Source organism: Brevibacillus fluminis, from assembly GCF_003710825.1.
In the GTDB taxonomy this organism is placed as follows: domain Bacteria; phylum Bacillota; class Bacilli; order Brevibacillales; family Brevibacillaceae; genus Brevibacillus_D; species Brevibacillus_D fluminis.
Genome location: NZ_RHHQ01000030.1, coordinates 1 through 55915, shown reverse-complemented (window position 1 = coordinate 55915; position 55915 = coordinate 1). Strand labels below are relative to the sequence as shown.

At 48.8% G+C, this 55915-nt stretch carries 70 protein-coding genes and 1 other annotated feature (1 of these 71 cut by a window edge); of the genes, 2 read left to right on the top strand and 68 right to left on the bottom strand.

Going from position 1 to position 55915, the window contains the following annotated elements; genetic code table 11:
- From truA to rpsJ, 34 genes are all read right to left on the bottom strand, one after another.
- Positions 1-289 carry the 5' end (the start) of a tRNA pseudouridine(38-40) synthase TruA gene (gene truA, locus EDM56_RS30175; RefSeq protein WP_122921637.1) on the bottom strand. 449 nt of this gene lie to the left of the window's left edge, so the window shows 289 of its 738 coding nt (coding positions 1-289); the start codon lies at positions 287-289; the stop codon falls past the left edge of the window.
- Positions 286-1083: an energy-coupling factor transporter transmembrane component T family protein gene (locus EDM56_RS30170; RefSeq protein WP_122921648.1), complete on the bottom strand. Its 798-nt coding sequence runs from the start codon at positions 1081-1083 to the stop codon at positions 286-288. The genes truA and EDM56_RS30170 overlap by 4 nt, the downstream gene beginning before the upstream one ends.
- 6 nt (positions 1084-1089) lie before the next feature.
- The gene (locus tag EDM56_RS30165) at positions 1090-1968 is read right to left on the bottom strand and encodes an energy-coupling factor transporter ATPase (protein ID WP_122921635.1); all 879 of its coding nucleotides are present in this window, start codon (positions 1966-1968) and stop codon (positions 1090-1092) included.
- Positions 1944-2795, bottom strand: coding sequence for an energy-coupling factor transporter ATPase (locus EDM56_RS30160; RefSeq protein WP_122921633.1), 852 nt, complete (start codon positions 2793-2795; stop codon positions 1944-1946). Before EDM56_RS30160 ends, EDM56_RS30165 begins: the two co-directional genes overlap by 25 nt.
- 124 nt (positions 2796-2919) lie before the next feature.
- Positions 2920-3279 (bottom strand): 50S ribosomal protein L17, encoded by a 360-nt coding sequence (rplQ, locus tag EDM56_RS30155; protein WP_122921631.1) that lies wholly within the window; start codon positions 3277-3279, stop codon positions 2920-2922.
- 153 nt (positions 3280-3432) lie between these two features.
- Positions 3433-4377, bottom strand: a complete 945-nt coding sequence (locus EDM56_RS30150; RefSeq protein WP_122921630.1) for a DNA-directed RNA polymerase subunit alpha — start codon at positions 4375-4377, stop codon at positions 3433-3435.
- 159 nt (positions 4378-4536) lie between these two features.
- Positions 4537-4938 carry a 30S ribosomal protein S11 gene (gene rpsK / locus EDM56_RS30145; RefSeq protein WP_122921629.1) on the bottom strand — a complete coding sequence of 134 codons (402 nt, stop codon included), beginning with the start codon at positions 4936-4938 and terminating at the stop codon, positions 4537-4539.
- Positions 4939-4954: 16 nt separating this feature from the next.
- Complete coding sequence (gene rpsM / locus EDM56_RS30140; RefSeq protein ID WP_122921627.1) at positions 4955-5323, bottom strand: 30S ribosomal protein S13; 369 nt, start codon at positions 5321-5323, stop codon at positions 4955-4957.
- Positions 5324-5348: 25 nt separating this feature from the next.
- Complete coding sequence (rpmJ, locus tag EDM56_RS30135; RefSeq protein ID WP_003333770.1) at positions 5349-5462, bottom strand: 50S ribosomal protein L36; 114 nt, start codon at positions 5460-5462, stop codon at positions 5349-5351.
- 49 nt (positions 5463-5511) lie between these two features.
- Entirely contained in the window at positions 5512-5730 is a 219-nt protein-coding gene (gene infA / locus EDM56_RS30130; RefSeq protein WP_003333772.1) for a translation initiation factor IF-1, read from the bottom strand.
- Positions 5731-5766: 36 nt separating this feature from the next.
- On the bottom strand, positions 5767-6513 hold the full coding sequence (map, locus tag EDM56_RS30125; RefSeq protein ID WP_122921626.1) for a type I methionyl aminopeptidase: 747 nt from the start codon (positions 6511-6513) through the stop codon (positions 5767-5769).
- 6 nt (positions 6514-6519) lie between these two features.
- The gene (locus tag EDM56_RS30120) at positions 6520-7164 is read right to left on the bottom strand and encodes an adenylate kinase (RefSeq protein ID WP_122921647.1); all 645 of its coding nucleotides are present in this window, start codon (positions 7162-7164) and stop codon (positions 6520-6522) included.
- A gap of 35 nt (positions 7165-7199) precedes the next feature.
- Positions 7200-8501: a preprotein translocase subunit SecY gene (gene secY, locus EDM56_RS30115; protein WP_122921624.1), complete on the bottom strand. Its 1302-nt coding sequence runs from the start codon at positions 8499-8501 to the stop codon at positions 7200-7202.
- Complete coding sequence (rplO, locus tag EDM56_RS30110; RefSeq protein ID WP_122921623.1) at positions 8501-8941, bottom strand: 50S ribosomal protein L15; 441 nt, start codon at positions 8939-8941, stop codon at positions 8501-8503. Before rplO ends, secY begins: the two co-directional genes overlap by 1 nt.
- 29 nt (positions 8942-8970) lie before the next feature.
- Positions 8971-9159: a 50S ribosomal protein L30 gene (rpmD, locus tag EDM56_RS30105; RefSeq protein WP_122921622.1), complete on the bottom strand. Its 189-nt coding sequence runs from the start codon at positions 9157-9159 to the stop codon at positions 8971-8973.
- Between the two features lie 17 nt (positions 9160-9176).
- The gene (gene rpsE / locus EDM56_RS30100; protein WP_122921621.1) at positions 9177-9674 is read right to left on the bottom strand and encodes a 30S ribosomal protein S5; all 498 of its coding nucleotides are present in this window, start codon (positions 9672-9674) and stop codon (positions 9177-9179) included.
- A 23-nt stretch (positions 9675-9697) separates the two neighbouring features.
- Positions 9698-10060 carry a 50S ribosomal protein L18 gene (gene rplR / locus EDM56_RS30095; protein ID WP_122921620.1) on the bottom strand — a complete coding sequence of 121 codons (363 nt, stop codon included), beginning with the start codon at positions 10058-10060 and terminating at the stop codon, positions 9698-9700.
- 33 nt (positions 10061-10093) lie between these two features.
- Entirely contained in the window at positions 10094-10630 is a 537-nt protein-coding gene (gene rplF / locus EDM56_RS30090) for a 50S ribosomal protein L6 (RefSeq protein WP_122921619.1), read from the bottom strand.
- A 30-nt stretch (positions 10631-10660) separates the two neighbouring features.
- Entirely contained in the window at positions 10661-11059 is a 399-nt protein-coding gene (rpsH, locus tag EDM56_RS30085) for a 30S ribosomal protein S8 (protein ID WP_122921618.1), read from the bottom strand.
- Positions 11060-11085: 26 nt separating this feature from the next.
- Complete coding sequence (locus EDM56_RS30080; RefSeq protein WP_122921617.1) at positions 11086-11271, bottom strand: type Z 30S ribosomal protein S14; 186 nt, start codon at positions 11269-11271, stop codon at positions 11086-11088.
- Between the two features lie 24 nt (positions 11272-11295).
- Positions 11296-11838, bottom strand: coding sequence for a 50S ribosomal protein L5 (gene rplE, locus EDM56_RS30075; RefSeq protein WP_122921616.1), 543 nt, complete (start codon positions 11836-11838; stop codon positions 11296-11298).
- Positions 11839-11864: 26 nt separating this feature from the next.
- Positions 11865-12179: a 50S ribosomal protein L24 gene (rplX, locus tag EDM56_RS30070; protein WP_122921615.1), complete on the bottom strand. Its 315-nt coding sequence runs from the start codon at positions 12177-12179 to the stop codon at positions 11865-11867.
- A 45-nt stretch (positions 12180-12224) separates the two neighbouring features.
- A complete protein-coding gene (gene rplN, locus EDM56_RS30065; RefSeq protein WP_122921614.1) occupies positions 12225-12593 on the bottom strand; it encodes a 50S ribosomal protein L14 in 369 nt (122 codons plus the stop codon).
- Positions 12594-12634: 41 nt separating this feature from the next.
- Complete coding sequence (gene rpsQ, locus EDM56_RS30060) at positions 12635-12901, bottom strand: 30S ribosomal protein S17 (protein ID WP_122921613.1); 267 nt, start codon at positions 12899-12901, stop codon at positions 12635-12637.
- A 22-nt stretch (positions 12902-12923) separates the two neighbouring features.
- Complete coding sequence (gene rpmC / locus EDM56_RS30055; RefSeq protein ID WP_122921611.1) at positions 12924-13121, bottom strand: 50S ribosomal protein L29; 198 nt, start codon at positions 13119-13121, stop codon at positions 12924-12926.
- Positions 13111-13545: a 50S ribosomal protein L16 gene (gene rplP / locus EDM56_RS30050; protein WP_122921610.1), complete on the bottom strand. Its 435-nt coding sequence runs from the start codon at positions 13543-13545 to the stop codon at positions 13111-13113. Before rplP ends, rpmC begins: the two co-directional genes overlap by 11 nt.
- Positions 13546-13547: 2 nt before the next feature.
- Positions 13548-14210, bottom strand: a complete 663-nt coding sequence (gene rpsC, locus EDM56_RS30045) for a 30S ribosomal protein S3 (RefSeq protein ID WP_122921609.1) — start codon at positions 14208-14210, stop codon at positions 13548-13550.
- A gap of 21 nt (positions 14211-14231) precedes the next feature.
- Positions 14232-14564 (bottom strand): 50S ribosomal protein L22, encoded by a 333-nt coding sequence (gene rplV, locus EDM56_RS30040; RefSeq protein WP_122921607.1) that lies wholly within the window; start codon positions 14562-14564, stop codon positions 14232-14234.
- 30 nt (positions 14565-14594) lie between these two features.
- On the bottom strand, positions 14595-14876 hold the full coding sequence (rpsS, locus tag EDM56_RS30035) for a 30S ribosomal protein S19 (protein ID WP_122921606.1): 282 nt from the start codon (positions 14874-14876) through the stop codon (positions 14595-14597).
- 50 nt (positions 14877-14926) lie between these two features.
- Positions 14927-15757 carry a 50S ribosomal protein L2 gene (rplB, locus tag EDM56_RS30030; RefSeq protein WP_122921605.1) on the bottom strand — a complete coding sequence of 277 codons (831 nt, stop codon included), beginning with the start codon at positions 15755-15757 and terminating at the stop codon, positions 14927-14929.
- Between the two features lie 32 nt (positions 15758-15789).
- On the bottom strand, positions 15790-16080 hold the full coding sequence (rplW, locus tag EDM56_RS30025; RefSeq protein WP_122921604.1) for a 50S ribosomal protein L23: 291 nt from the start codon (positions 16078-16080) through the stop codon (positions 15790-15792).
- A complete protein-coding gene (gene rplD, locus EDM56_RS30020; protein ID WP_122921603.1) occupies positions 16080-16703 on the bottom strand; it encodes a 50S ribosomal protein L4 in 624 nt (207 codons plus the stop codon). Before rplD ends, rplW begins: the two co-directional genes overlap by 1 nt.
- Positions 16704-16719: 16 nt before the next feature.
- Complete coding sequence (gene rplC / locus EDM56_RS30015; protein WP_122921602.1) at positions 16720-17349, bottom strand: 50S ribosomal protein L3; 630 nt, start codon at positions 17347-17349, stop codon at positions 16720-16722.
- Positions 17350-17526: 177 nt separating this feature from the next.
- Complete coding sequence (gene rpsJ / locus EDM56_RS30010; protein ID WP_005828858.1) at positions 17527-17835, bottom strand: 30S ribosomal protein S10; 309 nt, start codon at positions 17833-17835, stop codon at positions 17527-17529.
- Positions 17836-18137: 302 nt separating this feature from the next.
- Here rpsJ and EDM56_RS30000 point away from each other — a divergent pair, with 302 nt between their 5' ends.
- Positions 18138-18545, top strand: coding sequence for a globin domain-containing protein (locus EDM56_RS30000; protein ID WP_122921601.1), 408 nt, complete (start codon positions 18138-18140; stop codon positions 18543-18545).
- Between the two features lie 13 nt (positions 18546-18558).
- On the opposite strand, the gene EDM56_RS29995 is transcribed toward EDM56_RS30000, so the two are convergent.
- From EDM56_RS29995 to EDM56_RS29870, 26 genes are all read right to left on the bottom strand, one after another.
- Positions 18559-19512, bottom strand: coding sequence for a DMT family transporter (locus EDM56_RS29995; protein WP_122921600.1), 954 nt, complete (start codon positions 19510-19512; stop codon positions 18559-18561).
- A gap of 225 nt (positions 19513-19737) precedes the next feature.
- Positions 19738-20928 carry an elongation factor Tu gene (gene tuf / locus EDM56_RS29990; RefSeq protein WP_122921598.1) on the bottom strand — a complete coding sequence of 397 codons (1191 nt, stop codon included), beginning with the start codon at positions 20926-20928 and terminating at the stop codon, positions 19738-19740.
- A 135-nt stretch (positions 20929-21063) separates the two neighbouring features.
- Complete coding sequence (fusA, locus tag EDM56_RS29985; protein ID WP_122921597.1) at positions 21064-23142, bottom strand: elongation factor G; 2079 nt, start codon at positions 23140-23142, stop codon at positions 21064-21066.
- A 148-nt stretch (positions 23143-23290) separates the two neighbouring features.
- The gene (rpsG, locus tag EDM56_RS29980) at positions 23291-23761 is read right to left on the bottom strand and encodes a 30S ribosomal protein S7 (RefSeq protein ID WP_122921596.1); all 471 of its coding nucleotides are present in this window, start codon (positions 23759-23761) and stop codon (positions 23291-23293) included.
- Between the two features lie 60 nt (positions 23762-23821).
- Complete coding sequence (gene rpsL / locus EDM56_RS29975) at positions 23822-24265, bottom strand: 30S ribosomal protein S12 (RefSeq protein ID WP_122921595.1); 444 nt, start codon at positions 24263-24265, stop codon at positions 23822-23824.
- A gap of 120 nt (positions 24266-24385) precedes the next feature.
- Positions 24386-24640 carry a 50S ribosomal protein L7ae-like protein gene (locus tag EDM56_RS29970; protein WP_122921594.1) on the bottom strand — a complete coding sequence of 85 codons (255 nt, stop codon included), beginning with the start codon at positions 24638-24640 and terminating at the stop codon, positions 24386-24388.
- 155 nt (positions 24641-24795) lie between these two features.
- Positions 24796-28431 carry a DNA-directed RNA polymerase subunit beta' gene (gene rpoC / locus EDM56_RS29965; RefSeq protein WP_122921593.1) on the bottom strand — a complete coding sequence of 1212 codons (3636 nt, stop codon included), beginning with the start codon at positions 28429-28431 and terminating at the stop codon, positions 24796-24798.
- Between the two features lie 29 nt (positions 28432-28460).
- Positions 28461-32000 carry a DNA-directed RNA polymerase subunit beta gene (gene rpoB, locus EDM56_RS29960; protein WP_122921592.1) on the bottom strand — a complete coding sequence of 1180 codons (3540 nt, stop codon included), beginning with the start codon at positions 31998-32000 and terminating at the stop codon, positions 28461-28463.
- Between the two features lie 364 nt (positions 32001-32364).
- Positions 32365-32961 (bottom strand): class I SAM-dependent methyltransferase, encoded by a 597-nt coding sequence (locus EDM56_RS29955; protein WP_122921591.1) that lies wholly within the window; start codon positions 32959-32961, stop codon positions 32365-32367.
- 87 nt (positions 32962-33048) lie between these two features.
- The gene (rplL, locus tag EDM56_RS29950; RefSeq protein ID WP_122921590.1) at positions 33049-33411 is read right to left on the bottom strand and encodes a 50S ribosomal protein L7/L12; all 363 of its coding nucleotides are present in this window, start codon (positions 33409-33411) and stop codon (positions 33049-33051) included.
- A gap of 51 nt (positions 33412-33462) precedes the next feature.
- Positions 33463-33978, bottom strand: coding sequence for a 50S ribosomal protein L10 (rplJ, locus tag EDM56_RS29945; RefSeq protein WP_122921589.1), 516 nt, complete (start codon positions 33976-33978; stop codon positions 33463-33465).
- Positions 33979-34003: 25 nt separating this feature from the next.
- Positions 34004-34156, bottom strand: a sequence feature (ribosomal protein L10 leader region).
- A gap of 49 nt (positions 34157-34205) precedes the next feature.
- Positions 34206-34889: a 50S ribosomal protein L1 gene (rplA, locus tag EDM56_RS29940; protein ID WP_122921588.1), complete on the bottom strand. Its 684-nt coding sequence runs from the start codon at positions 34887-34889 to the stop codon at positions 34206-34208.
- Positions 34890-35059: 170 nt separating this feature from the next.
- Complete coding sequence (gene rplK / locus EDM56_RS29935) at positions 35060-35485, bottom strand: 50S ribosomal protein L11 (protein WP_122921587.1); 426 nt, start codon at positions 35483-35485, stop codon at positions 35060-35062.
- Between the two features lie 202 nt (positions 35486-35687).
- A complete protein-coding gene (gene nusG, locus EDM56_RS29930; protein WP_122921586.1) occupies positions 35688-36224 on the bottom strand; it encodes a transcription termination/antitermination protein NusG in 537 nt (178 codons plus the stop codon).
- Between the two features lie 46 nt (positions 36225-36270).
- The gene (gene secE / locus EDM56_RS29925) at positions 36271-36504 is read right to left on the bottom strand and encodes a preprotein translocase subunit SecE (protein WP_183192652.1); all 234 of its coding nucleotides are present in this window, start codon (positions 36502-36504) and stop codon (positions 36271-36273) included.
- A gap of 2 nt (positions 36505-36506) precedes the next feature.
- Positions 36507-36659 carry a 50S ribosomal protein L33 gene (rpmG, locus tag EDM56_RS29920; protein ID WP_281275003.1) on the bottom strand — a complete coding sequence of 51 codons (153 nt, stop codon included), beginning with the start codon at positions 36657-36659 and terminating at the stop codon, positions 36507-36509.
- A gap of 298 nt (positions 36660-36957) precedes the next feature.
- A complete protein-coding gene (gene sigH, locus EDM56_RS29915; protein ID WP_122921583.1) occupies positions 36958-37608 on the bottom strand; it encodes an RNA polymerase sporulation sigma factor SigH in 651 nt (216 codons plus the stop codon).
- A gap of 81 nt (positions 37609-37689) precedes the next feature.
- A complete protein-coding gene (locus EDM56_RS29910) occupies positions 37690-38214 on the bottom strand; it encodes an NYN domain-containing protein (protein WP_122921582.1) in 525 nt (174 codons plus the stop codon).
- Position 38215: 1 nt separating this feature from the next.
- Positions 38216-38971 (bottom strand): 23S rRNA (guanosine(2251)-2'-O)-methyltransferase RlmB, encoded by a 756-nt coding sequence (rlmB, locus tag EDM56_RS29905; RefSeq protein WP_122921581.1) that lies wholly within the window; start codon positions 38969-38971, stop codon positions 38216-38218.
- Positions 38971-39378: a Mini-ribonuclease 3 gene (locus EDM56_RS29900; protein WP_122921580.1), complete on the bottom strand. Its 408-nt coding sequence runs from the start codon at positions 39376-39378 to the stop codon at positions 38971-38973. Before EDM56_RS29900 ends, rlmB begins: the two co-directional genes overlap by 1 nt.
- A 9-nt stretch (positions 39379-39387) precedes the next feature.
- Entirely contained in the window at positions 39388-40794 is a 1407-nt protein-coding gene (cysS, locus tag EDM56_RS29895; protein ID WP_122921579.1) for a cysteine--tRNA ligase, read from the bottom strand.
- Positions 40775-41440: a serine O-acetyltransferase gene (gene cysE / locus EDM56_RS29890; protein WP_122921578.1), complete on the bottom strand. Its 666-nt coding sequence runs from the start codon at positions 41438-41440 to the stop codon at positions 40775-40777. The genes cysS and cysE overlap by 20 nt, the downstream gene beginning before the upstream one ends.
- A gap of 301 nt (positions 41441-41741) precedes the next feature.
- On the bottom strand, positions 41742-43220 hold the full coding sequence (gene gltX / locus EDM56_RS29885; RefSeq protein ID WP_122921577.1) for a glutamate--tRNA ligase: 1479 nt from the start codon (positions 43218-43220) through the stop codon (positions 41742-41744).
- A 41-nt stretch (positions 43221-43261) separates the two neighbouring features.
- Positions 43262-43744: a 2-C-methyl-D-erythritol 2,4-cyclodiphosphate synthase gene (gene ispF, locus EDM56_RS29880; RefSeq protein ID WP_122921646.1), complete on the bottom strand. Its 483-nt coding sequence runs from the start codon at positions 43742-43744 to the stop codon at positions 43262-43264.
- 5 nt (positions 43745-43749) lie between these two features.
- On the bottom strand, positions 43750-44454 hold the full coding sequence (gene ispD / locus EDM56_RS29875) for a 2-C-methyl-D-erythritol 4-phosphate cytidylyltransferase (protein ID WP_122921576.1): 705 nt from the start codon (positions 44452-44454) through the stop codon (positions 43750-43752).
- Between the two features lie 26 nt (positions 44455-44480).
- Positions 44481-45578, bottom strand: a complete 1098-nt coding sequence (locus EDM56_RS29870; protein ID WP_122921575.1) for a PIN/TRAM domain-containing protein — start codon at positions 45576-45578, stop codon at positions 44481-44483.
- Between the two features lie 286 nt (positions 45579-45864).
- On the opposite strand from EDM56_RS29870, the gene EDM56_RS29865 reads away from it, so the two are divergent.
- Positions 45865-46260, top strand: a complete 396-nt coding sequence (locus EDM56_RS29865; protein WP_122921574.1) for a DUF1573 domain-containing protein — start codon at positions 45865-45867, stop codon at positions 46258-46260.
- Between the two features lie 106 nt (positions 46261-46366).
- Here the strand turns inward: EDM56_RS29865 and pssA are convergent, their stop codons facing one another.
- From pssA to EDM56_RS29820, 8 genes are all read right to left on the bottom strand, one after another.
- Positions 46367-47098, bottom strand: coding sequence for a CDP-diacylglycerol--serine O-phosphatidyltransferase (gene pssA, locus EDM56_RS29860; RefSeq protein WP_122921573.1), 732 nt, complete (start codon positions 47096-47098; stop codon positions 46367-46369).
- Between the two features lie 73 nt (positions 47099-47171).
- Positions 47172-48251, bottom strand: a complete 1080-nt coding sequence (gene disA / locus EDM56_RS29855; RefSeq protein WP_122921572.1) for a DNA integrity scanning diadenylate cyclase DisA — start codon at positions 48249-48251, stop codon at positions 47172-47174.
- Positions 48252-48254: 3 nt separating this feature from the next.
- On the bottom strand, positions 48255-49622 hold the full coding sequence (gene radA / locus EDM56_RS29850) for a DNA repair protein RadA (RefSeq protein WP_122921571.1): 1368 nt from the start codon (positions 49620-49622) through the stop codon (positions 48255-48257).
- A gap of 122 nt (positions 49623-49744) precedes the next feature.
- Positions 49745-52192, bottom strand: coding sequence for an ATP-dependent Clp protease ATP-binding subunit (locus EDM56_RS29845; RefSeq protein WP_122921570.1), 2448 nt, complete (start codon positions 52190-52192; stop codon positions 49745-49747).
- 63 nt (positions 52193-52255) lie between these two features.
- Positions 52256-53311, bottom strand: coding sequence for a protein-arginine kinase McsB (mcsB, locus tag EDM56_RS29840; protein WP_122921569.1), 1056 nt, complete (start codon positions 53309-53311; stop codon positions 52256-52258).
- Positions 53312-53330: 19 nt separating this feature from the next.
- Positions 53331-53870 carry a protein-arginine kinase activator protein McsA gene (gene mcsA / locus EDM56_RS29835; protein ID WP_122921568.1) on the bottom strand — a complete coding sequence of 180 codons (540 nt, stop codon included), beginning with the start codon at positions 53868-53870 and terminating at the stop codon, positions 53331-53333.
- Between the two features lie 33 nt (positions 53871-53903).
- Positions 53904-54368: a CtsR family transcriptional regulator gene (locus tag EDM56_RS29830; protein WP_122921567.1), complete on the bottom strand. Its 465-nt coding sequence runs from the start codon at positions 54366-54368 to the stop codon at positions 53904-53906.
- A 283-nt stretch (positions 54369-54651) separates the two neighbouring features.
- Positions 54652-55755, bottom strand: coding sequence for an MGDG synthase family glycosyltransferase (locus EDM56_RS29820; protein WP_122921565.1), 1104 nt, complete (start codon positions 55753-55755; stop codon positions 54652-54654).
- Positions 55756-55915: the final 160 nt, after the last annotated feature.

Sequence of the window (55915 nt, the reverse complement as noted above, 5' to 3'; positions counted from 1 at the left end):
GATGCGCATCCTCTACAGACAAAATGACGATAGAGTCGGGCAATTGATTGTTCAATACAAAGCGCCATTTCTCCAACGGAATCGCCGAGTGGGTATCAAAGTGAAAGACTTGCCCTTGTGCATGCACACCTGCATCAGTGCGCCCGGAGCCGGCGATCTGGATCGTCTCACTGGTGATCCGCTGCAGTGCAGCCTCTATGGTGCCTTGCACAGTCACCTGCTCGGGCTGAACCTGGAACCCGCTATAGTCTGTTCCATCGTACGCAACAACGCACTTCAGACGCTTCAACTTCTCCACCATCCTAATAACACAATCAGCGCGACCGCCACAATCAGCACCCACACGTCTTTTCCCGTAAACGAAAGCTGACGCAGCCGGGTGCGCCCTGTCCCGCCACGATACCCACGCGCCTCCATTGCCAACGCCAACTCCTCAGCCCTGCGAAACGAGCTGATGAACAGCGGAATGACGATCGGCAGCATGTGCTGTACCCGCTTCAACAAAGATCCGCTGGTAAAATCAGCACCACGCGATTGCTGGGCTTTCATGATCTTGTCGGTTTCCTCTAGAAGCGTCGGGATGAACCGCAAGGCAATCGACATCATCAGCGCCACTTCGTGGACAGGCATCTTCAGCTTTTTCAGCGGAGCGAACAAACGTTCCAAACCGTCTGTTAGATCCATTGGCGCAGTGGTCAGCGTCAAGAGCGAGCTAATCACCACCAGAAGCCCTAACCGAAGCGAGATGAAAATGGCTTGCTGCACGCCTGCTTCTTCAATGCTGAACCAACCAATTCGAAAATAAACTTCCCCACCCTTGGTTAGCAACAAATGAATGATGACGGTAAAAAGCATGAGGAACCAGACGGGCTGAAGTCCTTTTATGATGTAAGTAAGGGAAATGCGGGACAACCAGATCGCTCCAATGATAAACAGCACCAAAAGGCCGTATGCCACAAAGCTATTGGCGAGAAACACAGCGATCGCAAACAGCACGATAAAGATAAGTTTGCTGCGCGGATCGAGCCGATGTACGGTAGAATTGCCCGGCACATACTGACCGATCGCGACATTTTGCAGCATGCTCACTCAATCGCCACCCCCTTTTTCAGGACGGAGCAGGCGAACCAAATAGTCCGTAAGCTCCTCCTCACGATAAAGCGAGAGGGGAATTTGCTTGTCTTGCGGCAGCCTATTGTTCAGCTGCCTGATAAACGATACCGTCTCTGGCACATCGAGGGAAAGCTCGTGCAATCTGTCGCTGTCAGCGAACACGTCCTGTGGCGTTCCCTGCAGCGCAATCTGCCCGCCTGCCATTACAATAAGCCAGTCCGCATACCGTGCAGCCTCTTCCATGCTGTGCGTCACCATGATCGTCGTTAAACGGCGTTCCTTGTGAATATCATATATCGCCTCAAGAATGGCCTGACGACCGGCTGGATCTAGCCCTGCAGTCGGTTCATCCAAAACAAGCACACTGGGCTCCATCGCCAAAACACCAGCAATCGCCACGCGCCTCATCTGTCCACCGCTCAAGCGAAACGGGGACCGATCCTTCATCTCCGCGTAAGAAAGGCCGACGGTCGCAAGCGCCTGCTCTACCCTTTGCTCCGTTTCCGCCGCTGGTACGCCGAATTGCATCGGTCCATATGCCACATCTTTGGCAATGGTCTCCTCAAACAGCTGGTGCTCCGGATATTGAAAGACAATGCCGATATGGCGGCGAAATGCGGGAGTGAGCTTGGTCCCTGGCGTGATTTCCCAATCACCGACACGAATACTGCCCGATGTCGGTAATAAAAGGCCATTTAGATGCTGGATCAAAGTCGACTTACCTGAACCTGTCTGGCCAATGATCCCCACATAGGCACCTGATGGAATGGTCAGCGAGATGTCCGACAGCGCCCTCTTTTCAAAAGGTGTTCCTTTTCCATAGATGTGGCTTACCTGGTCAAAAGCAATCTGCATAGTTCTTCCACCATTCCCTCTTGGCGCAAGGATGGGCTAACGGTTACTCCTGCCTCAGCCAAGCGATGCTGCATGCGGACGGCAAACGGCACATCCAATCCAACTGCCCGCAGCGTTTCATATTCCTGATAAACCTGTCCCGGTGTCCCATCAAGCAGCACTTTCCCGCCGGACATTACGATAACCCGATCCGAGTCGATCGTCTCCTCTGGAAAATGCGTGATGTTGAGAATCGTAACCCCATTTGTCCGATGTAGCTGATGAGCCAGCGCCATCACTTCTTTTCGCCCCTGCGGGTCAAGCATCGCGGTTGCCTCATCCATGATGATCACACTCGGCTTTAGTGCCATCACGCCGGCGATCGCCACCCGCTGCTTTTGTCCACCTGACAGCTTATGAGGTTGACTCAGGGCAAACGACTCCATCTGAACGGACGCGAGTGCCTCATTCACCCGAATCCTCATCTCGTCGGGAGGGACCCCCAGATTTTCAAGACCAAAGGCGACATCATCTTCTACGGTCGTGCCAATGATTTGATTATCAGGATTTTGAAAAATCATTCCGACATTCCGGCGGATTTCCCAAATCGATGCCGTATCCCGGGTATCCATCTGGCAAATTCGCAGGACCCCGCCAGTTGGAACAAACAAAGCATTTAAGAGTTTCGCCAGCGTTGACTTGCCTGAACCGTTGTGGCCGATCACAGAAACGAACGTCCCTTGCTCGATCACTAAATCGACATGGTCGAGCACCTTAGCGCCTTCGCCCTGTTCACCGCTGTAAACGTACGAAACTCCATCTACCTGAACGATTGGAGCACTGCTCATCACTGCTGCCACATCCTTCATGCATTGCATAGAATGTTGCGACAATCGAACGTAAAAAAAGGGCATGATCGAACCCGGTGTTGCACCGAATCCTACCCTCACCCTTTTTACGTCGATCCTTGAATTAAACCAATTCGATATAAGCCATAGGTGCTGCGTCGCCGCGGCGTGGGCCTACTTTGAGGATACGAGTGTATCCGCCATTGCGCTCTGCATAGCGAGGAGCAATGTCATCGAACAGTTTTTGTACAGCGTCGCGGCCCTCTTCAGTCGCTACTTCGTTACGAACGAAAGCAGCTACCTGACGGCGAGCATGCAAGTCGCCACGTTTCGCCAAGGTAATCATTTTTTCAGCAATAGAACGCAATTCTTTTGCTTTTGTCTCAGTTGTTTCGATGCGCTCATTGATGAACAAATCGGTTACCAAGTCGCGGAACAGCGCCTTACGAGCCGAGCTACGACGACCCAATTTACGGTATGCCATTTCCTTACCTCCCTCTTCCTTGCGAGCACTACGTCGAATTTGCATCGTGTTCGAGCAAGATTCGAGTGCCCTCGGGTGCCTCTTACTCGCGAACACTTGAACGAATCACTCCGGATAGTCGAACGTGATTCAGATGTTCGCTAGGTGCCACTTCTACTCATCGTTACGCAAGGAAAGACCCAGTTCTTGAAGTTTTTCTTGAACTTCTTCCAGGGATTTGCGGCCCAGGTTACGAACTTTCATCATGTCTTCCTCGGATTTTTGTGTCAACTCTTGAACCGTGTTGATACCAGCACGTTTCAAGCAGTTATAGGAACGTACAGAAAGATCGAGTTCTTCGATAGTCATCTCCAGAACTTTTTCTTTCTTGTCTTCCTCTTTTTCAACCATGATTTCCGCATCTTTCGCCTCATCGGTCAGACCGACGAACAGGTTCAGGTGCTCATTCATGATTTTTGCACCGAGGCTTACTGCTTCCTCAGGGCTGATGCTACCATTAGTCCATACTTCAAGCGTTAACTTATCATAGTTCGTCATTTGCCCGACACGGGTATTTTCGACCTGATAGTTGACACGCTTGATAGGCGTATAGATCGAATCGATCGGTATTACACCGATTGGTTGATCCTCGGTTTTATTGCCATCCGCTTGAACATAACCTCGTCCGCGTCCAGCTGTCATGCGAATGTGCAGACGACCGCCTTTTGCAAGTGTAGCGATGTGGAGATCAGGGTTCAAAATCTCAACGTCGCTATCAGCACGGATATCTCCGGCCTTCACTGCGCCTTCGCCTTCCGCATCAATCTCGATGACTTTCTCTTCATCCGAATGGATTTTGAGAGCAAGGCCCTTGATGTTCAGGATGATTTCTGTGACGTCTTCCACAACACCCTCAACAGTCGAGAACTCATGCAATACACCATCGATTTGGACCGAGGTCACAGCAGCACCTGGCAAAGAAGACAGAAGGATGCGTCTCAGCGAGTTACCAAGGGTTGTGCCATAACCACGCTCAAGGGGTTCGACTACGAATTTCCCGTACAGGTTATTCTCGTCTACTTCCACAACCTCGATTCTTGGTTTTTCTATTTCTATCATTTAAACAAACCCTCCTTCAAAACGTCGAAATTCGAGGGTGGGCTCATTCAAGCCCACTCATGAATTTCCTGCGGCGGTTTACCGTTTGCGTGCATGTCAAGCAAAATCAGCAGAATCTACCATTCTAGTATGGACATCTTCTGAACTTTATAAACCCGGTTACACGCGGCGACGTTTTGGTGGACGGCAGCCGTTGTGCGGAATTGGGGTAACATCTTTAATCATGTTAACTTCCAAACCAGCTGCTTGCAAAGAACGAATTGCTGCTTCACGACCGGCACCCGGTCCTTTTACCAGCACTTCGCAAGAACGCATTCCATGGTCCATTGCAACTTTAGCTGCAGTTTCTGCTGCCATTTGCGCTGCGAATGGTGTGCTCTTACGCGAACCCCGGAAGCCGAGGGCACCAGCACTAGACCAAGAAATTGCGTTACCATGCGTATCAGTGATTGTTACGATCGTGTTGTTGAACGTGGAGCGGATATGTGCTACGCCGACTTCAACGTTTTTACGATCACGACGACGGGTGCGAGTAGCAGCCGCTTGTTTTCTTTTAGCCATGTCAGTTTACCCTCCTTTACTTCTTCTTGTTCGCTACTGTACGGCGTGGACCTTTACGCGTACGAGCATTGGTTTTTGTACGTTGACCGCGAACAGGCAGTCCGCGACGATGGCGAATCCCACGGAAGCAACCGATTTCCATCAAACGCTTGATCGCAAGCGAGATGTCACGGCGCAGGTCACCTTCAACTTTAATGTTCTTATCGATGTACTCACGAAGTTTGCTAACTTCGTCTTCAGTCAGCTCGCGAACGCGAGTATCCGGATTCAGTCCGGTGGACGCAAGAATACGCTGGGAAGTTGGACGACCGATACCAAAGATATAGGTCAAAGCAACTTCAACGCGCTTTTCACGAGGCAAGTCAACGCCTGCAATACGTGCCATTCTTTAAAAGCACCTCCTTGAGTGTTTATCCTTGTTTTTGCTTATGCTTTGGATTTTCACAAATAACCATAACGTTACCTTTGCGACGAATGACCTTGCATTTTTCGCAGATCGGTTTCACCGACGGTCTCACTTTCATGGTTCTTGCCTCCCTTTTCTAGGGTCAAAAACGCTGTTGGGCGTTCTGCTTATTTATAGCGGTATGTGATGCGACCGCGCGTCAAGTCATAAGGTGACAGTTCAACGGTAACTTTATCCCCCGGTAGGATGCGGATAAAGTGCATGCGAATCTTACCAGATACATGTGCCAATACCTTGTGGCCGTTCTCCAGTTCTACACGGAACATAGCGTTCGGCAAAGGCTCGATCACAGTACCTTCTACTTCAATGACATCGTCTTTGGCCATTCGTTCGGCTCTCCTTTCGTCTGTTGCCAGTCTGAACTAAAGTCTTGTCAGAATCTCATAGCCTTCTTCCGTAATGGCGACGGTGTGTTCGTAATGAGCACAATTCTTCCCGTCAACCGTTACGACCGTCCATTTGTCCGCCAGGGTACGGACATAACGTTCGCCAGCATTCACCATCGGTTCAACTGCCAAAACCATTCCTGGTTTTAACCTAGGCCCTCTCCCCGGAGGACCGAAGTTCGGGATTTGCGGGTCCTCATGCAAATTGTGACCGATGCCATGACCGACATATTCACGTACAATCGTGAACCCTGCCGCTTCGGCATGGATTTGAATCGCATGAGAGATATCAGAGAGACGGGCACCGGGAACGATTTGTTCCAGGCCTTTGTAAAGCGACTCCTCTGTCACTCTCATCAAGCGCTTATCATCGTCGGAAATCTCACCGACTGCATAGGTCCACGCAGAGTCGCCGTGAAATCCTTCGAATAGAGCCCCGATATCAAGACTAATGATATCGCCTTCTTGCAGCGTCCGTTTGCCCGGTATGCCATGTACGAGTTCTTCATTGACTGAAGCACAGATACTACCTGAAAAGCCGCCGTAGCCTTTGAACGATGGTGCCGCACCTTTACTTCGAATAAAGGTTTCGGCTAGTTCATCAAGCTGTTTCGTCGTAACGCCCGGCTTTATTGCTTTGGCCAGCTCTTGGTGGGTTTGGGCGACGATCCGACCCGCCTCCCGCATCACATCAAGCTCCATTCTCGATTTCAGAATGATCATGCCGGGTTACCCTCGCAATAAACTTGCAATATCGGTGAACACCTTATCGATGTCCTGCTCACCATCAATTGTACGCAGAACACCAAGCCCTGTGTAGTAGTCAATCAATGGTTGCGTTTGTGCGATATTTACATCCAGTCGCTGTGTAACAACTTCCACCTTATCGTCTTCACGTTGGTACAGCTCGCCCTGATCTTTGTCGCACACGCCAGCAACTTGCGGCGGATTGAACAAAGTATGGTAGCTTGATCCGCAAACCTTGCAGATCCAACGTCCCGTGAGACGATCGATGAGCAGCTCACGACGTACATCAATATTGATAACGTGGTCAATCTCGCGCCCCATATCCTTCAGCGTGGCAGTAAGTGCCTCAGCCTGTGGAACAGTGCGTGGAAAACCATCGAGAAGAAAGCCTTTTGTGCAATCATCCTCTGTCAAACGTTCCCGCACGATGCCGATCACAATCTCATCCGGAACCAACAAGCCTTTATCCATGTAGGATTTGGCTTCTAATCCAAGCGCCGTTTCGTTCTTAACGGCAGCTCGGAAAATATCGCCGGTAGAAATATGCGGGATGTTAAAATCTTTTACGATCCGTTCAGCCTGTGTGCCTTTGCCGGCGCCAGGTAAACCCATCAGTATAATATTCACGTCCATCCCCCCGTCCATCTCTAAACAACCTTGGTCTATTTAATGAACCCTTTGTAGTGACGCTTAATCAACTGGCTCTCGATTTGCTTCATCGTATCCAGCACGACACCGATCACAATGAGAAGTGATGTACCGCCGATGTAAACCGACTGCGGTAACGATGCCAATGCGCTGAAGAAGAATGGCAATACCGAGATTGCTGTCAAGAAGAGCGCCCCGGCCAAAGTCAATCGGTTCAACGTACGTGTAATGAAGACCTCGGTGTTTTTGCCAGGTCGGATACCAGGAATGTAACCGCCATTTTTCCTCATGTTTTCTGCCAGCTGCACAGGGTTAATCTGTACAAACGTGTAGAAATACGTGAAGCCGATAATCAGGATGGCATACAGCGTCATACCTAATGGAGCCGTAACCTGGAAGTTATGATAAATCCAGTTTGCGATCCCTTCACCAGACGCATCTGCCCAAAAGCTAGCGATTGTGGACGGGAAAATTACCAATGAGATCGCGAAGATCACAGGGATAACGCCCGCCGAGTTAATCTTTAATGGAATGTGAGTCGATTGTCCGCCGAACATTTTACGACCGACAACACGCTTCGCATACTGTACAGGGATCTTACGAACACCCTGCTGCATAAAGATAACACCGACAATAATTCCGACAATAACCGCCAAAATTACAACCAATTTTACAATCGTAAAGAAGAGGTTAGCAGTCGGATCGGTAAATTGGGTTTGATAAATCGTCGCAATATGATTGTGGATATTGGCAACGATCCCGGCAACGATGATAATCGAAATCCCGTTCCCGATCCCTTTTTCCGTAATTTGCTCCCCGAGCCACATCAGGAAAGCAGTACCCGCTGTCAGCGTAACCGCAATCAGCGCATAGCTCCAAATGGAGGTGTCGGTCAGCAAACCTTTGTACATGTTATTGAAACCGTATGTCATCCCAACGGACTGGACAAAGCCGAGCACAACCGTAAAATAGCGAGTAACCTGCGCAATTTTACGACGTCCGACTTCACCCTCGCGTGCCCATTGCGTGAACTTCGGAACAACCTCCATGGAGAGAAGCTGCATGATGATCGAAGCAGTGATATACGGCATGATACCCATCGCAAAGATCGAGAAGTTCTTGATCGCTCCACCTGAAAAGGTGTTGAGCAGACCCAGCAAGTTGTTAGAAGCTGCACCTTGCTGTAGAAGTTCTACGTTTACGTTGGGTACTGGTACGAAGCTCCCAATTCGGAAGACGACAAGCATCAAAAGGGTAAAAACAACCTTTCGACGCAAGTCGCCTATCTTAAAAATGTTCGAGAGGCTCGCTAACATTAGATCACCTCGGTAGTTCCACCGACTTGAGCGATCTTTTCAGCAGCACTAGCAGAGAACTTGTGTGCTTTCACAGTCAATTTTGCAGTCAATTCGCCTGTTGCCAGAACTTTAACGCCATCGCGCAGAGCGCTGATTACGCCAGTTTCTTTCAACAGTTCCGGGGTAACTACCGTGCCGTCTTCAAAACGATTCAACGCATCGAGGCTGACGATTGCATACTCTTTGCGGCTGATGTTTGTGAAGCCTCGCTTAGGTAGACGACGGTACAATGGGTTTTGACCACCTTCAAAGCCCAAGCGTACACCACCACCGGAACGTGCGTTTTGACCTTTGTGACCTTTACCTGCAGTTTTACCAGTTCCGCTCGCGATACCGCGTCCGAGACGTTTACGTTCTTTACGGGAACCTTCTGCTGGTTTCAGTTCATGCAATTTCATAAGTCGCACCTCCTCACTGTTACAACTGTTTATGCTTCGATTTCTTTAACTTCAACGAGATGTTTCACTTTAAAGATCATACCGCGCATTGCCGCATTGTCTGGCTTAACAACGGTTTGGTGAATCTTACGAAGACCGAGTGCTTGAACTGTTGCTTGTTGATCAACAGTGCGACCAATCAGGCTGCGCTTGAGGGTGACTTGAAGAGATTTCGCCATGTTCAATTCCCTCCTTCTTAACCTAACAATTCGTCAACAGTCTTACCGCGCAACTTCGCGACATCTTCCGCTGTTTTCAGGCGGCCGAGGCCTTCCAGCGTTGCGTTGACCATGTTGATCGGATTGTTGGAACCTAAAGACTTACTCAAAACATCGCCTACTCCAGCCAATTCAAGAACCGCACGAACAGGGCCACCTGCGATTACACCAGTACCTTCAGCAGCTGGTTTAATCAACACACGACCTGCGCCAAAATGGCACAGAACTTGGTGTGGAACAGTTGTACCTTTCAGCGGAACGCGGATTAACTTCTTCTTAGCGTCATCAATTGCCTTACGAATCGCGTCTGGTACTTCTTGGGCTTTCCCCATACCAGCGCCTACGTGGCCGTTACGGTCGCCAACTACAACCAAAGCGCTGAAGCTCATACGGCGACCACCTTTAACCGTCTTAGCTACGCGGTTAACGGCGACTACTTTCTCTTCCAGCTCTAACTTGCTAGCGTCGATACGCATTCCTTTACCTCCTTGTGCAATGATTAGAATTGCAGACCAGCTTCACGTGCTGCGTCAGCAAGAGCTTTTACACGTCCGTGGTACAAATAACCACCGCGGTCGAAAACGACTTCAGTCAGTCCTTTGCCTGTAGCGCGTTGAGCGATCAGGGTACCTACTGCTGTAGCAGCTTCTACATTGCTACCGTTTTTCAAGCTCAGTTCTTTATCCAACGAAGATGCGGAGGCAATTGTTGCACCTGTTGCATCATCGATCAGTTGTGCATAGATGTGTTTGGATGAACGGAATACGTTCAAACGTGGGCGGAGCCCAGTACCTGTCAAGCGTTTACGGATACGCAGATGGCGTTTTTTCCGTGCTTTGTTTTTATCGCCTTTTGTAAACATCACGCGGCCTCCTTTCTCAAAAAACTACGCGGGTTATTTACCTTTTTTACCTTCTTTACGACGCACGATTTCGTTGCTGTATTTGATACCTTTGCCTTTGTATGGCTCAGGCTTACGCAGCGAACGGATTTCGGCAGCGATTTGACCTACACGCTCTTTATTGATACCTTTGATCACCAAAGTGGTTTGGTTAGGTACTTCGATTTCGATTCCCTCTTCAGGAGTAACCTCTACTGGGTGAGAGAAACCGAGAGACAAAGTAATACCATTGCCAGTTTTGGCAGCACGGTACCCGACGCCCACCAGTTCCAACGTACGGGTAAATCCTTCAGACACACCAGCCACCATATTTGCAACAAGTGCGCGAGTCGTACCGTGCAAGGAACGATGAAGTTTGTTGTCGCTAGGGCGCTCAACGTTAACTTCGTTCTCAACAATATTGATTTTGATATCTGGATGGAAAGTACGAACCAGAGTACCCTTAGGGCCTGTTACCGTCAGCTCAGAACCATTCAGGCTGAGTGTAACGCCTGCAGGGACCGCTATCGGTTTTCTACCGACACGAGACATGTCTTGCACCTCCTGGATTATCTAAAAACATTACCAAACGTAAGCGAGTACTTCTCCACCTACGTGTGTTTGACGAGCTTGTTTGTCAGTCATCAATCCAGCAGAAGTGGAGATGATCGCCAAACCGAGTCCGCCCAAAACGCGAGGAATTTCGTTGTTTTTCGCATATACGCGAAGCCCAGGCTTACTGATGCGTTTCAAACCTGTAATTACGCGCTCGTTGTTCGCGCCGTATTTCAGGAACACACGGATGATGCCTTGCTTGTTATCTTCAACGAATTCAGCATCGCGGATGAAACCTTCTTCTTTCAAAACGCGAGCGATTTCCTTTTTGATTGTGGATGCAGGGATCTCAACTTTCTCCATACGCACCATGTTGGCGTTACGGATACGAGTTAGCATATCTGCAATTGGGTCAGTCATAACCATGAGAATAAACCTCCTTCCCGTCTAAATTACCAGCTTGCTTTCTTCACGCCTGGAATTTGGCCTTTGTATGCCAGTTCACGGAAACAAATACGGCACAGCTTAAATTTGCGAAGAACGGAATGCGGACGGCCGCAACGTTCGCAACGAGTGTATGCTTGAACAGCAAATTTAGGCTTTCTTTGCTGTTTGACGATCATTGATTTTTTTGCCACGTTTTTCCCTCCTAACGATAGGGTTTATTTACGGAATGGCATACCCATCTGCGTCAACAGTTCGCGACTTTCCTCGTCTGTTTTTGCAGACGTTACGATTACGATATCCATACCACGAACTTTATCGATCTTATCGTACTCAACCTCAGGGAAGATGAGCTGCTCTTTCAAACCGAGCGTGTAGTTACCGCGACCGTCAAATGCTTTCGAGGAAATTCCACGGAAGTCACGTACGCGTGGCAGGGACACGTTCATCAGTTTGTCGAGGAAGTGGTACATACGCTCGCCGCGCAGTGTCACTTTCGCACCGATAGGCATATCTTCACGCAATTTGAAACCTGCGATGGATTTCTTCGCACGGGTAACCACTGGTTTTTGACCAGAGATCAGTTGCAAATCTTCCAGAGCTGTATCCAATGCTTTGGAGTTAGCTACCGCTTCACCAACACCCATGTTGATGATGATTTTTTCAACTTTTGGTACCTGCATAACAGAAGCGTAGTTAAACTTCGCCACCAAAGAAGGTACGATTTCTTGCGTATATTTCTCTTTCAATCTTGTCGCCATTTAGGACATCCTCCTTTCCGACCTGACTACTTGTCAATTGTTTCGCCAGATTTTTTTGCAACCCGAACTTTTTGACCGTTATCCAGTACTTTGTACCCGATACGAGTAGCAGTGCCGGACTTTGGATCGATATGAGCAACGTTGGATACATGGATCGGCGCTTCTTGCGTTACAATGCCGCCTTGCGGATTGGTTTGCGAAGGGCGAGTATGCTTTTTGATCAAGTTCACGCCTTCAACCAGAACGCGATCCTTTTTCGGATAAGCAGCCAACACACGACCTTTTTTACCTTTATCTTTACCGGAGATTACGATAATGGTATCGCCTTTTTTAACGTGCATCGCTTGGTGCACCTCCTATCGAAGAAACTACAACACTAACGGCTCTTAGAGTACTTCTGGAGCCAAGGAGATAATTTTCATGAAATCTTTATCACGGAGCTCACGAGCAACCGGTCCAAAGATACGAGTTCCGCGTGGAGATTGATCTTCTTTGATAATCACCGCTGCGTTCTCATCAAAACGGATGTAAGAACCGTCGTTACGACGTACGCCGCTTGCGCTACGAACGATAACAGCTTTAACGACTTGACCTTTCTTGACAACGCCGCCGGGTGTAGCGGTTTTTACGGAGCACACGATAACATCACCGATGTTAGCCGTCTTGCGACCGGAACCACCCAGCACCTTGATGCACATAAGTTCTTTCGCGCCGGAGTTGTCGGCAACAGCCAGTCTCGTTTGAGTTTGGATCACTTATAGTCCCTCCTTTCGGATTTTCTCATCCGAAATCTTACTTATACGATAACTGCCTCTTGGACGATTTTAACCAAACGGAATCGTTTATCTTTCGAGAGTGGACGAGTTTCCATGATCTCTACGATATCACCGATTTTAGCCGTGTTGTTTTCGTCATGAGCCTTGAATTTCTTCGAATACTTTACACGTTTACCGTACAATGGATGCTTTTTGTAGGTCTCAACCAGTACCACGATGGTTTTATCCATTTTGTCGGATACTACGCGACCTTGCACCGATCTACGAGCGTTGCGTTCTGCGGTCATCGTTTCAACCTCCTTCCTTAAATTAGCCGATTCCTAATTCTCTCTGGCGCAGGATGGTCTTCGCGCATGCGATGTCCTTACGCACCAGTTTGATACGAGAGGTGTTCTCCAGTTGACCGGTAGCCAATTGGAAACGAAGGTTGAACAGCTCCTCTTTCAAGGAAGCGATGTTTTGCTCGATTTCGGCAGTGGTCAAGTTACGGAATTCATTAGCCTTCATGTGCGTCACCACCCACTTCTTCGCGCTTCACGAACTTGCATTTGATCGGCAGTTTGTGCATTGCAAGACGCATAGCTTCGCGCGCTACTTCTTCAGATACACCAGCAATTTCAAACATGATCTTGCCAGGTTTAACAACAGCTACCCATTTCTCAGGAGAACCTTTACCGGAACCCATCCGAACTTCCAATGGCTTTTGCGTGATTGGTTTATCAGGGAAGATCTTGATCCATACTTTACCGCCACGGCGCATATAGCGAGTCATCGCGATACGAGCGGATTCGATCTGGCGGTTGGTTACCCAAGAGGGTTCAAGAGCTTGTAAACCGTATTCACCAAACGCCAAGGTAGTGCCGCCTTTTGCGTTACCGGTCATGCGACCACGGTGTTGCTTACGGTGTTTTACGCGTTTAGGTACTAACATGTTTACTTGCCTCCTTCCTGAGCTTCAGCATTCTTTCTCGTAGGAAGCACTTCACCACGGTAGATCCACACTTTTACGCCAATACGGCCATAAGTAGTGTGAGCTTCTGCAGTTCCGTAGTCAATATCAGCACGCAGTGTGTGAAGCGGAACTGTACCTTCGCTGTAACCTTCGGAACGAGCGATATCTGCTCCACCCAAACGGCCGGCAACCAGCGTTTTGATACCTTTCGCGCCTGCACGCAGGGAGCGAGTGATGGTTTGTTTTTGTGCTCTACGGAAAGAAATGCGGTTTTCCAATTGACGAGCGATATTTTCAGCTACCAAAGTAGCATCCAAATCAGGTTTTTTCACTTCATTGATGTTGATGTGAACGCGTTTGCCAGTCATTTCACTCAGGGTTTTGCGGAGGTTTTCAACCTCAGCTCCACCTTTACCAATTACCATGCCAGGCTTAGCGGTGTGAATCGATACGTTTACGCGATTTGCAGCGCGTTCGATTTCGATAGTAGATACAGCTGCGTCTTTCAGACGGCCTTTTACATACTTGCGGATGCGAATATCTTCATGCAACAGTGTTGCGAAATCTTTGTCTGCGTACCACTTGGATTCCCAGTCGCGGATAACGCCGATGCGAAGACCTACCGGGCTTACCTTTTGACCCACACGTAATCCCTCCTTTAGCTATTATTTCTCGTTTAGTACCACCGTTACGTGGCTAGTGCGTTTATGGATACGGCTAGCGCGTCCCATAGCACGCGGACGGAAACGTTTCAAGGTTGGACCTTGATCAACGAACACTTGACCTACCACCAGGCTGTTAATGTCCATTTCGAAGTTATGCTCTGCATTGGCAATCGCAGACTTCAAAACTTTTTCCACAACTGGGGAAGCGGCCTTTGGCGTATGCTTGAGAATCGCCAAAGCCTCACCCACTTGCTTGCCTCTAATCAGATCAACAACCAGTCGAACTTTACGAGGAGCAATGCGAATGTAGCGAGCAATCGCTTTGGATTCCATGATTGTACCTCCTCTCTACTGAAGAGAAAATTAGCGCTTCTTGGATTTCTTGTCGTTATCTACGTGACCTTTAAAGGTACGTGTTGGAGCGAATTCGCCCAACTTGTGACCTACCATGTCCTCTGTCACGTAAACCGGTACGTGCTTACGGCCATCATAAACCGCAAACGTGTGACCGATAAAGTCAGGGAAGATTGTAGAACGGCGCGACCACGTTTTTACAACGCGTTTTTCGCTTTTCTCGTTCAAAACCTCAACCTTTTTCATCAAATGGTCATCAACGAAAGGGCCCTTTTTCAAGCTGCGTCCCATACGTTAACCTCCCTTCGCATTCATGAGTTCGGTTATGCGTTCATCCTACCTTACTTTTTACGGCGGCGGACGATGTATTGATTGCTCTTATTCTTTTTCTTACGGGTTTTGAGACCCAATGTTGGTTTACCCCAAGGAGTAACTGGTGCTTTACGTCCGATAGGAGCGCGACCTTCACCACCACCGTGCGGGTGATCATTCGGGTTCATTACGCTACCGCGTACAGTTGGACGAATACCCAACCAACGGGAACGACCAGCTTTACCAATGTTGAGCAACTCATGATCCGGGTTACCCACTTGACCGATTGTTGCGCGGCACTCTTTGTGGAAACGACGGATTTCACCAGATCCCAGACGAACGATTACGAAATCGCCATCGCGACCCAGCAATTGAGCTTCTACACCAGCAGCGCGAGCGATTTGTCCGCCTTTGCCAGGTTTCAACTCGATGTTATGGATGGTAGTACCAACTGGAATGTTTTCCAATGGCAACGCGTTACCTGTTTTGATGTCCGCATCTGCGCCGGAGAAGATTTGATCTCCTACTTTAAGGCCGAGTGGAGCCAGGATGTAACGTTTTTCACCATCTGCATAGTTGATCAGAGCGATGTTAGCAGAACGGTTTGGATCGTACTCGATCGTTGCAACGCGACCTGCGATACCATCTTTGTTACGTTTGAAGTCAATAATGCGATATTTACGCTTATGACCGCCACCTTGATGACGAACGGTGATTCTACCTTGGTTGTTGCGACCAGCATTTTTGTTAAGTGGCGCTAACAGAGATTTCTCCGGGGTGGAGGTTGTGATCTCTTCAAATGTAGAAACCGTCATTTGGCGACGACCAGGAGAAGTTGGTTTAAACTTTTTGATACCCATTTAATTTCCCTCCTTATCGGTAGTCGTCGAGGTTATACGCCTTCGTAGAATTCCAGCTCTTTGCTGTCAGCAGTCAATGTTACGATTGCTTTTTTCCACTCGGAAGTATATCCGGAATATTTACCGTAGCGTTTTGGTTTCGCAGGAACACGAACTGTGTTAACTGCAGCCACTTTCACGCCGAATACTTTCTCAACGGCTTGTTTAACTTCGGTTTTGTTGGCTTTAAGAGGTACTTCGAAAACGTACTTCTTATCTGCCATCATGTCAGTGGTGCGCTCCGTAATGATAGGGCGCTTGATTACATCATGAAGGCTCTTCATTAGGCGAGCACCTCCTCTACTTTCGCAACCGCTTCTTTGGTTACGATCACTTTGTCATGCGCTACCAGATCCAGAACGTTAACGCCTGCAGCATCAACAAACTTAGCACCTGGGATGTTACGAGCGGAAAGAGCTACGTTTTGATCATACTCGGAAGTAACGATCAGAACTTTGCGATCCACTTTCAAGCTGTTCAGTACAATTGCCATATCCTTGGTCTTAGGAGCAGCCAAGCTCAATGCATCGAGTACGAACAGTTCGTTGTTTTGCACTTTAGAAGACAGAGCGGATTTCAGAGCCAGACGACGCACTTTACGGTTCAGTTTGTAACCGTATTTGCGTGGAGTTGGTCCGAATACAACGCCACCGCCTTTCCATTGTGGAGCACGGATAGAGCCTTGACGGGCACGACCTGTACCTTTTTGTTTCCAAGGTTTACGTCCACCACCAGCAACTTCCGAACGGTTTTTCACGTCATGAGTACCTTGACGTTGGGACGCTTGTTGCATAACGATTGCATCGAACAGTACAGCTTCGTTTGGCTCGATACCAAAAACGCTGTCTGCCAATTCAATCTCACCAACTTGCGCTCCCGTTTGGTTATAAAGAGCTACTTTTGGCATGTCAGTTCCTCCTTTCTTACTTGCTCTTAACAGCCGTACGAACGACTACCAAGCTGTTCTTTGGTCCAGGAATAGATCCTTTTACCAAGATAAGATTGCGGTCAGTGTCGACTTTCACGACTTCAAGATTTTGAATCGTTACGTTGTCGCCACCCATTTGACCAGGCAAAGTTTGACCTTTGAAAACGCGGCCAGGGTTGATAGAACCGAGGGAACCAGGACCACGATGGTAACGCGAACCGTGAGCCATAGGACCGCGAGATTGGTTATGACGCTTGATCGCACCAGCGAATCCTTTACCTTTGGTTACGCCTGCAACGTCGACGATTTCTCCTTCGGCGAATACATCAGCTTTCAACTCTTGACCAACCTCATAACCAGCGAGGTCTACACCGCGAATTTCGCGAACGAAGCGCTTAGGAGCCGTATTGGCTTTAGCTGCATGACCTTTTTCAGGTTTGTTCGCGCGGTGATCTTTTTTGTCTTCAAAGCCGAGCTGGATCGCTTCATAGCCATCGTTATCAGCATCTTTCTTTTGAAGAACAACGCACGGACCAGCTTCGATTACAGTTACAGCGATCGCTGTGCCGTTCGGTGCGAATACCTGAGTCATGCCCAGTTTCTTCCCTAAGATTCCTTTGGTCATTATTGCCACCTCCTGTGAATAATTCGTAAACAATATCGTTTACATGTGTTGATTGTAATCAGTGTTGTATCAAGTCCCTACCGATGCGCAGGGGTGCAGTTACGGGAATTGCTGAAGAATTTGCGATTACAGCGGGCTTGTCAAGACAACGCCTGCGTGTGTGTCGCATTTTCCTATTTACAGTTTGATTTCGATATCTACACCAGAAGGCAGATCCAGACGCATCAGAGCATCAACTGTTTGTGGTGTTGGATTCAAAATATCGATCAGACGCTTATGTGTGCGCATTTCGAATTGTTCGCGAGAATCCTTGTACTTGTGTACCGCACGCAGGATTGTGTAAACCGCTTTTTCGGTAGGAAGTGGAATTGGTCCGGAAACATTTGCACCGGAACGTTTCGCAGTATCTACGATTTTCTCAGCAGATTGATCGAGGATTTTGTGATCATACGCTTTGAGACGGATACGAATCTTTTGTTTTGCCATTTTAGTCCCTCCTTTTTCGCCCATTTTATAACGGACATTTCTCCGTGGAAATATCCTGAACCCCAGCCATGGCAAAGGGGCCGGGTGTGTCAGCAACCTCCCACATCATCGCAAGTCCATGACCAACATTCACTATTGTACTAAAAACAGATAGGCAACGCAAGTTTTTTTAATCAAGAATCTAAATTCCTTTTTCTTCATCTATAATAGACTTGTTTTGCGTCCGATAAACCACTCGATGCCACTAGCTATTTTACAACAAACGCGGTACAGTTTCCTTAGCAAAGAAAGGAGAAATGACGATGCCTGAAATCATCGGCAATCCCTACGACATGATCGGCGGGGCTCCAACGGTCGCGCGATTAGTCGATGTCTTTTATGACTATGTCCAACAAGACCCGCACCTGTCCCCTATCTTCCCGGATGATTTGACCGAGACAAAAGCGAAACAATATAAATTCCTCACACAGTTTCTCGGTGGACCGACCTTATATAATGATGAATACGGTCATCCCATGCTACGAGCAAGGCATATGCCTTTTCCCATTACGCCAAAGCGCGCAGAGGCTTGGCTGTCCTGCATGAACGCAGCCATGGACACGATCGGACTTGAGGGCCACGTGCGCCATGCGATTTTTGAACGACTGACATTAACGGCTCATCATATGGTGAATCGCTGGGAAAACGAAAATGAAAAAGCGAAGGACTAATCCTTCGCTTTTTCTATTTTACCAACGGTGCTGTTTTACTTCCGCTTGTGTGCACCGCATGGATGACCTGACTGTCCCTTTCCGCTTGTGGCTGCTTAATTCCCAAGTATACCCCCGCTACAATTAGGACGACCGCCACCCCGTGCACCCACTGCAATTGTTCGCCTAACAGGATCGCAGCAAAGATTAGGCTCGCAAACGGCATACCATTCAAAAAGATCGCTGTTCTACTTGCACCTAATCGACGGATCCCGTAGTTCCATCCTAATGCGCCGAGACCAGTCGCGAAAATACCAGATGCTAAAATGACCAACCATGTGAAGGGTTCCGTATTAATAGAAGATATGACGCTCCAAGGATAAATGATTGCCGCAATCACCCAAAGCAAAACCGCTGCGATGATTTGTGAATATACCGTGATCATAATGGTTGGAACTCCGTGTTTTGCAGCTGCACGGATCACCAGTCCTCCCAACACATAGGAGATCATCGAGAAAAACACCAATGCGTCTCCCCAACCACTTAAACCGACCTGCCCATTCTCCCGCGATAACACAACAAGCAGCACACCACCAAATCCGAGTAGCACACCAAGTAGCTTGCGACCAGTTAATTTTTCACCCAAAAGCGGAACCGCCAGCAAAGATGTTACCAACGGATTCAACCCGAGCAGCAATGATGTATTCCCCGCTGTTGTTGAGGTGATCCCATTAGCGAGCAGCGTTTGGTGGAACACGATCGAGAATAATGCTGCGCCAATAATCAATAACCAGCCCTTTGCTCCAATGGCCACTTTTTCCTTTTGCCAATAAATCACTGGTACCAAAACGAGTGCTGCCACTGTCATTCGTATCGCCGCAATCAGCACCGGCGGAAAAAATGATAGATATTTGACCATCACCACGTTCAAGCCCCAAATCGCAATCACGCCGACAAGCAAGCCGTACACATACTTCTCTCTACCCATTTTCACATCGCCTTTTTTCGAAAAACGTACTTTCGTTTTTCGGTAATGTTCGTTCCGGTAGGGGATTCTTTCCCCTGTTGCATTACGTATTGTAGCACGGACCCGACCATTACAGCATTGAATCATTTTGATAAGTATGATGTAAGTTTTCGATTAAACGCCATCTCCAATTCAAAATAAAAAACCCGGCAGCCTTTGACAGCTGTCGGGTTTTGGGAAAAGCAATTATTCAACGATAGAAGCTACTACGCCTGCACCTACAGTACGGCCACCCTCACGGATAGCGAAACGAGTACCTTGCTCCATCGCAACTTTGGAGATCAGTTCTACTGTGAACTCAGTGTTGTCGCCTGGCATTACCATTTCAACGCCTTCTGGCAATTGGATGATACCAGTTACGTCAGTTGTACGGAAGTAGAATTGTGGACGGTAGTTAGCGAAGAAAGGAGTGTGACGGCCGCCCTCTTCTTTGGACAGAACGTAAACTTCTGCTTTGAATTTGGAGTAAGGCTTAACGGAACCTGGTTTCGCCAAGCATTGTCCGCGCTCGATGTCTTTACGCTCAACACCGCGCAGCAGTGCGCCTACGTTGTCACCAGCTTGAGCTTGATCCAGCAATTTGCGGAACATCTCTACGCCAGTTACAGTTGTTGTGCGAGTTTCTTCAGCCAGACCAACGATTTCTACTTGGTCACCGACTTTAACGATACCGCGCTCAACGCGACCAGTAGCAACTGTACCACGACCAGTGATCGTGAACACGTCCTCTACAGGCATCAAGAAAGGTTTGTCAGTTGCACGCTCAGGAGTTGGGATGTAGCTGTCAACAGCGTCCATCAGTTCAACTACTTTTTGTGCCCACTCACCAGTTGGGTTGTCAAGGGCTTCTTTAGCGGAACCTTTTACTACTGGAATGTCGTCACCTGGGAACTCATATTGAGACAGCAGGTCACGGATTTCCATTTCAACCAGTTCCAACAACTCTTCATCGTCAACCATGTCGCATTTGTTCATGAATACAACGATGTAAGGAACGCCTACTTGGCGGGACAGCAGGATGTGTTCGCGAGTTTGCGGCATTGGGCCGTCAGCTGCGGATACAACCAGGATAGCGCCGTCCATTTGAGCAGCACCAGTGATCATGTTTTTAACATAGTCAGCATGGCCTGGGCAGTCTACGTGAGCGTAGTGACGGTTGTCAGTTTCGTACTCAACGTGTGCAGTGTTGATTGTGATACCGCGCTCTTTTTCTTCAGGCGCAGCGTCGATGCTTGCATAGTTCATAGCTTTTGCTTTACCGGATTGCGCCAATACAGTTGTGATAGCAGCAGTCAGGGTAGTTTTACCATGGTCAACGTGGCCAATTGTACCGATATTTACGTGCGGTTTATTACGTTCAAACTTTTCTTTTCCCATGAGAGTTTAATCCTCCTCAAAAAATGAAATTGAGTAAGTATATAGATTGGAAAGGTCTACTCAACCAAGGATATTGATCCAAGCTATATTGTAAACCTTTCCTACTTTAAGATAAAGGGGTCAAACATTAAGAAGCTATTCGCCTTTGGATTTCTTGATGATCTCTTCAGCGATGAACTTCGGTACTTCTTCATAGTGGTGAATTTCCATGGAGTAAGTTCCGCGACCTTGGGTACGGGAACGCAATACTGTGGAATAACCGAACATCTCGGACAATGGTACCATCGAACGGATTACTTGTGTGTTTGCACGAGCTTCCATACCTTCGATGCGACCACGGCGGGAGTTCAAGTCACCCATAACATCGCCCATGTAGTCTTCAGGCACTTGTACTTCAACTTTCATGATTGGCTCAAGTAGAACCGCGCCACATTTCTTCGCAGCTTCTTTCAGCGCCAAGGAACCAGCCACTTTAAACGCCATCTCAGAGGAGTCAACGTCATGGTAGCTACCATCAACTACTGTTGCTTTGATATCTACAAGCGGGAAGCCTGCGAGAACACCATTTTTCATGGATTCTTCAATACCAGCTTGAACAGCAGGGATGTATTCTCTCGGTACTACGCCACCCACGATTTTGTTTTCGAATACAAAACCTTGACCAGCTTCCAATGGAGCGAACTCAACCCAAACGTGACCGTATTGACCACGACCGCCGGACTGACGGACGAATTTACCTTCAACCTTAGCAGGCTGACGGAAAGTTTCGCGGTATGCTACTTGCGGAGCACCTACGTTTGCTTCTACTTTGAATTCACGTTTCATACGGTCAACGATGATTTCCAAGTGAAGCTCACCCATACCGGAGATGATTGTTTGACCAGTCTCTTCGTCGGTATGTGTTCTGAACGTTGGATCCTCTTCCGCCAGTTTGGAAAGAGCGATACCCATCTTGTCTTGGTCCGCTTTGGACTTAGGCTCGATGGCAACAGAGATAACTGGTTCTGGGAACACCATGGACTCCAGAATAACCGGAGCTTTCTCGTCGCAGAGTGTATCACCTGTTGTTGTATCTTTCAAACCTACAGCAGACGCAATGTCACCGGAGTAAACCGTAGTGATTTCTTCGCGGTGGTTTGCGTGCATTTGCAGGATACGACCTACACGCTCACGTTTACCTTTTGTAGAGTTCAATACATAAGAACCGGAGTTCAATGTACCGGAGTAAACGCGGAAGAATGTCAATTTACCAACGTAAGGGTCGGTCATGATTTTGAACGCAAGCGCAGAGAATGGTGCGCTGTCGTCAGATTCACGGACAGTTTCTTCTTCAGTATCTGGCAGAGTACCTTTGATTGCAGGGATATCGATTGGAGCTGGCAGGTAATCTACAACTGCGTCCAGCATTGGCTGAACACCTTTGTTGCGGTAAGAAGAACCGCACAGTACCGGTACCAATGTTACAGCGATTGTCCCTTTGCGGATAGCTGTTTTGATCTCTTCGATCGTCAGCTCTTCGCCTTCCAGGTACTTCATCATCAGCTCTTCATCTTGCTCAGCAGCTGCTTCAACAAGCTTCAAGCGAAGTTCTTCGCATTTTTCTTTCAGATCTTCTGGGATTTCTGTAGCAACAGAAGTTTTACCCAGGTCATCGGTGTAGATGATAGCTTTCATCTCGACCAAATCAACCAAACCTTTGTAGTTGTCTTCCGCACCGATAGGGTATTGGATTGCAACCGGGTTAGCACCTAGGCGGTTTTTGATTTGTTCCAGACACATATCGAAGTTAGCACCGATGATGTCCATTTTGTTTACGTAGCAGATACGCGGTACGCCGTAACGGTCAGCTTGACGCCAAACTGTTTCCGTTTGCGGTTCCACGCCACCTTTTGCGTCAAAAACGGTAACTGCACCATCAAGTACGCGCAGGGAACGCTCTACCTCAACGGTAAAGTCTACGTGACCTGGTGTATCGATGATGTTGATGCGGTGACCATCCCATTGAGCAGTAGTAGCAGCGGAAGTAATCGTGATACCGCGCTCTTGTTCCTGTTCCATCCAGTCCATGGTAGCTGCACCTTCGTGCACCTGACCAATTTTGTGAACGCGACCGGTGTAGAAGAGAATACGTTCGGTAGTAGTGGTCTTACCAGCATCGATATGAGCCATGATACCGATATTACGCGTATTCGCTAAAGAGAACTCGCGAGCCATTAGGTATGCTCCTTCCATACTCGTATGTGAGAATAGGCAAAAAACGGTCGAGACCGTTTTTTGCTAAAAGCAAGCGGTCACATTCAAATTCCACAAGAGACGCCGAAACGTTTCTTGTGGAATAAAAGCGGATCGCCTGCGTTGGATTCTACCAACGATAGTGCGCGAACGCTTTGTTGGCTTCAGCCATTTTGTGAGTGTCTTCGCGTTTTTTCACGGCTGCGCCAGTGTTGTTGGCTGCATCCAAGATTTCGTTCGCGAGACGCAGTTCCATCGTCTTCTCACCGCGGTTGCGGGAGTAGTTAACCAACCAACGCAGACCGAGCGTCGTACGGCGCTCAGGTTTTACTTCGATTGGAACTTGATAGTTAGCACCACCGACACGGCGAGCTTTAACTTCCAGAACTGGCATAATGTTTTTCAGAGCTTCTTCAAACACTTCCATCGGATTGCGACCTGTGCGCTCCTGGATGATGTTGAATGCACTGTAAAGCAGATTTTGTGCTGTACCGCGTTTACCATCCAACATGAGACGGTTGATCAAACGAGTAACCAACTTGCTGTTATGAATTGGATCTGGCAATACGTCGCGGCGCGTAACTGGACCTTTGCGTGGCATCTTGTTCCCTCCTTCTTTGATTGATGTTTAGCTAATCAGATCGCTAACCGATCTTTGATCTTATTTTTTCTTTGTTGCTGCAGCTGCTTGACCTGGTTTTGGACGTTTCGTACCATATTTGGAACGACCTTGTTTACGGTTGTTCACACCAGCTGTGTCAAGCGCACCACGAACGATGTGGTAACGTACCCCTGGCAAGTCTTTTACACGACCGCCACGTACGAGTACGACGCTATGCTCCTGCAGGTTGTGGCCGATACCGCCGATGTAGGCAGTAACCTCGATACCGTTAGTCAAACGTACACGAGCGTATTTACGCAACGCGGAGTTTGGTTTTTTCGGTGTCATTGTACCCACACGAGTGCACACACCACGTTTTTGAGGCGAGCTTTGGTTCGTTTGGGACTTCTTGAAGCTGTTGTATCCTTTTTGGAGAGCAGGAGACTTCGACTTCACGATTTTGTCTTCGCGACCTTTGCGAACAAGTTGGTTCATTGTAGGCATATTTGTACCTCCTTCCTGATTTCCTTCATTCAAGACCACAGATCCAGGTGAGTCATTTTTGGTCAAATAGAAAGTCTTTGTCGGACAAGCTGCACGCGCACCTTATCAACAAAAACATTGTTAACCGTTTTTCTTGATCGCAGCTGATGCTGCGCCTACCTCAATACCACATGCTTTGCCGAGGCGCCGCATGGAATCGACGGTAATGACTGGAACACCCTTCTCTTTGCATAGGTTAGCAATCTTTTGAGTCAAACGTTTTTCCGCATCCTTGGCTATATAAACTTCCTCAGCTTTGTCAGCTTCAATCGTTTTGATCGTTTGGTTAATCCCAATTGCTAACTCTTTTGCCCGCTCTACTTTTTCATAAGACATGATTCTCATATCCTCCAAAGCAAAGAATATCAGGCGCACTTGAACATCTTATCAGCTTTATAGGCTAATGTCAACACATTATCAAAAAGAAATTTTGCAAGGTGTTCATTCTCCTATGAGAAGAACACCTTGCAACTCTATCTTTTCTAGCCTGATTACGATTCGATCGCAGTTACTGCTTCACGTTCGCTCTCGGACTGACCATTCACACCAGCTTCATAGTCAGCCAGCGTTTGCACGCTTGTGTTGCGGTAACGGGACATACCTGTTCCGGCTGGAACCAGTTTTCCGATAATGACGTTCTCTTTCAGACCCAGCAGTTTGTCGACTTTGCCTTTGATTGCAGCATCGGTCAACACGCGAGTGGTTTCCTGGAAGGAAGCCGCGGAAAGGAACGAGTCTGTCTCGAGAGATGCTTTGGTAATACCGAGCAGTACAGGGCGGCCGACAGCAGGACTACGACCTTCCATGAGAACTTTGGCGTTGGCCAATTCGAACTCATTTACTTCCACAAAGGATCCTGGCAGCAAATCGGTTTCACCGCTGTCCTGTACACGGATTTTACGCAGCATCTGACGAATCATTACCTCAACGTGCTTATCGTTAATTTCTACCCCTTGCATACGGTACACTTTTTGTACTTCTTGCAGGATGTAGTTGGATACGCCACGCATGCCGCGAACTTTAAGCATTTCTTTCGGGTCAACAGAACCCTCGGTCAGCTCATCACCCGCATTTAGCTTGGCACCGACGCTTACTTTGATACGCGAACCATATGGCGCAGGGTATACCTTGTTCTCTGCGTCACCGCGGACTTCGACCTCACGACGGTCTTTACCTTCACGGATATCAACGACTTCACCATCGATTTCCGTGATAACCGCTTGACCTTTCGGGTTGCGCGCCTCAAACAACTCTTGAATACGCGGCAAACCTTGCGTGATATCGTCTCCAGCTACCCCACCGGTATGGAACGTACGCATGGTCAGCTGTGTACCAGGCTCACCGATCGATTGTGCCGCGATGATACCGACAGCTTCCCCGATCTCCACTTCCGCACCTGTCGCCAGGTTGCGTCCATAGCAACGTTTGCACACCCCGTGGCTGGTACGGCAAGACAGAACGTTACGGATGTAAACATCCGTGATGCCCAAACGAGTCAGCTCTTCGGTCATTTCTTCAGTGATTTCTTCATTGCGATGAATCAGGATTTCTCCTGTTTCCGGATGGCGAACCGTCTCAAAGCACGTACGTCCGATCAAACGGTCAGCCAGTTTTTCAATTTCTTCCTTACCGTCGCGAATAGCCGTAACGCGAATCCCTTTATCCGTACCGCAATCGATATCGCGCACAATGACGTCCTGTGCTACGTCAACCAGACGACGAGTCAAGTAACCCGAGTCAGCTGTACGCAGTGCCGTATCCGCCAAACCTTTACGCGCACCATGCGTAGAGATAAAGTATTCCAATACCGTCAGACCTTCACGGAAGTTGGACTTGATCGGCAACTCGATAATTCGTCCAGTTGGGTTCGCCATGAGACCGCGCATACCGGCCAGCTGGGTGATCTGCGATACGTTACCGCGGGCACCGGAGTTGGCCATCATGAAGATCGCATTAAACTTATCCATGGATTTCATCAATACATCGGTTACTTGATCTTTCGCTTTGGACCAGATGGAAATGACGCGGTCATAGCGCTCATCATCTGTGATCAGACCACGGCGATATTGTTGCATAACCTTCGCAACGTCTTCATCCGCTTTCGCGAGAATTTCCTTTTTCTTCTCCGGCACAACGATATCATGTACGGCAATCGTGATACCGGCTTTTGTTGAATAGGTAAAGCCCAGTTCCTTGATTTTGTCCAAGATCACCGATGTGAACATCGTGCCGAAACGGCGGAAGCACTCGGAGATGATGGTGCCAAGGAAGCCTTTCTTCACTGCACTGTTCTCAGGAAGAGCCTTCACAAATGCTTTGACGTCAGCACCTTTCTCAAAGATAAAGAACTCGTCGGACACTTGTGTTTGCAGGTTGGACTTGCTTGGTGTATTGATGAACGGCAGCTCTGGGGGGAAGATCTCATTGAAGATGATTTTCCCTACAGTTGTTACCAGCAGTGCGTCCAGTTGTTTTTCCGTAAACGATGTTTTGCCCAATTTCTTCGGAGGAATCGCGATGCGCGTATGCAAGCCGATAAAGCCGTTTTGATAAGCTGCAATCGCATCAGGAGCATCACGATAAACGCTACCCTCGCCTTTGTCGCCTTCGCGCTCAAGCGTCAGATAGTAAGAACCGAGCACCATGTCCTGGGACGGAGTTACAACCGGTTTACCATCTTTCGGGTTCAGGATGTTTTGCGCAGCCAGCATCAGGATGCGGGCTTCCGCTTGTGCTTCAGCAGAGAGAGGCACGTGAACGGCCATTTGGTCACCGTCGAAGTCAGCGTTATACGCTGTACATACGAGCGGGTGCAAACGGATCGCGCGGCCCTCGACCAGGATCGGTTCGAATGCCTGAATACCCAAACGGTGAAGGGTAGGAGCGCGGTTGAGAAGCACCGGATGTTCGCGGATGACTTCTTCCAATACGTCCCAAACTTCAGGCTGCACGCGTTCTACTTTGCGTTTTGCACTCTTGATGTTGTGAGCAAGACCTTTTGCGACGAGTTCTTTCATCACGAAAGGTTTGAACAGCTCCAACGCCATTTCTTTCGGCAAGCCGCATTGGTACATTTTCAGGTTCGGTCCGACAACGATTACGGAACGACCGGAGTAGTCAACGCGTTTACCCAGCAGGTTTTGACGGAAACGACCTTGTTTCCCTTTCAACATGTGGCTGAGCGATTTCAACGGACGGTTACCTGGTCCAGTTACTGGACGGCCACGACGACCGTTGTCGATCAGCGCATCCACAGCTTCCTGCAGCATACGTTTTTCATTTTGTACGATAATATCAGGCGCTCCCAGCTCCAACAGGCGCTTCAAGCGGTTATTACGGTTGATTACGCGGCGGTACAGGTCATTCAGGTCGGAGGTTGCGAAACGTCCGCCGTCCAGCTGTACCATCGGACGCAATTCAGGTGGGATTACCGGCAATACATCCAGCACCATCCAATCAGGACGGTTGCCGGAGTTGCGGAATGCCTCGAGTACTTCCAGGCGCTTGATCGCACGGTTGCGACGTTGCCCCTGGGAAGTTTTGAGGTCTTCTTTCAGGAAATCCACTTCTTTATCCAAATCGATTTCAGCGAGCAGACGCTTGATTGCTTCTGCCCCCATCATCGCTTGGAACGAGTAGCCGTATTTCTCGCGATAGTTACGGTACTCTTTTTCAGACAAGAGTTGTTTTTTATCCAAAGGTGTGTCGCCAGCATCCGTTACGACATAAGAAGCAAAATAGATAACTTCTTCCAGCGAACGAGGCGACATGTCAAGCACGAGGCCCATACGGCTAGGAATACCTTTGAAATACCAGATGTGCGATACAGGAGCCGCCAGTTCGATGTGACCCATACGCTCACGACGAACTTTGGCGCGTGTAACCTCCACTCCGCATCGATCGCAGACTACGCCTTTGTAGCGAACGCGCTTGTATTTACCGCAATGGCACTCCCAGTCCTTCGTTGGACCGAAGATGCGCTCGCAGAACAAACCGTCCTTCTCTGGTTTCAGTGTACGATAGTTGATTGTCTCCGGCTTTTTAACCTCACCGAATGACCAAGAGCGAATCTTGTCCGGCGATGCCAGACCGATCTTCATATATTCAAAGTTATTTACATCTATCACAGGGCACTACCTCCCTTTGCAACGGAATCTTACTCTTCTTCCATACTTCCTGTTTCGAGTACGAGATTCAGTTTTTCACCTGTTCCTTCGTCCTCTTCATCAATCTCACGCATTTCGATTTCCTTCTCATCACCGGACAAGATCTTGACGTCCATACCCAAGCTTTGCAGTTCCTTGATCAATACTTTGAAGGACTCTGGAACGCCTGGCTCTGGAACGTTTTCGCCTTTTACGATGGCTTCATAGGTCTTCACGCGACCCACCACGTCATCCGATTTGACAGTAAGAATTTCCTGCAAGGTATAAGCGGCCCCGTATGCTTCGAGCGCCCAAACCTCCATCTCCCCGAAACGCTGACCACCGAACTGCGCTTTACCGCCCAGTGGCTGCTGCGTAACGAGCGAGTATGGTCCAGTAGAACGCGCATGGATCTTGTCATCAACCAAGTGAGCCAATTTCAGCATGTACACGCAACCTACCGTTACCCGACGATCAAACGGTTCACCTGTCCGACCGTCAAACAGCAACGTTTTACCATCGCGGTCCAAACCTGCTTCATCCAGCGTCTTGAAGACATCCTCTTGGTGCGCACCGTCAAATACCGGTGTAGAAACGTGGATGCCCAAGACCTTGGCAGCCATGCCCAAGTGAGTCTCAAGAACCTGACCGATGTTCATCCGCGACGGAACGCCCAACGGGTTCAATACGATCTCAACAGGAGAGCCATCTGGCAGGAATGGCATATCTTCCTCAGCCATGATCCGGGCGATAACCCCTTTGTTACCATGGCGTCCGGCCATTTTGTCGCCGACGGAGATTTTACGTTTTTGTGCAATATAGACACGTACCAGCTGGTTTACGCCAGGTGGCAATTCATCACCGTTGTCACGGGTAAATACTTTCACGTCCACGATGATACCGGAACCGCCATGTGGCACACGCAGGGAAGTATCGCGCACTTCGCGCGCCTTCTCACCAAAGATCGCATGCAACAGACGCTCTTCCGCAGTCAACTCGGTTACACCTTTAGGTGTTACTTTACCAACCAGAATATCGCCGTCTTGAATTTCCGCACCGATGCGAACGATACCGCGCTCATCGAGGTTTTTCAGAGCGTCCTCACCCACGTTTGGAATGTCACGGGTAATTTCTTCTGGCCCCAGCTTGGTGTCGCGCGCTTCTGACTCATATTCTTCGATGTGAATCGAGGTGTAGACATCGTCTTTCACCAGTTTTTCACTGAGCAAAATCGCATCTTCGTAGTTGTAACCTTCCCACGTCATAAACGCGACGATAACGTTGCGTCCAAGGGCCAATTCGCCCTTCTCAGTGGATGGTCCATCCCCAATAATATCGCCCGGCACGATCCAGTCGCCTGCTTTAACGATTGGGCGTTGGTTGATACACGTTCCTTGGTTGGAACGAATGAATTTGTGCAATTTATATCTATCCAGATCGCCTGCGATTTTTTTGCCGTCGATTTCCTTGTAACGACGCACCAAAATTTCACGGGCAGTAACCTTTTCTACTTGGCCAGGCCATTTCGCAACGATCGCAACACCGGAGTCTTGCGCCGCTTTGTGTTCCATACCTGTACCTACGAATGGCGCCTGCGGAATCAACAGTGGAACCGCTTGACGCTGCATGTTCGAACCCATCAGCGCGCGGTTGGCGTCATCGTTCTCAAGGAACGGAATCAACGCTGTCGCAACGGATACAACCTGTTTTGGCGAAACGTCCATGTAGTCTACCTTGTCGCGAGGTACGCTTAACGGCTCACCTTTACGACGGCAGATAACCATCTCATTCACGTAGAAGCCATCTTCAGTCAATGGCTGGTTCGCTTGCGCCACGTTATAGACATCTTCCTCGTCAGCCGTCAGGTATTCAACTTCATTGAGTACACGACCGGTTTCCGCGTCGATTTTACGGCGAGGCGTTTCGATAAAGCCATAGTCATTGATACGCGCAAAGGAAGACAACGAGTTGATCAACCCGATGTTCGGACCCTCTGGCGTTTCAATTGGACACATACGGCCATAGTGAGAGTGGTGAACGTCGCGCACTTCAAAGCCAGCGCGCTCACGAGTCAAACCACCTGGTCCGAGTGCAGACAGACGGCGTTTGTGCGTCAATTCAGCAAGCGGGTTGGTTTGGTCCATGAACTGGGAAAGCTGCGAGCTACCGAAGAATTCCTTGATCGATGCAATAACCGGACGGATATTGATCAAGGCTTGCGGCGTGATTTGGTTTTGGTCCTGGATCGACATACGCTCGCGCACAACGCGTTCCATACGAGACAAACCGATGCGGAATTGATTCTGCAGCAGTTCACCAACGGAACGGAGGCGGCGGTTACCCAAGTGGTCGATATCGTCTGTCGTACCCACTCCGTGGAGCAGGTCGATAAAGTAGTTGATAGCCGACACGATATCCGCTGGCGTGATGTTTTTAATCGTTTTTTCTACATTGCCGTTTCCGATGACTTTAATCACTTTGCCATCTTCATTCGGAGAGAAAATATTGATGGATTGCAGGCGCACAGCCTCTTCTTCCAAGACGCCACCATGCGTGCGCACATCAATATAGCCCACGCTTTCTTCCAGCATCGGCAAAATACGATCAAGCAGACGGCGATCGATGATTTGACCTGCTTCCGCAATGATCTCGCCTGTATTCGTGTCCACAAGCGTTTCAGCCAAGCGCTGGTTGTACAAGCGATTTTTGATATGCAGCTTTTTGTTCATTTTATAACGACCTACAGATGCCAGATCGTAACGTTTTGGATCAAAGAAACGGGACACCAACAAGCTTTTCGCATTGTCAACTGTTGGCGGTTCGCCCGGACGCAGACGCTCGTAGATTTCAATGAGCGCTTTCTCGGTCGAATCGGTGTTGTCTTTTTCCAACGTATTTTTGATATATTCATCCTCACCCAGCAGCTGGAGGATCTCCACATCGGAACCAAAGCCTAATGCACGCAAAAGAACCGTCACCGGAATTTTACGCGTACGGTCGATACGGACATAGACGATATCTTTGGCGTCCGTCTCGAGCTCAAGCCAAGCTCCGCGATTCGGGATCACCGTAGCTGTGTAAGTTTGCTTACCATTTTTGTCCATCTTATTGTTATAATAAACACTAGGAGAACGAACAAGCTGGCTGACGATTACACGTTCCGCTCCATTAATGACAAAGGTACCGGTTTCAGTCATCAGTGGGAAATCACCCATGAAGACTTCCTGTTCCTTCACTTCGCCTGTTTCCTTGTTCAACAAGCGGACTTTCACACGAAGTGGAGCCGCAAATGTAACGTCGCGTTCTTTTGATTCATCCACATCGTATTTCGGCTCACCCAAGCTGTAGTCAATGAACTCCAGAACTAGGTTGCCCGTGAAGTCTTGAATAGGCGAAATATCTTGGAACATTTCGCGCAGACCTTCATCCAAGAACCATTGGTAGGACTTTTGCTGAATCTCAATCAAATTAGGTAGACCCAGCACCTCGTTAATACGTGAATACGTACGACGCTGGCGGTGTCGGCCGCACTGAATCAGATTACCTGCCAACTCATTCACCCCTCATGTCTGTGTTACATGAAAAACGCAAAACGCTTTTCATACTGAGAAAACCATGCTACGCCAAGTCTTTCAGCGGAGTCGTGGTTTTCTTAAAGCTAGATAGGAACGGTACTAAATTCCTATCTGTAAAAATAAAAATGGGTTAAATGGTTAACCTCATTTTTAACCCAGAGAATCTCTATTCTAAAAGAATTCCCATCTTTTTACACCTACATTCCTCCCTTTACTAGAAAAAGAAAGAAAAATGCGGATTCAAATAGGAATTACATAAAAATGACAAATAACCCATATTGACATTTTATAATACTAACACAACCAAAAATTAGCGTCAAGAGTAAGTTACACATTCACTCTACTTACGTGCACGGAAAATGAAATACCCTTTGCTGCGTTCGACTTCCTCAACATCCTGGTAAATCTCCTGCAGCTTTTTCAAGGCAGACGGCGCTCCCTGCTTTTTCTGAATGACGACCCACATTTCGCCGCCTTCACTTAGCAGTTCATGCCCCTCGGTAAAGATGCGATGCACAGTCTCTTTTCCCGCACGAATCGGTGGATTGGTCAAAATCACATCAAAAACGCGCCCCTTTACTGCTTCGTAAATGTCACTCTGCAGAATCTCTACATTCTTGATCTGATTTCGCTCTGCATTCCCACGCGCAAGTCCGACCGCCCGCTCATTTACGTCAATCATCGTAACGTGTCCCTGATTCGCCAATTTCGCTGCACAGAGTCCGATCGGCCCGTACCCACAGCCTACGTCCAGCACGCGCGCCGTTTGGGAAATTTGCATCGTTTCAATTAATAACAAGCTGCCAAAATCCACTCTGTCACGCGAAAACACTCCAGCGTCTGTCATGAAGCGGAACTCATGGTCGCGTAATACAAAATCAAAGATCCGCTCATCATGAGCTGCACCAGGCTTTTGGGTATAGTAATGATCGGCCAACGCGCACACACCTTTCGAAATATAGCTGTACGTTGAAAATCCCCCTGCCACCGGCAAGGGGATTTAACAATCTTACAAAAGAAGCGATTACTTTACTTCTACAGTAGCGCCGGCTTCTTCCAATTTTGCTTTCAAAGCTTCTGCTTCGTCTTTGGAAATGCCTTCTTTGATTGTTTTTGGAGCGTTGTCTACCAGGTCTTTTGCTTCTTTCAGACCCAAACCAGTCAGCTCGCGAACAACTTTGATAACGTTGATTTTGGAAGCTCCACCGCTAACCAGGTTAACGTTGAATTCAGTTTGCTCAGCAACTGCTTCAGCGCCGCCACCAGCAACTACAGCTACTGGAGCAGCAGCAGTAACACCGAATTCTTCTTCAATTGCTTTTACCAGATCGTTCAGTTCGAGAACGGACATGCCTTTAATCGCTTCCAAGATTTGCTCTTTGCTCATCTTAAATATCCTCCTGTTCATAAAAACGCCAACGCGTTTTTCTTTTTTAAATTAAGCGCCTTGCTCTTCTTTTTGCTCTGCAACAGCTTTAACCGCAAGCGCAACATTGCGCATAGGAGCTTGCAGAACGGAAAGAAGCATAGACAACAGACCTTCGCGGGATGGCAGGGATGCGAGTTGTTTAATCTCCTCAGCACCAACTACTTTACCCTCGATGATACCGCCTTTTACTTCCAGCTTGTCGTTTTTCTTTGCGAAATCTACCAGGATCTTCGCCGGAGCGATCAGATCGTTAGGTGAAAACGCGATTGCGTTTGGACCCAGCAGATGTTCATCAAGATCAGACAAACCTTCTTGCTTCGTAGCAAGACGAGTCAAGGTATTTTTCAGAACTTTGAATTCAATACCTGCTTCGCGCAGTTGCTTACGAAGATCAGTAACTTGAGCTACAGTCAGTCCGCGATAGTCAGCAACAACTGTCGTTTGGCTTTCACGCAATTTAGTTGCGATCTCGTTGATAGCTTGTACTTTCTCTTCGCGAATGACGGTTGGACGAATTTCAGCCATGGTTACACCTCCCGTACGTAATTCCTCAAACAATGAATAATGCCCTCGTAGACACGAGGGCATAATGTATCGCAAAAGAGAAAACTCTTTTTTGGTATCCATTACACGCCTCTGAGGGATATTAAGCTAGCTCTGCGAGCTAAGCACCTTCGGTCTACGGCATGACATTATTCGTTTCATCAACAGCAATAATCATATCACGGTTGATCCGATTAAGTCAAGTGCTATTATTTTACAGCAACACGTACGCCAGGACCCATAGTGGAGCTGATCGTTACGTTTTTCATGTAAACACCTTTAGCAGCTGCCGGTTTTGCACGGTTCAGCGCATCAGTCAATGCAGCCAGGTTCTCTGCCAGTTTCTCTGCTTCGAAAGAAACTTTACCGATTGGCGCATGGATGTTACCTGCTTTATCAACACGGTACTCGATTTTACCAGCTTTGATTTCGTTAACAGCTTTGGTTACATCGAACGAAACAGTACCAGTTTTAGGGTTTGGCATGAGACCTTTAGGACCCAATACGCGACCCAGTTTACCTACTTCACCCATCATGTCAGGTGTAGCTACTACTACGTCGAATTCAAACCATCCACCTTGGATTTTCGCGATCATGTCTGCATCGCCTACATAATCAGCGCCTGCTGCTTCCGCTTCTTTCGCTTTCTCGCCTTTTGCGAAAACGAGAACGCGTTGTACTTTACCAGTACCGTTAGGAAGAACAACAGCACCACGGATTTGTTGGTCAGCACGTTTAGGGTCTACACCCAAACGGAAAGCTGCTTCAACGGATTCGTCGAATTTTGCGCTCGCAACTTTTTTAACCAGTTCGATCGCTTCGTTTACTTCGTATACTTTATTTTTATCAATCTGCTTGATCGCTTCTTGATATTTTTTACCATGTTTCGGCATCATGCATTCTCCCTTCAATGTGGTCGTAGCGGTTTAATCCTCCCACAGAACAAAACGTAACCTACCGTTTTGTTGACCGCAAGCGGTCATCTCAAACTCTATGATCAACGTCTTGACATCCCTCAAAAAGAGGGGGGCACGCAAGCGTACCCCGCTCGGATTATCGTTAATTAGTCAACGATAACGATACCCATGGAACGTGCTGTTCCTTCGATCATGCGCATAGCTGCCTCAACGTCAGCAGCGTTCAGGTCTGGGCGTTTCAGTTCAGCGATTTCGCGAACTTTATCACGCTTCAGAGTAGCTACTTTTGTTTTGTTAGGCACGCCAGAACCGGACTCGATGCCTGCAGCTTTCTTCAACAGAACAGCCGCTGGAGGAGTTTTGGTAATGAACGTGAAGGAACGATCTTCAAACACGGTGATTTCAACCGGGATGATCATACCTACTTCGCTTTCTGTGCGAGCGTTAAACTCTTTGCAGAAGCCCATGATATTTACACCAGCTTGACCGAGAGCCGGACCTACTGGAGGTGCAGGATTCGCTTTACCTGCTGGGATTTGTAATTTAATTACGCGGATAACCTTCTTAGCCACGTAAAACACCTCCTTACATCTATTGTGGTAATTAGCGGGGAAAATCCCCTCCCACTTGCTCCGAGAAAGCCTATGTAGTAGGACTTTCAGTTATATACAAGAGTGTGGGAACCGCAAATTGGTGCGGATTCCAAAAACGGCGTAAACCGCTTTTAAACAAATTGAAATGTATCATATTAGGAGATACTTTTCAAGATGCATCCTAATCCAATTTGTCAACTTGTGTAAAATCCAATTCAACCGGCGTTTCTCGACCGAAAATGTCCACAAGAACGCGAACCTTTTGCTTGTCCGGCTGAATCTCGATGATTTCGCCAGAACGGTTCGCAAACGGACCGTCCTTAACGCGAACCATATCACGCAACGCGAAATCAACCCTGACCTTCGGCTGCTCAATCCCCATGTGACGCAGGATGGCATCCGCCTCTTGCGGCAACAGCGCGGTCGGCTTGGACCCGGCTCCCGTGGACCCTACAAAGCCTGTCACTCCAGGGGTATTCCGTACGACATACCAAGAGTCGTCGGTCATGACCATCTCAACAAGGACGTATCCAGGAAACACCTTCTTGGTGACGGTACGCTTTTTGCCATCCTTGGTTTCTACCTCTTCTTCGGTAGGAACGAGAACGCGGAAGATCTTATCTTCCATTCCCATCGACTCGACGCGTTTTTCCAGATTCGTTTTTACCTTGTTTTCATACCCAGAGTACGTATGAACAACATACCACGCTTTTTCCATATCCACGAGGACGATAACCCGTCCGTCCCTCCCAGGTCTTGAAATATTACTTGCCTAAAATCAGATCGATTAAGCGCGAAATGCCCAAATCAATCACAAAGAAATACACAGCTAGCAGTACTACCGTAAAGAGCACGACGCTTGTGTAATTGATGAGCTCTTTACGGTTCGGCCAGCGAACTTTCTTCAATTCGGACCAAACATCACCAAAGAATTCGCCAAAACGACGAAACCTCGAAAGAAAACTCACAGAGCTACCCCCAGACTTCGTGACTTGCATAATTACTTGGTCTCACGATGTGCTGTTTGCTTTTTATCGCGGGAGCAATACTTTTTCAGCTCGATGCGTTCAGGATTCGTACGCTTATTCTTGGTGGTGATATAGTTACGCTCTCCGCACTCAGTGCATGCCAACGTTACATTTACTCGCATCATTGCCACCTCCATCTCAACTGATACATTACGTAATAAAAAAGTAAAAAACAGTAGGAAATTCGACATTGCCAAACTTCCGGTATAACCTTAGTTAACGGCTTGGCCGCCGCTCTAAACAGTACAGGAAAAAACCGCTACTTTCTTTCCGGTGACCATTTAAAAGAAGCAACCATAGAATAGGCCTCTACGGCTACCTAAACAAATTTATCATACAGGAATCTTCATGTCAATAAAACATCTTGACAAAGGTAAGTGGATTTGTTCCAGTTTTTACGTGCAAAAAAAGAGAGCTCATTTTTTACAAATGAATCTCTCTGCCTTCCAGATACTTTTCCAGTTTCCGTTTTACGCGTTGTAGTGCATTGTCGATCGATTTGACATGTCGTTTCAACTCAACAGCGATCTGCTGATAGGATCGTCCATCTAAATAAAGCATAAGCACCTGACGTTCCAGCTCACTCAAAATCTCGCTCATTTTGCCTTCGATGTCGTCAAATTCCTCGCGATTGATAAATAGCTCTTCTGGATCTGTCACTTTCGTGCCGCAGATAACATCCAGCAAAGTACGATCGGAATCTTCGTCGTAAATTGGCTTGTCCAACGAAACGTAAGAGTTCAGCGGAATATGCTTCTGCCTTGTGGCCGTCTTGATCGCTGTGATAATTTGGCGCGTGATGCACAGCTCAGCAAACGCTTTGAACGATGTGAGTTTGTCACCGCGAAAATCACGAATCGATTTGTACAGCCCGATCATGCCCTCCTGCACAATATCTTCGCGATCCGCTCCGATCAGAAAATACGACCGGGCCTTCGCTCGCACGAAATTTTTATATTTATTGATCAAGTATTCCAACGCCTCGGCGTCATTATCTCTTACCAAATCTACTACTTCTTCATCGGACATCAGTTCATACTGGGTATATTTCAACTCCTTGAGGTCAACGCTCACGATTATCCCTCCGACAACTGATTTCCCATAAACTATGGCTATTATACATGAATCGCCAAAATAGCGTCAACCAAGTCTCGTCTACTCCCTTCGCCATTTTTCGAAAATTTTCGCTATTTCATCACTCAATGGTATCTTTGAAGTAAAGCGATCTTCCCGCGTTTTGGCGACTTGTTCCTTGATTTCTTTCCCTGCAACTTCTATATCAAGCAATAACTCCCGAGCTGATTTTCGCAAGGCTCCTTGTCCAAAAATAACCCGCTGCGACGTGTAGTCGGAGGTCGCTACATAGATTTGTCGATTTTTTTGGTAATTTTGCGAAACGATTTTTTCGATGCGTTCATCGGCTGTCTCTTTTTCCTTGGTGAACAAGATCTCAATTTGGTATTCGGATTGTTTACGGCCGATTCCCGGCACCGTATAGGCGTCGAATACAACGACGACCTGAATCCCGTAATAGCTTTGGTATTCGGCCAACTGGGCGATGAGGAGATCGCGCGCGTCATCGATCCGATCCTCATCTTTCAACGCGCGCAATTTCGGCCAAGCCCCAATGATATTATAGCCATCCACAATCAGTAGGGATTTGTCTTTCTTCTTTGCCATTTCATTTCACCCGGGCCGTAAGCGGACTCCTTACCCGGAACACTTCGTACATCAAGAGCGCAGCGGCCACAGACGCGTTCAGTGACGTCACCTGACCCGCCATCGGAATGTGGAAGAGGAAATCACAGTTCTCCCGTACCAAACGGCTAATGCCCTTTCCTTCGCTGCCGATCACAAGTGCTAACGGCATGCTGAAATCGCCCTCACGAAAATCTTGCTTGGCAGAAGCGTCCGTACCGGCAATCCATACGCCTTGCTCCTTCAGCTCTTCCATCGTTCTGACCAGATTGGTGACGCGGGCGACCGGTACATATTCAATCGCACCCGCCGACGCTTTCGCAACTGTCGCGGTCAGAGAGACCGAACGGCGTTTCGGGATGATGACCCCATGTGCGCCTACCGAATCGGCTGTGCGCAGGATCGATCCGAGGTTGTGCGGATCTTCGAGCTCATCGAGGATCAACAGCAGCGGCACCTCGCCCTTTTCCTTGGCGCGTGCGAGCATGTCCTCTACTTCTACGTAATCATAAGCCGCGACGGAAGCGACGATGCCTTGATGATGCTCCGTATTGCTCAGCTGGTCCAGCTTTTTTCGGTTCGCTGTCGTGATGACAACGCCTTGCTCTTTCGCTAGGCCCGGAATCGGCCCCAGCTGGTTTTTGTTGATCCCTTCCGCCATCCAGATTTTATTGATGGTGCGGCCGGATCGCAGCGCTTCTATAATCGGGTTTTTCCCGACAATCCATTCCTCGCTCATCATTCATGTGCTCCTTCCACAATGGCAAATGCCTTTTCCAGTAATTCCGCCATTCTTGTTTCCTCGCCTGTTAGGGAGAGATAGCCAATCAAAGCCTCAAACGCTGTCGCATGACGATAGTCGATGATGCTGGCGTTCTTTGCCGTTGAGCCCGACTTCGAATTGCGCCCGCGCCTGACGATCGCTGCTTCCTCCTCCGTTAGCATCGGCATGAGCTGCAGCAGGATATTCGCCTGTGCAGCCGCCGATACATAGCGATTCGCTTGCTTGTGCAGTTGGTTCGGTTTTACCAGACCTTTTGCGATCAAGTGAAAGCGCACGAAATGAGCGTATGTTGCGTCCCCCAGAAAGGCAAGAACAAGGGGGCTCGTTAATTTTGGGTCATTTTTCAGTTGTTCTCTGTGCATGCCTGCTCCTTACTTGCGGCGCCAACGGACGCCCTGCGGTGTATCTTCCAGCAAAATGCCTTTATCCGTCAAGAGGTCACGGATTTCATCCGCTCTCGCAAAATTCCGCGATTTGCGGGACTCCGTCCGCTCCACAATCAACGCTTCAATCTCTTCGTCCAACAACGCACTGTCTTCCTCCAACTCGAGGCCAAGAACGGCAGCCAGCTCCAGGAACAGGTCGCGGTATGCTTCCAGCTGTGCCTTACCGACATTTTCATGACGCAAGTACAGGTTCACTTCTTTGGTCAGGTCGAACAGAACAGTGATAGCATTGGCTGTGTTGAGGTCATCGTCCATCTCGCGGATGAATTTTTGACGAAGCTGATCAATGATCGCAGCTTGCTCCTCAGCCACTCCATTCGGCTCCTCAGGGCGCGCAGTCGTCAGACGGTGCTTTGCGTTTGCATAAGCAGTCTGGATGCGTTCCAGCCCATTCCCCGCTTGCTCAAGCATCTCTCCGCTGAAATTGATCGGGCTGCGGTAATGCCCCGACAGCATGAAGAAGCGAATCAGCTGACCGCCATATTCCTTGATCAAGTCACGGGCAAGCTTGAAGTTCCCAAGTGATTTGGACATCTTTTCATTATCGATGTTGAGCATAGCATTATGCAACCAATAGCGTGCAAACACCTGTCCGGTCATGCACTCCGACTGCGCGATTTCATTTTCATGGTGAGGGAAGGTAAGGTCAGAACCACCTGCATGGATATCGATGGACTCACCCAAAAACTTCAGCACCATCGCCGAGCATTCGATATGCCAACCGGGACGGCCAAGTCCCCAAGGACTTTCCCATGTAATCTCACCCGGTTTCGCCGCTTTCCACAGCACAAAATCGAGCGGGCTTTCCTTCTTTTCGTTCACTTCAATCCGTGCACCAGCTTGCAAATCGTCGATCGGCTGATGTGACAGCTTGCCGTACTCCTTAAATCTGCCGGTGCGGAAGTACACATCGCCTTCGCTTTCATAAGCGAATCCTTTTTCAACCAACGCTTCCACGAACGAAATAATTTCGGGAATCGTCTCCATGACGCGCGGCTGAATATCCGGCGGTAGCACGTTCAACGTCGCCAGATCCTCGTTGTACGCCTTCATGTATTTATCGGCCAATTCCTTGACGGTTGTGTTCTCTTCATTCGCCGCCCGAATGAGCTTGTCTTCGACATCGGTAATGTTTTGCACGAATGTGACCTGATATCCGCGGTAGCTTAGATAGCGGCGCAGTGTATCGAACACGATCGCCGGGCGGGAGTTCCCGATATGGATGTAGTTGTACACAGTCGGACCGCATACATATATTTTTACTTTCCCTGGTTCCAGCGGAATAAACTCCTCATTTTTCCGCGACATGGTGTTATATAGGTGAATGCTCATTTTGTTTCGTGCCCTCCTTCAAAAGCTGCACTTCATCGCGAAGCGTTTCAATTTCACGTTGCATTTGGCGAATCATGTCTGCAATCGGGTCAGGAAGATTGACCAAGTCGAAATCCTGGGTGACGCGCTTTCCGTCCTGAATGACAATTTTGGCCTTCATCCCCACAACCGTCGCATTCGGCGGAACCTCCTGCAGGACGACAGAGCCCGCACCGATTTTGGAGTTGTCTCCGATCTTAAACGAGCCGAGCACTTTCGCTCCGGTAGCAATAATTACATTATCTCCAACTGTTGGGTGACGCTTTCCTTTTTCTTTACCGGTCCCCCCCAGTGTTACTCCTTGGTAAATGGTCACATTGTCACCAATTTCACAGGTCTCCCCGATAACAACCCCCGAGCCATGGTCAATAAACAGCTTTTTGCCAATACGTGCGCCCGGATGGATTTCGATACCGGTTAAAAATTTGGCGAATTGGGATACTGCGCGCGCCAGCGTATACCATTCCGCCTTCCATAGCTTGTGAGAAATGCGATGCGCCCAAATCGCATGCAATCCCGAATAGGTAAGCACCACTTCAAACGTGCTTCGGGCAGCCGGGTCCCGTTCGAAAATGGCATCGATGTCTTCTTTTAATTGTTTCCACATGATGAATTCACCCCCTGCAAGTGTACAAAAAGAAAAGACCGCCTCACGCCTTGATCACAAGGCGCAGAGACGGCCATAACCGTGGTTCCACTCTGCTTAGGCCAAGCCTTGTTACAAACGGCTCAACCTCGCTTTTCGCCCATGATAACGGAGGGCATCCCGATCCATCCTATTCCCGCACAGCAGCGGTTTCAGACAATAGCTCCCAGGGGCATTTCTACGAGTTCCCGCCGGATGGCTCTCACCTTTCCATCCTCTCTGTCAGACGGCACACTGCGTATACTTCACCTGTTCAACGCATTTATTTTGCAATCGCTTCGCGATTTACCAGCAATTGATCAATACGGGACAACACGCGCTCTTTCCCCAAGAGATAGAGCGATTTTACAAGGTCAGGCCCATGAATCTGTCCGGTTGCGGCAACGCGAACTGGCATAAACAGCGCCTTTCCTTTGTGCCCGGTTTCTTTTTGTACGGACTTGAGGATCGCTTGGATCGTATCCACATTGTATTCCGCACTGTTGACGATGTGATTTTTGAGAGCGCTCAGCACTTGCGGCACTTGCTCTTCGATCACGACGCCTTTCGCATCTTCATCGTACACCACTTCATCCAGGAAGAAAAGGGCTGCCAAAGGTACAATTTGCGCACAGTAGGACATTTTTTCCTGATGGAGTTCTACGATTCCACGTACCCATTCGTAACGCTCAGGCGACAGCTCTTCTTCGATGAAGCCGGCCTTTTGCAGATGCGGCAAGCACAGTTCCGTAATTTTCTCGACGGATTCCTGCTTGATGTAATGGTTGTTCATCCAGTTCATCTTGATGGTATCGAATACCGCTGGCGATTTGTTGACGCGTTCCAGGGAGAAGAGCTTGATCAGTTCTTCTTTTTGGAAAATCTCTTCTTCGCCACCTGGGGACCAGCCCAGAAGCACGATGAAGTTCACGATCGCTTGCGGCAGGAAGCCGAGGTCGCGGTACTGCTCGATAAATTGAATGATGCTCTCGTCGCGTTTGCTCATTTTTTTGCCGTCTTGGTTCAAGATCAGGGCAAGGTGGGCAAATTGCGGCGGTTCCCAGCCAAATGCTTCATAAATCATCAGCTGGCGCGGCGTGTTGGACAAGTGCTCCTCCCCGCGGATAACATGTGTGATATCCATCAGGTAGTCGTCGATCACGACGGCAAAGTTATAAGTTGGGATTCCATCAGGGCGACAGATGACAAAGTCACCCATCTCCTTGGATTCAAACGTGACTTGACCGCGAATGACGTCATTAACGACATACACGCGATCGTCTGGCACGAGGAAATGAATCGATGGAACACGTCCTTCTTGCTCGAACTGGGCACGTTGTTCCGCAGTCACATTGCGATGCTTTTCCAGAATCCGCGGCGTTTCCCCACGAGCGAGCTGTTCTTCCCGCTCAGCATCCAGCTCTTCTTTGGTCGCATAACAGTAGTATGCCTTGCCTTCTGACAGCAGTTGGTCGATATATTTACGGTAGATGTCCAGGCGCTCCATTTGGCGATACGGAGCATGAGGACCGCCTAGGTCGGTACCTTCATCCCATTCGACACCCAACCATTTCAGGTTTTCCATTTGTTTTTCTGCAGCATTCTCGATGTTACGTGTTTGGTCAGTATCTTCGATACGCACGATGAACTTGCCGCCATTGCGGCGAGCCAGCAGATAGTTAAACAGCGCCGTGCGCGCACCGCCGATATGTAAATGACCAGTTGGACTTGGTGCATACCGCACTCGGGTTTCCTTAGACATGTGACACCATCCTTATTCGCCTTTGATTCATTATGTTACTACTACCGAGTCGACTTGACAAGCAAGCAAACCGCCTGAGCGGCGATTCCTTCCCCTCTGCCGGTGAAGCCCAGCTGTTCCGTTGTGGTTGCTTTCACATTCACCTTCGACAGCTCTGATGCCTCCAAGGCGCGGGCGATTACTTCCTGCATTTGGGGAATGTATGGAGCCATTTTGGGCTTCTGCGCAATGATCGTCGCATCGACGTTTCCCAGCTCATAGCCTTTTTCTTTGACTAGCTTCCAAATGTGAACAAGCAGTTTCAGGCTGTCCGCATCTTTATACTCCGGATCAGTATCCGGAAAATGCTTGCCGATATCGCCCTCACCGATTGCGCCGAGCAGCGCGTCACTGATGGCATGCAGCAACACATCCGCATCGGAATGCCCCAAGAGTCCTTTTTCATACGGAATCGTCACGCCGCCGATAATGCACGGGCGCCCTTCCACCAACTGGTGTACATCAAAGCCTTGTCCAATTCGCATCAACGTTATTCCTCTCCTCGATCGCTGCCTAGTCTTTTTCGTAAAATTTCTTCCCCGAGCCATAAATCATCCGGTGTCGTAATCTTGATGTTCTCATAGCTACCCATCATGACGGAAACCCGGTGGCCCATCCATTCCACAAGCATTGCATCATCCGTGCCTGCTTTGCCTGCGTCCTTTGCCTGCTTGTGGACATCCTGCAAGAGAGCAAGACGAAAAGCTTGCGGGGTTTGCACAGCCCACAAGCTTTCTCTGGCAGGTGTTGATTCGACATAACCATCGTCGCCAACAATCTTGATTGTATCCTTGACCGGGACCGCCAAAATGGTGGCTTGATCCTGTTGTACCTGCTCGACGACAGCCGTCAGCTGCGCTGTCGTGAGGAACGGACGGGCCGCATCGTGTACTAGCACATACTCACAGGATGCCGATAAAGCCGCTAGACCATTCTGCACGCTCTCCTGCCGCTCTGCACCGCCTGGGACCAGCTTGATGTTGCGATAGCCGTTCAGCTCGATTAGATCGGTAATGTCCGCGCGGTCTGCCTCGCTTACAACGAGTACCGTTTCAGCGATCATCGGATGGGAAACAAATAATTCAATTGTGTGACAAAAGATCGGTTTGCCGGCAAGCGGGAGCCAGAGCTTATTGCGCTCTCCCCCCATGCGCTTGCCGGAACCAGCTGCCACGATTACGGCACCCGTATTCACCTGTCAATCCTCTCCATGCCTATCGTCTACAATGCTTTTTCCAACAGCTTTGGCTTTGCGAAGATCATTCGTCCAGCCGAGGTTTGCAGTACGCTCGTGACCAAGACATCCAAGTCGCTGCCGATAAACTCGCGTCCGCCCTCTACGACGATCATCGTGCCGTCATCGAGGTATGCCACACCTTGACCATATTCTTTCCCGTCCTTGATTACCTGGACGTTCATCTCTTCGCCTGGAAGGACAACCGGCTTGACCGCATTAGCCAAATCGTTGATGTTCAACACAGGCACGCCCTGCAATTCACAAACCTTGTTCAGGTTGAAGTCGTTGGTCACCACTTTACCGTTCAGCACTTTAGCCAATTTGACCAGCTTGCTATCCACTTCGGATACATCTTCAAAGTCACCTTCGTGAATCTGGACTTTGACCTTCAGTTCTTTCTGGATTTTGTTCAAAATGTCCAGACCGCGTCTGCCGCGATTACGCTTCAGCGCATCAGAAGAGTCTGCGATATGCTGTAATTCCTCCAGCACAAAGCGGGGGATCACCAGCTCGCCTTCAATAAAGCCGGTACGGCATATATCGGCGATGCGCCCATCGATGATCACGCTGGTGTCGAGAATCTTATGCTCGACATTGGCCGCAATTCCTCCGCTTCCCTTTTTCGCCTTTTCCTTACGCCCGATTGAGAAAATGGACATAAGCTCATCTCTCTTGCGAAAGCCCACCTGAAAGCCCAAATAGCCAAGTAGTCCCGAGACAACCAACGGAAGGAAATCTCGTAATACCGGAATCGGAATGCTGTTGATGGGAAGGTATAATAAAAAGCCAGGAATAAGACCAATAATCAGCCCCATCGCACCAAACATCACATCAATAATCGGCAGTTTGAGAAGCGTGTCCTCGCCCCAATGAATGGTATTTACGATGTAATCAACAAGCCAGTTGGCCAGAAGGAAAAACAATCCCGCGCCGACAACCGCTCCAATATACGATTGCAATGGCTCAAGCACCTGCCCGAAATTCAATAGCGAATTAAGCAAGTCGAACAAGGCGGGACCAAACTGATAGCCCAGGCCTCCACCGACCACTACAAACAAAATGGTAAACACCTTTTTTAACATGCCTTCACCTCCTGCTATTAATATGGACGAAAGTTGGTAAGAAAAACCCTGTATGAAAAAACAACATATAGTTTTTCTTATGCGACTTTCCACCACTATAGCAAATATATTTTTCACGTGTCAAATGGCCAAAAATTTTACCACATCAAGCAAATTAAAGTCAATATTTTGACAGTATGGCAACCAACTCCTTATAATATTCAATAAATTGGTAACGAAAAATTCAGACGATTTCCCGAGGTTGTCGGATTCTTTTTACCCATATTACAAGCCGAGGTGATTCAGAATGGGCAAAATTTCGCTGGAAGAGTTTCAGGATCAAGTGTCACAGCTGTTGATTCGTCATCGTAGCGTGCTTGATGTTCTTTCCAAGACCCAAGAGAGTACCGCGCGTGTAAATCGAGCCCTTACCAAAGCCGTTACCGAGTGTGGGTGCGTCGAGGTAAGTGCCCGCAAGCAACCGTATGATACTGACAAGAGTCTGAAGGAGCATCAGTCTCACTTGGATACCCACTATTCCGGACCGCTGTGCGAGCATTGTAAGGATGTGTTGACAGCAGAGCTCGGGAAAAATCTGTTTTACCTGACAGCGCTGTGCAACATCGCTGACATCAAGCTCGCAGACGTTCTCGAGACGGAAGGAAAACGGCTGAATACCCTAGGCGTTTTCAACTTATCCTAGTTATTTGTAGTACGAATCACAGGTGAAAAGGTTGCAAAAAAAAACGGCCCTAGGCCGTTTTTTTTACTGACAATAAACGATTCTGTTCGTCCCGTTCCTGTCGAGATTAGTCGAAAGGAACGGTTTTTGTTTTCCGTTCTTCACGCCGTGCTTTGATCTTGCGGAATAAAAACTCAACGTTTTTTTTTATGCCGTACAGCGCATAAAGCGCAAGCGGGAGAAAGACGATTTTGGGAAACTGGCTCGGGAATTTGACCGCTACCACAACGACTACCAGCACGATGATCGGCGTGATCCAGTATGCCGCTTTCGGAATGCCCACTTTCTTGAAGTTCGGGTATTTCACATTGGATACCATGAGAAACGCCAAGAGCAGCATGCTGAGTAGCAACAGCCCGAGATGGAACACTTCATGATACAGCGCCAGCGTGGCCAGCACACCGCCTGCTGCAGTAATCGGCAAACCAGTGAAATAACCGGGTACTCCGGCTTGCACGTTGAATCTGGCAAGGCGCAGCGCGCCACAGATCGGAAAAATCGCTGTAATGATAATGCCGATCACATCCAATTGCTGCAATGCTACCACGTACATAATAAAGGCTGGTGCAACTCCGAATGTAATGACATCCGACAGTGAATCCAGTTCTTTTCCGAACTCACTTTGGGCATTCAGCATCCGGGCAACCCGCCCGTCCAATCCATCCAATAACATCCCGACAATTACAGTAATCGCTGCATAATCAACATATTGATTCCCCTGAAAAGCAAGGATCATTGCCACGACCCCAAGGAACAGATTGCCTACAGTCAACATGTTCGGCAATGCTTTCACGAACATAGGCTACCTCCTGTATGATGGGTTAACAAACCAATAATTCCTAAAATGCTTGACCATCCTTATACTATTTGACTTAAATGTGCCTGTCAATGAACACCTGCTCCTGAATCCGCCGCAGCCCTTCCTTAATCGAGCGTGCGCGTACCTCTCCGATCCCTTCAACCTCATCAAGTTCCTCGATTGTAGCCATCATGATGCGTGGCAAATGATGAAAATGATTTACCAGGTTTTGCGTAATCGACATCGACAAACGCGGAATTTTATGTAGCAATCGGTACCCTCGGGGAGAAACCGATTCTTCCGTCAGCGTGAGAGAGGCCGAATAGCCGAGCGGCTTTAAAAAGGAGTGTACTTCCAAAATTTCATCAGCTGACAGTTTTTTCATATCACGCAACACTTGTTCTGGTGAGCAGTCGGCGTTACGGACATAATCGCGGATTAGCATGCTGGCGTCATCCTCAATGTTGGCGATCAGCTCTTCCAGCTGCATGCTGATAAGCCGCCCTTCAGTGCCCAATTCATTGATGTATTTCATGATCTCAGCTTTTATACGCAAAACCATCTCGATTCGTTGCAGCACGCTGGCGATTTCGTTGATCGTGACCAATTCTTCGAACTCCAGTGCGCTCAGATTGGTTAACGATTGGTCCAGCACGGTTTTGTATTTTTCCAGCGTATGAATCGCCTGATTGGCTTTTTCCAAAATGACGCCCAGATCCTTGAGCGCATAACGGAAATTGCCTTTGTACAAGGAGATGATGTTTCGACGCTGTGAAATCGCGACGACCAGATGGTTCGTCTGCTTTGCCGTGCGTTCCGCTGTCCGGTGCCGTGTCCCAGTTTCGGTGGTCACAACCGCGGGCGATGGGATCAGCTGTGCATTGGCGAACAAAATTCGTTTTGTGTCTTCACTGATTATGATCGCCCCATCCATCTTCGCTAATTCATACAAATTAGCGGGGGTAAAGTCGCAATTAATGGAAAAGCCGCCATCTACGATCCCTTTCATCTCTTGACCGTACCCCACGACGATCAGCGCGCCTGTTTTCGCGCGAAGGATGTTTTCCAACCCTTCACGAAACATTGTTCCCGGTGCAACCAGTCTCAAAACCTCACTGATGCTCCCATCTTTTTTCGAGGTCGCCTCAAGCATCGCTTATCCCCCCAGAACCTCATGCAGTGCATCTTCTACCTTTTTCACACCAACTACTTGTATGTCAGGGGGTAATTCGAGGCCACGAATATTTTTTTCCGGAACAATCACCCGCTTAAAGCCCAGTTTCGCCGCCTCACGGATCCGCTGCTCGATTCGGGAAACGGCCCTCACTTCACCAGTCAGCCCAACCTCGCCAATCACGACATCAGATGGATTGGTCGGATGATCCCGAAAGCTGCTCGCAATACTCACCGCAATCGCCAAGTCGATCGCTGGCTCATCAAGACGCACGCCCCCTGCTACATTTACATATGCATCTTGGTTTTGGAGCATGAGTCCAATTCTTTTTTCCAATACTGCCATAATCATTGCGACGCGCTGATGATCGACGCCGGTCGCCATCCGCCTCGCTGTGACAAAGCTCGTGGGTGCCACCAGCGCCTGCAATTCAACAAGCATCGGGCGCGTACCTTCCATGCTAGCCACAACCGTAGAGCCCGCCACGCCGACAGGACGTTCAGCCAAAAACAGCTCCGATGGATTCGCTACTTCTGCCAATCCTCGATCTTTCATTTCAAAAATGCCGATTTCGTTCGTTGAGCCGAATCGGTTCTTCACCGCGCGCAAAATGCGGAATGTATTATGCCGCTCTCCTTCAAAATACAGCACGGCATCCACCATGTGCTCAAGCATGCGTGGGCCGGCAATTGCCCCTTCTTTCGTTACGTGGCCGACGATAAACGTAGCGATCCCTTTCCCTTTGGCAATTCGCATCAGTTGTGCCGTCGTCTCTCGTACTTGTGCAACGCTTCCGGCCGCTGACTGAATCGCAGGGTGAAACACCGTTTGTATCGAATCGATAATGAGCACATCGGGTTCAATGGCCTGAATCTGTTCCTCGATCAGCTCCATGTCATTCTCCGCCACGACATACAAGGGAGGAGTCTCTGAGTCTAGTCGATCAGCGCGGAGTTTAATTTGTTTGACGGATTCTTCACCCGAGGCGTACAAGACTTTGTACCCGTTCAACGCCAACGCAAACGAGGTTTGCAACAACAGCGTGGACTTACCGATCCCCGGATCTCCGCCTACTAAAACAAGCGATCCAGGCACGAGACCGCCGCCCAATACACGATTCAGTTCCCCGATTGTCGTGTCGTAGCGCGGTTCTTCTTCACTTGCCACTTGCGTCAATGGCAACGCCGCCTGTTTTACACCACTCCCTATAGTATTACGATTGGGCGCGGACTTCGTTTCTATCTCTTCTACCATTGTGTTCCAACTGTTGCATCCCGGACATTTTCCCATCCATTTCGGACTCTCATACCCGCATGACTGACATGCGTATTTTGTTTTGATCTTGGACATACTCGCAACCCCTAAAATTGGAAATTAAATACAAAGAATTCGTTAACGTATAAGCTTTCTCCTTCTATTCGCAGGAAAACGCGAAGGGATACCTTCCCGAAGGAAGATACCCCTCATTGCTTTTATGTGTTGCTTGTTTCCAAACGTTTTACGGTCAATTTGCCTTCCTCGGCATCGATGGTAACCGTGTCGCCCTTGCTGATTGTGCCTTTTAGCAGCTCTTCGGAAAGGCGGTCTTCGATGTTGCGCTGGATGGCGCGGCGCAGTGGACGTGCACCATAAGCCGGATCGAAGCCTTCCTTGGCCAGAATCTTCTTGGCCTCGTTTGACAGCTGGAAGTCGATGCTTTGCTCTTTCAGGCGCTTACGCAGCTCATCGGTCATGAGCGAAACGATTTGCTCGATGTGCTCCTGCTCCAGGGAGTGGAAGACAATGACCTCGTCAATGCGGTTGAGGAATTCGGGACGGAAGCTACGCTTCAATTCGTCCATCACTTTGTCTTTCATATCCTGGTATTTCTTCTCGGTATCACCAGTAGTGAAGCCGAGCGATGTATTTTTCTTGATCATATTGGCACCGACGTTGGATGTCATAATGACCACCGTATTGCGGAAGTCGACGGTGCGTCCTTTGGAATCGGTCAGACGCCCATCGTCGAGAACTTGCAACAAGATGTTAAATACATCCGGATGCGCTTTTTCAATCTCGTCGAGCAGGATGACCGAGTATGGCTTGCGGCGGACTTTCTCGGTGAGTTGACCGCCCTCATCATATCCCACATAGCCCGGAGGCGCCCCAACCAAACGAGAGGTCGAGTGCTTCTCCATGTATTCCGACATATCGATGCGGATCATCGAATCTTCATCGCCAAACAGTGTCTCTGCCACTGCACGCGCCAGTTCGGTTTTCCCTACACCTGTTGGGCCGAGGAAAATGAACGAACCGATCGGGCGCTTCGGATCTTTCAGACCTGCACGCGCACGGCGTACGGCACGAGAGATAGATTTGACAGCCTCATCTTGCCCGATCACGCGATCATGCAAGATTTCTTCCATTTTCAGCAGACGCTCTGTCTCTTCTTCCTTCAGCTTGACGACAGGTACTCCCGTCCAGTTAGCGACGACGTGTGCAATATCTTCCGGCGTCACTTCCATGTTCAGTTTGCCTTGGCGCTCTTTCCAATCCTTTTTGGTGCGGTCCAGCTCTTCGCGCAGCTTTTGTTCCTGATCGCGCAATGCAGCAGCCTCTTCGAACTCCTGCGATTGCACCGCTGCGTCTTTTTCCTTGCGCACCTCTTCCAAGCGCACTTCAAGCTCTTTCAAGTTAGGCGGTACCGTGAATGACTGCAAGCGCACTTTGGACGCTGCCTCATCCACCAGGTCGATCGCCTTGTCCGGCAGGAAGCGGTCTGTGATATACCGATCGGAAAGGCGAACCGCTTGATCAATCGCCTCATCCGTAATTTTTACGCGGTGGTGCGCTTCATAACGATCGCGCAAGCCGTGCAAAATTTTGATCGCGTCCTCGACGCTCGGCTCGTCGACTTGGATCGGTTGGAAGCGTCGCTCGAGAGCGGCATCTTTTTCGATGTATTTGCGATACTCATCCAGTGTGGTCGCGCCCACGCATTGCAGCTCGCCACGTGCCAGAGCAGGCTTCAGGATATTGGAAGCATCAATCGCTCCCTCTGCTCCCCCTGCACCAATCAAGGTGTGAAGCTCATCGATAAACAGGATGATGTTGCCCGCCTGGCGGATTTCATCCATGATTTTTTTCAAACGATCCTCGAATTCACCGCGATATTTGGTTCCTGCAACCACGGTTCCCATATCGAGCGTCATGACGCGTTTGTCACGCAACGTTTCGGGAATCTCGTTGTTTACGATCTTTTGCGCCAGGCCTTCGGCGATTGCCGTTTTCCCTACACCTGGCTCCCCGATCAAAACAGGGTTGTTTTTGGTCCGTCTGCTTAAAACTTGAATGACGCGCTCAATCTCTTTTTGGCGACCGATAACCGGGTCGAGTCCGCCCTCTTTCGCAATCGCAGTCAGATCGCGGGCAAGACCGTCCAAAGTTGGCGTGTTAGCCGATGCGCTGTTATTTGCTGGCTGATGTGATGCCATCATTTCGGAGCTGCCAAGCAGCTGCAGAACCTGCTGACGTGCCTTGTTCAGGCTCACGCCGAGATTGTTCATGATACGTGCTGCAATGCCTTCACCCTCGCGGATTAGGCCAAGCAGGATGTGTTCGGTACCGACGTAAGTATGGCCCAGCTTGCGGGCTTCATCCATCGACAGTTCGATTACTTTTTTCGCACGCGGTGTGTAGTTCGGTGTGTAATTCCCGCTCTGCTCGGTTCCTCTACCGATCAGTGCTTCCACTTCGCTTTGGATTTTATCCAGCCCCAAGCCAAGAGATTGCAGCGCTTTTGCAGCGATACCCTCGCCCTCGCGGATCAGTCCCAAAAGGACGTGCTCGGTACCGATATCCTTATGTCCCAAACGTACGGCTTCTTCCAAAGCCAACGCTAAAACTTTTTGTGCTCGTTCTGTAAATCGTCCAAACATCATAGCATGACACCTCCAGCGGTTCATTCATAGGGTACGAAACAATGTATGAAGGATGGTATGGCTTTAGGCAAGCCGTTCGCGGATCAATCGGGCTCTCCGCTCATCCCGCTGTTCGGGACTGAGCTTTTGACCGGCATTCTGCTGTAAAAATCCCGGTTGGCTGAGCACGAGCATCTCGTTTAAGACGAGTGGCGACACATCGGGAATGAGTCCCAGATCCACCCCGAGACGCACATCAGACAAGCGCTGAGCCGCTTCCTTGGTCTCTACTGTTCTGGCGAATTTGAGAATGCCATAGGACCGGTAGATGCGATCTTCTACAGCCATTCTTGAATGCTCTTCCAAATAACGACGGGCTACGCGTTCCTGCTCGATTATCTGGTTCGCGACACCGTACAGGTTGGAGAGAATTTCTCCCTCGGACATTCCCAGCGTCACCTGATTCGACAGCTGGAACAGGTTGCCGAGTGCTTCGCTGCCTTCGCCATATAGGCCGCGGACCACCAATCCGACTTGGTTGATCGCCTGCAGAATCCGACTAATTTGTTGCGTCATCACCAATGCGGGCAAATGGAGCATTACTGATGCACGAATGCCAGTTCCCACATTCGTCGGGCAGCTGGTTAAGTACCCACGTTTTTCATCGAAAGCATAATTCAGTTGTTTTTCAAATATATCATCGATCTTTGTTCCGGTTTCCCATGCTTCTTTTAGCTGACAACCAGATAAAAGCACTTGTATTCGTATATGATCTTCTTCGTTCACCATGATGCTGATTGATTCGTCTTGATTAAGCAATACCGCGCCTTTTCGCGACTCTTCCGCCAGATTAGGACTGATCAAGTGCTTTTCTACCAGCACGCGCTTTTCCAGGGCAGACAGATCATCCATCCGAATGGACTCGAATTGGCCGAGCTGCGTCATCGCTGAACTTTGGCTGGCATCAATTACTTTATTCAGCACCTCCTCGGCTTGCGAATCGGTTGCTAACATTGGAAACGGATGATGGCGCAAGTTGCGAGCTATCCTTAGCCGCGTGCTGATTACAATGTCAGCTTCCGGTCCGTTTCCTTTCATCCAATTGCTCCAAGGCTGTTGCATAAATTGCTGTTTGGACACCGCCGCCTCACCCCCCTTGTTAGGATTGCGCAATCTCTTGCTCGAGAGATCGAATGCGGTCGCGTATTTCCGCAGCCTTTTCGAACTCTTCCGTCGCGATGAATTGCTGTAAGGATGCTTTCAACTGATCCAGCTCTTTGCGTATTTTGATCTGGCCTCCTGTGCGCTCCGGAACTTTCCCGTAGTGGACGGTGTTGCCATGAATACGGCGGAACATCGGATCGAGTTTTGAACCAAACGCCTGATAGCAGTCACTGCAGCCAAAACGGCCGCTTTTGCTGAACTGGGCATAAGTGAGTCCGCACGTTTCGCAGCGTTGCGTTTTCACCTGGGATGCTGCTTGGCCGGATGGTTGCCCAGCGGTGTTGCTTTTGCTCATCGGATCAAAATTCAGCAGGCCGGAAAGAAGATTATGGATGCTGAAATTGCTGAAGCCACCCATAATGTCGCCCTTTTCTTTGGCGCATGCTTCACAGATATGGTACTCTGTTTTCTCTCCATTGACGATTTTGGTCAGGTGCAATGTGGCGGGCTTTTTACCGCATTCTTCACAGGTCATGAGAATTCCTCCCTACAACCAGCTTTTTGAAGGTTATTTAAGCAAAATCGAAGCAATCATCTGCTTGAGGATGGTTGCTCGCAGGCGATCACGCAGCTCTGTGTCCACAAGAAGCACATTTCGCGAAGTGGCGATTTTCATCAATGCCGCCTCACGCACGTTGATCAATCCTTCTTCGAGCAAACGGTCAACGATTGCGTAGCCAACTCCTTGTGAAATGCTTTCGCCAATCAGCTCTTCGGTCAACAATTCCTGTAGACGTGTTTTGTTGACGATATGCACTTTTCGTATGCGAATATAGCCGCCGCCCCCTCGCTTGCTCTCCACAATGTAACCTTTTTCAATGGTGAACCGCGTGTTGATGACGTAATTGATCTGTGATGGTACACATTGAAACATGTCGGCTATCTCGCTACGCTGAATCTCGATCCATCCATTGGGACTCTCTTGCAAGATGTTCTTCAGATGATGTTCAATAATGTCCGAGATGTTTCGCAAAGTTTCGCCTCCTTGTTCCGTAATATACACACCAAAACTGACTTTGACTATCTTTGACTTTGATTATAATCCTTACGATATCGCAATGCAAGCTTGTGTGTGACTCTCTCCTGCTTATTTTTGTCAAGATTGTCTGCATTAAAACCCACCATTTGCTGGACAAAAAACCCCACTTCGCGAGGAAATGGGGGTTTTTTGGTGGAGTATGGGTAGCTGTGTCGAACATGTTGGGCGCCTTCATCAATGGCCATGGTGGATTGACAGGGCTTCCGTTGATCGGTCCTCATTTTTCCATGTCATGCACAATAAATGTCGCAATGTCGTCTGCTGCGAATGGCTTGGCTATTCGGCTTGCTGACTCCTTCATGTGTTCCACCTTCATTGGATTTTGCAGCAGCTCTTCAATAAAGTACATCAGCTGCTCTGTGACGGTGGCATGCACGGCACAGCCGTTATTCAGCAAAAAATGGCTGTTGCGTTCCTCCTGCCCGGGCAGCGGGTTGTAGATGATCATAGGGACTTGCTTGCTCATGACCTCCGCCGTCGTCAATCCGCCGGATTTGGTGACAATCAGATCGGCCACCGTCAAGTATTCGTGAAAATTGTCGATGAATCGAAGTGGCACTACTTCCTGGGTATAGGTTTTGTTGGACACCCTGCGGTACAATTTGTCATTTTGCCCTGTTAAGACGAATGTTTTGCAAGGTGTATCGATTTTATCCAAACCGGAAAGCACCTGCTCCATCGGCCCCAAGCCCAAGCCGCCTCCGGACAGAATCACACATTTTTGATCCGGGCGTAAGTTCAGCTTTTCCCGGATTTCCTCCGCATTCACTGGCATTCCGTATTTTTTCATGATAGGAATGCCCATCGGCTTGTATTTGCGATATTCTTGCCGGTAAATGTCTACAAGGTAGTACAACTGCTCATGCGCGATAAAGTAGTAGTTGATGTGATGGTTTATCCATGAAGGATGAATCGTGTAATCCGTGATGATGGTATAAATCGGTTCCTGCCATTCATTCCGGCCTTTCAGCACTGACAGCATGCAACTGGCAAACGGATGCGTGGCAATGAACGCGTCGGGCTTCACATTTTCGATCAGTTTTTTCAACTGATTGGCCAATAATTTATTCATCAGTACGTTCATATCAAAAAAACGGGTTCTCTCTGTGTTGTGATAAATTCTTCCCCATACCTTTGGCGATAGCTTTAACAGTTTGGTATATCCCTCTAATAAGATCTTGTGAAACGTTGGGCTGATGTATTCCAGCGTGTCAATGATCATCGATGTATGTCCCTTTTCTGCTAAATGCTCCTGCATCGCTCTGGCTGCTTGATTGTGCCCGTTTCCAATCGAGGCGGAAAAGATTAGAATTTTTTTCATTTCCGTTCTCCTATCCTCCAACTCATTTCACTTCTGATGTTAGACTAGGATATATGTATTCTCAAGTCAGAAAACAAAAAACCTCAACCAACGAAGTTGAGGATTGTTTTATTATGTAGTTTACACAAGTTTTGTTCACTGAAAACTGGATACGCAAGTC

Bases quoted from the DNA above. Each gene is read 5' to 3' on its own strand.
- EDM56_RS30170 (WP_122921648.1), bottom strand. From the start codon at position 1,083: ATGCTGCAAAATGTCGCGATCGGTCAGTATGTGCCGGGCAATTCTACC.
- EDM56_RS30165 (WP_122921635.1), bottom strand. From the start codon at position 1,968: ATGCAGATTGCTTTTGACCAGGTAAGCCACATCTATGGAAAAGGAACA.
- EDM56_RS30160 (WP_122921633.1), bottom strand. From the start codon at position 2,795: ATGAGCAGTGCTCCAATCGTTCAGGTAGATGGAGTTTCGTACGTTTAC.
- rplQ (WP_122921631.1), bottom strand. From the start codon at position 3,279: ATGGCATACCGTAAATTGGGTCGTCGTAGCTCGGCTCGTAAGGCGCTG.
- EDM56_RS30150 (WP_122921630.1), bottom strand. From the start codon at position 4,377: ATGATAGAAATAGAAAAACCAAGAATCGAGGTTGTGGAAGTAGACGAG.
- rpsK (WP_122921629.1), bottom strand. From the start codon at position 4,938: ATGGCTAAAAGAAAACAAGCGGCTGCTACTCGCACCCGTCGTCGTGAT.
- rpsM (WP_122921627.1), bottom strand. From the start codon at position 5,323: ATGGCACGTATTGCAGGCGTTGACTTGCCTCGTGAAAAGCGCGTTGAA.
- rpmJ (WP_003333770.1), bottom strand. From the start codon at position 5,462: ATGAAAGTGAGACCGTCGGTGAAACCGATCTGCGAAAAATGCAAGGTC.
- infA (WP_003333772.1), bottom strand. From the start codon at position 5,730: ATGGCCAAAGACGATGTCATTGAAGTAGAAGGTACTGTGATCGAGCCT.
- map (WP_122921626.1), bottom strand. From the start codon at position 6,513: ATGATCATTCTGAAATCGAGAATGGAGCTTGATGTGATGCGGGAGGCG.
- secY (WP_122921624.1), bottom strand. From the start codon at position 8,501: ATGTTAGCGAGCCTCTCGAACATTTTTAAGATAGGCGACTTGCGTCGA.
- rplO (WP_122921623.1), bottom strand. From the start codon at position 8,941: ATGAAATTGCATGAACTGAAACCAGCAGAAGGTTCCCGTAAAGAACGT.
- rpmD (WP_122921622.1), bottom strand. From the start codon at position 9,159: ATGGCGAAATCTCTTCAAGTCACCCTCAAGCGCAGCCTGATTGGTCGC.
- rpsE (WP_122921621.1), bottom strand. From the start codon at position 9,674: ATGCGTATCGACGCTAGCAAGTTAGAGCTGGAAGAGAAAGTAGTCGCC.
- rplR (WP_122921620.1), bottom strand. From the start codon at position 10,060: ATGTTTACAAAAGGCGATAAAAACAAAGCACGGAAAAAACGCCATCTG.
- rplF (WP_122921619.1), bottom strand. From the start codon at position 10,630: ATGTCTCGTGTCGGTAGAAAACCGATAGCGGTCCCTGCAGGCGTTACA.
- rpsH (WP_122921618.1), bottom strand. From the start codon at position 11,059: ATGGTTATGACTGACCCAATTGCAGATATGCTAACTCGTATCCGTAAC.
- rplE (WP_122921616.1), bottom strand. From the start codon at position 11,838: ATGGCGACAAGATTGAAAGAGAAATATACGCAAGAAATCGTACCTTCT.
- rplX (WP_122921615.1), bottom strand. From the start codon at position 12,179: ATGCACGTTAAAAAAGGCGATACCATTATCGTAATCTCCGGTAAAGAT.
- rpsQ (WP_122921613.1), bottom strand. From the start codon at position 12,901: ATGACCGCAGAACGCAACGCTCGTAGATCGGTGCAAGGTCGCGTAGTA.
- rpmC (WP_122921611.1), bottom strand. From the start codon at position 13,121: ATGAAGGCTAATGAATTCCGTAACTTGACCACTGCCGAAATCGAGCAA.
- rplP (WP_122921610.1), bottom strand. From the start codon at position 13,545: ATGTTAGTACCTAAACGCGTAAAACACCGTAAGCAACACCGTGGTCGC.
- rplV (WP_122921607.1), bottom strand. From the start codon at position 14,564: ATGGAATCCAAAGCGATTGCTCGCTACATTCGCATTGCTCCTCGTAAA.
- rpsS (WP_122921606.1), bottom strand. From the start codon at position 14,876: ATGGGACGCAGCTTGAAAAAGGGCCCTTTCGTTGATGACCATTTGATG.
- rplB (WP_122921605.1), bottom strand. From the start codon at position 15,757: ATGGGTATCAAAAAGTTTAAACCAACTTCTCCTGGTCGTCGCCAAATG.
- rplW (WP_122921604.1), bottom strand. From the start codon at position 16,080: ATGAAGAGCCTTCATGATGTAATCAAGCGCCCTATCATTACGGAGCGC.
- rplD (WP_122921603.1), bottom strand. From the start codon at position 16,703: ATGCCAAAAGTAGCTCTTTATAACCAAACGGGAGCGCAAGTTGGTGAG.
- rplC (WP_122921602.1), bottom strand. From the start codon at position 17,349: ATGACCAAAGGAATCTTAGGGAAGAAACTGGGCATGACTCAGGTATTC.
- rpsJ (WP_005828858.1), bottom strand. From the start codon at position 17,835: ATGGCAAAACAAAAGATTCGTATCCGTCTCAAAGCGTATGATCACAAA.
- EDM56_RS30000 (WP_122921601.1), top strand. From the start codon at position 18,138: ATGCCTGAAATCATCGGCAATCCCTACGACATGATCGGCGGGGCTCCA.
- EDM56_RS29995 (WP_122921600.1), bottom strand. From the start codon at position 19,512: ATGGGTAGAGAGAAGTATGTGTACGGCTTGCTTGTCGGCGTGATTGCG.
- tuf (WP_122921598.1), bottom strand. From the start codon at position 20,928: ATGGGAAAAGAAAAGTTTGAACGTAATAAACCGCACGTAAATATCGGT.
- fusA (WP_122921597.1), bottom strand. From the start codon at position 23,142: ATGGCTCGCGAGTTCTCTTTAGCGAATACGCGTAATATCGGTATCATG.
- rpsG (WP_122921596.1), bottom strand. From the start codon at position 23,761: ATGCCACGCAAAGGTCCAGTTACGCGCCGCGACGTATTGCCAGATCCA.
- rpsL (WP_122921595.1), bottom strand. From the start codon at position 24,265: ATGCCTACAATGAACCAACTTGTTCGCAAAGGTCGCGAAGACAAAATC.
- EDM56_RS29970 (WP_122921594.1), bottom strand. From the start codon at position 24,640: ATGTCTTATGAAAAAGTAGAGCGGGCAAAAGAGTTAGCAATTGGGATT.
- rplL (WP_122921590.1), bottom strand. From the start codon at position 33,411: ATGAGCAAAGAGCAAATCTTGGAAGCGATTAAAGGCATGTCCGTTCTC.
- rplJ (WP_122921589.1), bottom strand. From the start codon at position 33,978: ATGGCTGAAATTCGTCCAACCGTCATTCGCGAAGAGAAAGTACAAGCT.
- rplA (WP_122921588.1), bottom strand. From the start codon at position 34,889: ATGCCGAAACATGGTAAAAAATATCAAGAAGCGATCAAGCAGATTGAT.
- nusG (WP_122921586.1), bottom strand. From the start codon at position 36,224: ATGGAAAAAGCGTGGTATGTTGTTCATACGTACTCTGGGTATGAAAAC.
- secE (WP_183192652.1), bottom strand. From the start codon at position 36,504: ATGCAAGTCACGAAGTCTGGGGGTAGCTCTGTGAGTTTTCTTTCGAGG.
- rpmG (WP_281275003.1), bottom strand. From the start codon at position 36,659: ATGATGCGAGTAAATGTAACGTTGGCATGCACTGAGTGCGGAGAGCGT.
- EDM56_RS29910 (WP_122921582.1), bottom strand. From the start codon at position 38,214: ATGGCAAAGAAGAAAGACAAATCCCTACTGATTGTGGATGGCTATAAT.
- rlmB (WP_122921581.1), bottom strand. From the start codon at position 38,971: ATGAGCGAGGAATGGATTGTCGGGAAAAACCCGATTATAGAAGCGCTG.
- EDM56_RS29900 (WP_122921580.1), bottom strand. From the start codon at position 39,378: ATGCACAGAGAACAACTGAAAAATGACCCAAAATTAACGAGCCCCCTT.
- cysS (WP_122921579.1), bottom strand. From the start codon at position 40,794: ATGAGCATTCACCTATATAACACCATGTCGCGGAAAAATGAGGAGTTT.
- cysE (WP_122921578.1), bottom strand. From the start codon at position 41,440: ATGTGGAAACAATTAAAAGAAGACATCGATGCCATTTTCGAACGGGAC.
- gltX (WP_122921577.1), bottom strand. From the start codon at position 43,220: ATGTCTAAGGAAACCCGAGTGCGGTATGCACCAAGTCCAACTGGTCAT.
- ispF (WP_122921646.1), bottom strand. From the start codon at position 43,744: ATGCGAATTGGACAAGGCTTTGATGTACACCAGTTGGTGGAAGGGCGC.
- EDM56_RS29870 (WP_122921575.1), bottom strand. From the start codon at position 45,578: ATGTTAAAAAAGGTGTTTACCATTTTGTTTGTAGTGGTCGGTGGAGGC.
- EDM56_RS29865 (WP_122921574.1), top strand. From the start codon at position 45,865: ATGGGCAAAATTTCGCTGGAAGAGTTTCAGGATCAAGTGTCACAGCTG.
- pssA (WP_122921573.1), bottom strand. From the start codon at position 47,098: ATGTTCGTGAAAGCATTGCCGAACATGTTGACTGTAGGCAATCTGTTC.
- disA (WP_122921572.1), bottom strand. From the start codon at position 48,251: ATGCTTGAGGCGACCTCGAAAAAAGATGGGAGCATCAGTGAGGTTTTG.
- radA (WP_122921571.1), bottom strand. From the start codon at position 49,622: ATGTCCAAGATCAAAACAAAATACGCATGTCAGTCATGCGGGTATGAG.
- EDM56_RS29845 (WP_122921570.1), bottom strand. From the start codon at position 52,192: ATGATGTTTGGACGATTTACAGAACGAGCACAAAAAGTTTTAGCGTTG.
- mcsA (WP_122921568.1), bottom strand. From the start codon at position 53,870: ATGACCTGTGAAGAATGCGGTAAAAAGCCCGCCACATTGCACCTGACC.
- EDM56_RS29820 (WP_122921565.1), bottom strand. From the start codon at position 55,755: ATGAAAAAAATTCTAATCTTTTCCGCCTCGATTGGAAACGGGCACAAT.